Origin of the sequence: Legionella sp. 227, from assembly GCF_043161935.1 — a bacterium.
Classification (GTDB): domain Bacteria; phylum Pseudomonadota; class Gammaproteobacteria; order Legionellales; family Legionellaceae; genus Legionella; species Legionella sheltonii.
In genome coordinates this window covers 3311098-3368768 of sequence record NZ_CP171154.1, presented here as the reverse complement: position 1 = coordinate 3368768, position 57671 = coordinate 3311098, and the positions used below count along the sequence as shown (strand labels likewise).

Sequence of the window (57671 nt, the reverse complement as noted above, 5' to 3'; positions counted from 1 at the left end):
CATAAGCCTTATATTTCGCTTAAGTTAAACAGTAAGATTATTCCAGGTGTGCCAAAACCACATCCTATGTTTGAAATCTTTGTTTATTCTCCACGTTTTGAAGGGGTACATTTACGTTGTGGTAAGGTCGCTCGTGGTGGCTTGCGTTGGTCTGATCGCAGAGAAGATTTCCGTACTGAAATACTTGGTTTGATGAAGGCACAACAAGTTAAAAATTCTGTCATTGTACCTAGCGGTGCTAAAGGTGGTTTTGTACCTAAGTTGTTGCCAGTAAATGGTACACGTGAAGAAATAATGGCTGAAGGAATAGGTTGTTATCAATTATTTATTCGTGGGCTTTTGGATATTACTGATAATTATGTTGAAGGCAAGGTTGTCAAGCCTGAGAGTGTTATCTGTTATGATGAGGATGATCCTTATCTTGTTGTTGCTGCAGATAAAGGTACCGCAACTTTCTCTGATCTAGCTAATGCCATTTCATTAGAATATGGTTTTTGGCTAGGTGACGCTTTTGCATCAGGTGGCTCAATAGGTTATGACCATAAGAAAATGGGAATTACTGCCAAAGGAGCATGGGAATCAGTGAAGCGTCATTTCTATGAATTGAATATAGACATAGAGAATAATGATTTTACTGTTGTTGGTATTGGCGATATGGCTGGAGATGTCTTTGGCAATGGTATGTTGTTATCAAAACACATCAAATTAGTCGGTGCTTTTAACCACATTCATATTTTTATCGATCCCAATCCTGATGCTGAGGCCAGTTTTAAAGAACGTGAGCGTTTGTTTCATTTACCTCGATCAAACTGGACAGATTACGATAAAAAGCTTATTTCCAAGGGAGGCGGTGTATTTAATCGGAATGCTAAATCAATTCCAGTTAGTAAGGAAATGCAAGCGGTTTTTGGAATTAAACAAAATGAAATTGAGCCAAATGAGTTAATCAAAGCGATTTTGAAAGCGAAGGTAGACTTACTTTGGAGTGCAGGAATTGGAACTTATGTTAAAGCCAGCACTGAATCAAATGCGAATGTTGGTGATCGAACCAACGATGCGACACGAGTTAACGCAAAACAATTACGATGCAAAGTTGTGGGTGAGGGCGGTAACCTGGGTTTAACCCAACTGGCACGAGTTGAATACTCGCTCAATGGCGGAATGGTCTATACCGATTTCATTGACAACGCGGGTGGTGTTAATTGCTCTGATAAAGAAGTGAATATTAAGATTCTACTTAATGGTATTGTTGCAGTAGGTGATTTGACTCCAAAACAACGCAATGAACTGTTAGTTGAGATGACCGATGAAGTAAGTAAACTGGTACTTCGTGACAATTTCTTACAAACACGGGCAATTAGCTTATCTGCATCACAGCCTCTACAAGCATTGGATTTGCAAAGCCGTTATATAAGCGAACTAGAGCGTACAGGAAAAATCGACCGTAATCTCGAGTATTTACCAGATGATAAAGTCATCCTTGAGCGTAAATTGATGGGTAAAGGTTTGATGCGTCCTAGTATTGCTGTATTAATGTGTTACAGCAAAACAATTCTGAAGGAGCAAATTTTGGCTTCCGGCGTTCCTGAAGAAAGTTATATGACGCAATTCTTAATTAGTTCGTTTCCTAAGCCTTTGCAAGAACGATTTAGCAAACAAATGCAATCGCATCCGCTAAGAAGAGAAATTATTGCAACCCGATTAAGCAATATTATCGTGAACGAAATGGGCTTTACTTACGTTTACAGATTGCAGGATGAAACAGGTGCACCAGTATCGGCAATTGTAAGATCTTATATGATTACTCGCTCTGTGCTTAATTTAGAATCTGTTTGGAAACAAATCGAGGAATTGGGTAACAAGGTCAGCGCTAAAAAACAAATAGAAATGATGATGCTTTATTCCAGATTAGCGCGACGTATTACACGCTGGTTCTTACGTAGTCAACGTCGGTCTGTGGACATTTCTGAAGTTGTAAAACTTTATGCACAAGGGGTTGTTGAGCTTAAAATGTCTGCCCCAGCTGTCTTAAATGAAGAGCGGCGAGCACGATATGAAGAGCATAAACAAGAGCTTATTGATGAAGGTATTCCTCCAGCTCTAGCTCACGAGTTAACTGTTACACGCGGCTTGTTTGCGGCGACAGACATTATAGAAATTGCTCACAAGAAAAATATGAAAGTAGCCCAGGTGGCTGAAATTTATTTTGGAATTGGTGAGTTTCTAGATCTTGCCTGGATAAGAAAACAAATTATTATGCATCCAAGTGAGAATCATTGGGAGTCATTATCTCGTGAAGCTTTGCGAGATGATCTGGATTGGCAACAACGCCAACTTACAGCTGGCTTGATCAACTACGATGGAGATAATCCTGATTTCCAAGCACGCCTTGCTGCTTGGGGAGAGTCTCACCGTGCATTAATTCAGCGTTGGCGCTATATTGTGGCCGATCTTAAAGCAAGTACAGTGCTGAACTATACTATGTTTTTTGTTGCAATCAGGGAATTGTTGGATTTAACTCAAACTACCATGCAATCCTATGCTTTAGCAGAGCAAGAAGCATAAATAGTACTGTAGCCTGGCTGCTTGCAGCCAGGAATTTTAGTTATTACCGCGCTTATAAGGAGTAGGTTGGGTTTTGGCTTAACCTACTTGATTCGCAAGTAAACTTGGCTAAGTTAATGGGAGGGACTTGACGTCTGTGAATTCTATTGATTGATGACATCCCTCAAGAAATACAGTTCGATCTGCCTCTTTTAATATACTTACTGCGACTAAATAATGATCCGGACCAATAATAGAAAAATCAATCAATTCCCCGAGTTCTGATCCTTCATGTTGATTTAGTATTTTTTGTCCAGAATAGATTTTTTGTTCCGTTTTCATTTCATAAATTTTCATTTGATGTTTTAAAGTTGCTTTATAATGTATTCGAGCAATAATTTCTTGTCCCTTATAGCAACCTTTATTGAAACTAATGTATGGAGTTTGTTGTAAATCAAGTCGATGAGGTAAAAATAGACCTCGAGATTCCGGATATATTTGTATTTGTTTTTGGTAGAGCCTTAGAGTGTGCCAGGTTAAAGAACCAAGAAACTGCTCTTTGTTCGCAAAGCGTTGCTGTATCTCTTGTGCATTATCGGCTAAGGTCAACAAAATGTAGAAGCCATTACCTAAATGATAAAAACAAGAATGAGCATTATATGTCTGGGAATAAGGTGTACTTGGGAAAAAATCCGAGTCAGGAATAATATCTTTTTGATTTTGTAAATAAAATCCAAAAACCTTAAAAAATGGGCTTGTCTTGAGCGAAACACGAGACAGTAACGCATATTTATTTAGTGAATTGATTGTTGCTTCTTTTAGATCGTTAGGGAGGATTAACTTAATTCCTTGCCAATTGATAATGTCCATTAAGGCAAGAATTCGTCCTTTAAGATTACACTGGGCACCTTGAATCATTTGTATATCGGATACGGACTGCACGTCGCATGTTAGTTGTCCTTGAAGAAAATCAATGGCTTTATCCCCGATAACATCAATAACCCCAAGATAGGATAAATCAAATAAATAATTCTGTTGAGGCAAAAGGATTAATTCCTTTTCCAAATCTTTAAAAGTGGTTAATGTTCTACTATTAACCTGGTGTGTAAATATATTACTCATTGTGATTAACCTGAAAATAACGCCTAGTTTTAATAACTAATAACCGGCTAATGGAAATGTTGGAGAGTTTAGCTGATTTTTTAAACTCGCCATAGGGGCTGTTTGCAATTCTACTCTCTTAAGCTAAATGGCGAATTGTAAAAGACTCTCGTAGTGATTTGTTAATATCAGGTTAATGATTGATGTTTATAAAGCCAGTAGTGTATCATTTGGTCGTAACCTCATTCGTAAGAGATATATCATGTTGGATACCAAAGAAAAAGCAAGACTAGAATGGCACTGCCGTCGCGGTATGCTGGAATTGGATCTTATTTTACAACGTTTTCTTGAACAAAAACTTGATGTTTTGTCTCCACAAGAACTCGATGCGTTTAACTCATTATTAAGCTGTACTGACCCAGAGCTATTTGCTTGGCTGATGGGACATGAAGAGCCTCAAGATATAGAGCTAAAAAAAATTGTTACTATTATCCGAACTAGTAATTGAACCAGGAAAGTCAAAGACTTATTTGCGTTTAACTTTAGTAATTTATCTTATTACAGTTGTTTTAATCTTTTATTCCTCTATTTATCTATTTATTAAAGCAATTTTGCTTGGTTTTATTATTGTTTTAGTAAAAACAGATTGTGCTATGCAAAGTCCATGTACCTCAATAAAAAAAATACAATTTATAGGCAACGGATGGATTTTGGAGCCTTATAGGGGCAACAAAAAAACTTATGTTCAGGCCACGATTCTTATTCACAATCCTTTTTTTATGCTCATTGAGTTTAAAAACAAGAGACAAAAAAAATGTATTGTTCTATTTAACGACCAAATTACAAACAATCAATTACGTTTATTACATCTTAAAACACATCAAAAATAGTATATAATTATACATATGGCACAAATAATAGTCAGTCATTCATATAATGGAATTATGAGGAAGTAATGAATAAAGAAGCTTCTTATAGTGATGAAGACTTAATTAATTTAGCAAGACAGGGGAACATGGAAGCTTATAATCTGTTGTTGTCACGGTATAATAATAAAATACAACAAATTATTCACTTACATATTCAAGACCGAGCAAATGTTAGTGATTTGGCGCAAGAAGTATTAATTAAAGTTTATCGCTACTTACATTATTTTAAAGAGAAAAGCCAATTTTCTACCTGGTTGTATCGTATTACTCAAAATACAATCAAAAATCATTATCGTACTGCCAATTTAAGAATGGATATGGAAGCTGAATACGCAGACAACTGCAATCCGTCGGTACAATTATCACCTGAATATTTATTAATTAATATTGAATTTGGTGAGCAATTGGAAACCATTCTTTCTACTCTATCTGAAGAGTTACGCCTTTGTTATGGAATGCACATCCTTGATGGTCAATCTTATGAGGACATTGCAAAAAAAATGGATTGTCCTATTGGAACTGTGCGATCTCGTATTTTTAGAGCTCGAAAAATAGTCATGGCATCAATAGATCAATTGTAGTCATTTTTTTCCTTTCACGGTTATGATATAAAACAAGTGCTTACTTACTAATCAATATAACTGTTTTCCTTTTAAAAATTAAGGGATGAATTATGTCTAAACATGAAGAGCGCTTGAAACTATGTAACAAAAAAATAGATGCATTATTTCAAGGATTGAAATTAAGTGCAGAAATTGAAAAAGAATTGGAAGCAATTAAAAATTATTACTACGCATTGTATCAGGAGGCAAATTTTGAGGAAGATGAAGAAGAATGCATACAAATTTACGAGCTGTTGGTTACAGGACTTGAAGAGATAAAAAGTGGCGTCTCAAAACCTGATGAGGTATTAAAGACTATAGAAGAAATAAAGTCTCTTAGAAAAAATGGCGTTGTTCTTGAGAATATTTGCAATGCGATAGAGCTATTATTCTGGGCTGGGTTTGCGTGTACCTTTTTCTCATATAGCATTGTAATGGCCGCACCTCTAGCAGCTGCTAATCCTTTCTTTGCTCTTGCTGTAATAGCAATTGCTAGTTTGGCTGCAATATACTCAATGGCAAACCTTCTTAGTTGCATTGATGAATTTAAATCGTGTGCACCTGTTGAGGAGGAATATAACCGAGAAAAAAATTTAATCTCGTTTTTTAAACCTGCTTTAACATCTTCTGAAATATCTTCTCAAGAATCTGACGAAATAACCTACCCAACTGGGAGCTTCTATCCTCAAGTCATGAACATGAGTACCAATTAATTTAGAACAGATATATTTTAAAGTAAGTCCCGAATGTAGCTACCGCCTCATTTGGGACTATTTATTATTAATCCTCGGTTATTGCTGTCTGTTGATGGTTTATCAAAATTCTTAATTTTCGCTTTATAAATTCAACAAATAAGCTGCGATAAAAAAAACATATGATAAAATACCCTAATTCGTTTGAACTCTTAAATAAGAACTTATGCTGGAAAGTGATCGCTTAATCAGTACTCAAAATATCTCCTCAGAAGAGGCGATTGATCGTGCTATCAGACCCTTGAGTCTTAGTGAGTACATAGGGCAGGATGCTGTGAGCTCTCAAATGCAGATTTTTATTGATGCCGCTAAAAAACGAAAAGATGCTTTGGATCATGTCCTAATATTTGGTCCTCCTGGCCTGGGTAAAACGACTTTAGCCAATATTATTGCTCACGAAATGGGTGTTAATTTGCGACAAACCTCTGGACCGGTAATTGAACGTGCAGGTGATATCGCAGCAATACTCACTAATTTACAAACAAATGATGTTCTATTCATTGATGAAATTCATCGACTTAGTCCGGTCATAGAGGAAATACTCTATCCGGCAATGGAAGATTATAAATTGGATATCATGATCGGGGAGGGACCAGCCGCAAGGTCTATCAAACTCGAATTACCGCCGTTCACTTTGATTGGTGCGACAACACGAGCTGGGTTACTTACTTCTCCACTTAGAGATCGATTTGGTATTGTACAACGTCTCGAATATTATTCTGTTGATTCATTAACACAGATTGTTGCACGTTCTGCGCAATTACTTAATGTAAAAACGAAACACGAAGGAGCGAGAGAAATCGCATTGCGTTCAAGAGGAACTCCACGTATTGCGAATCGATTGCTCCGTCGTGTTAGAGATTATGCCGAAGTTAAAGGAAGTGGGGTCATTAGTCTTGATATTGCACAAAAAGCATTAGAAATGTTGGATGTGGATAAGCATGGTTTTGATCTCATGGATAGAAAATTACTTTTAGCTGTGATTGAACAATTTAATGGAGGTCCTGTAGGTATTGATAGTATTGCGGCAGCAATCGGCGAAGAAAAAGGCACAATTGAAGATGTTTTGGAGCCATTTTTAATACAACAAGGATTCCTTATGCGCACGCCAAGAGGTAGAATAGCCACGGCAAAGGCATATCAGCATTTTGGTATAACCACAGTAGAGCAGGATTAATTCTATGGATGACGCAACCACGTATCAACATGTCTTTCGAGTGTATGCTGAAGACGTAGACTACATGGGCATTGTGTATCATGCAAATTATCTTTGTTATTTTGAGCGAGCTCGAACAGAGATGTTACGACAAAATAATTTGATCCTCTCTGATTTGATGAAGCAAGATACTCTTTTTGCGATATATGATGTACATGTTCGTTATAAAGCACCAGCACGGTTGGATGATTTACTAACAGTCAACACTCAAGTGCAGCAATTAGGCGCTTGTAGTTTTTTATTTGAGCAAGGCATGCAAAATCAACAAGGAAAAGTAATTTGTGACGCTAAAATTCAAGTGGTATGCGTGAATAGTAGTTTGAAACCAAAACGATTTCCACTTGAATAAAAGAATTATCGTAGCTTAAGTGAGAGCTAATCCTGGGTGCGGTGCAGTATGCCGCTGTACTACACCCAGACTACGATGAAGAGATAAGATCTTGGTACTGGAGATAATATAGATGGGTAATCAAGCAAATGTATTAATGTATTTTATGCAAGCAGGTTTAGTTGTTAAATCAGTCATGATTTTATTAACTGCTGCATCCATTACTTCTTGGACATTAATATTTCAGCGTGCCTGGTTTTTTAACCGGAAAAAACAGTTTACAGAGGCTTTTAGTCGAAGATTTTGGGATAGTGGTGACTTGAGCAGACTTTATGCTGATATTGATAGTAATTTAGATGAGCGACATGGCATGGCAGCTATTTTTCATGCTGGTTTTAAAGAGTTTGTACGCGCCAGAAAGCAGGGTAATGTAATCATTGAACCGATACAGCGAGTCATGCAAATTACTCATGCAAAAGAAGCAGAGAAGTTGGAAAAACATTTACCCTTTTTTGCTTCTGTAGGTTCTATTGCACCTTATGTAGGACTATTTGGTACTGTTTGGGGTATAATGACATCCTTCCAGGCATTGGGGCATGCCCAACAGGCTACTATTGCTATGGTGGCTCCTGGTATCTCCGAAGCACTTGTGGCTACCGCTTTGGGATTATTTACAGCAATACCAGCGGTTATTGCATACAACCGATATACAACGCGTGCTAATGACTTATTAAATCGATTTGATTTATTTCAGGAAGAATTAATATCGCTTATAGAACAACAAAACAGTGACACTGTAAGAGGGTAGAATTTGAAATGATCCGAGCAAAAACCAAACGTGAGCGCCCCATATCTGAAATTAATGTCGTACCCTATATCGATGTGATGTTGGTTTTACTTGTTATTTTTATGATCACAGCGCCAATGCTGAGTCAGGGGGTCACTGTTGACCTACCGAAGGCTGCAAGTCAGACTTTGGCTCCTACAGATAGAGAACCTATTATTGTTTCAGTAAATCAGCAAGGTACTTATTTCCTTAACATCAGCAGTACACCTGCTGAACCTATAGAATCACAAGCATTGGTGGTTCGTGTTGCTGCAGAATTGGAGTTAGCAAAACAATCCAATCAAAAGCTGAATGTACTGGTTAAGGGAGACCAGGGAGTTGCATATGGAAAAGTCGTGCAGGCAATGGCACTACTCAAGCAAGCGGGTGCAGAACAAGTAGGATTGCTGACTGATTCAGAAGCAGAAAAAACAGAGGGGCAAGCATGATAAGCAATCCCAGTTATCGCAAGGCCTTTTTTGCCGCGCTTGGATTACATCTTTTTTTAATCGTGATGTTGTTCACTGACAATTCAAGTCAACGACCTGTTTTAACCGCAGAAACTAAGAATACTCCAGGAATAGAACAGCCCATCGCAGTGACGCCACAAACTGAGGTAGTGAAAGCAGTCAGTGTTGATAATAAACAAGTCATGGAAACAGTGAATCGTTTAAAGCAGGAACGTGAGCAACAAAAACGAGCTGAAATCAATCGACAAAATGAACTTAAACGACAAGCAGAAGCCGCAAGACAGCAACGAATAAAGGAGCAACAACAAATCGCACGACTCAAAGAAGAGGCCAATAAAATAGCTATTGCACGAAAAAAGCAGGTAGAGGAAGAAAAAAAGCGATTAAAGAAACTTGCCGAACAAAAAGCATTGGAGGCAAAGCGTGTTGAAGAGTTAAAAAAGCAAAAAGAGGAATTGGTAAAACAACAGCAACTGGAAGCTAAAAAGCTCGACGATCTGAATAAGAAAAAGTTGGTAGAGAAAGCTCAAGCTGAAAAAGAGAAAGCAGAAAAAGAAAAAGCTGAGCTGGCAAAAAAAGCAGAAATGGAGCGAAAAAAGCAAGCAGCAGCTGATGCAGCTGCAAAACAAGCACAAGCAGCTCAAAATGCTGAAAGACAAGCACGTATTGCAGGTGAAGTTGACAAGTATAAGGCTCTGATTGTAAATGCCATTGGAAGAAATTGGATATTGCCTGAAAATGTGGACAGCACCCTATCCAGTCAATTCAGAATACGTCTTGCTCCTGATGGTATGGTGTTGGAGGTTACTTTAACCCGAAGCAGTGGCGATCCGTTACTTGACCGATCAGCACAAACAGCAATTTATAAGGCTTCGCCGTTACCTGTACCAGCGGATGCAGAAACATTTAATCTGTTTCGCGATATAAGTTTAACCGTTCGACCAGAACAAGTGAGGGGGTAAAACTCGTGATTAACCGAATTATTACACTATTTTTATTGTTTTTGACACAGCAAACTTTTGCTCTTGATTTGGAGTTAACCCAAGGGATTAACTCTGCTTTACCCATTGCAATTAATTCGTTTGGCTCAGATAGTACTGGTAAAGAAATTGGACAAATTATCGAAAATGATCTGAATTTATCAGGGCAGTTTCGAATTGTTTCTGGCCCACAAGGAGCTAACTCCCAATCATCAGTTAGCACATTGAAACAATTGGGAGCCGACAGTGTTGTAACCGGCCGAGTAAGTCAGGTAGGGGGGCATTATGAAGTTAGCTTTACACTAACTGATGCTGTGGCTAATGGTGCAACATTATTGACGAAAACTTATCAAATTAATGCGAATCAAGTGAGACCGCTAGCGCATCATATTAGCGATGAAGTATACCAAAAATTAACAGGGGAGAAGGGGATATTTTCTACTCGTATCGCCTATATTTCTGTGCAAAGAATGGTAGGCAGTACTCGTTACTCACTCGAGGTTGCTGATGCTGATGGACATAATCCTCAAAGTTTGTTGGTTTCATCCGAACCTATTATGTCTCCAGCTTGGGCACCTGATGGTAAAAGCATCTCTTATGTATCTTTTGAGAAAAAAAGAGCACAAATATTTACGGTTTCAGTTGAGACAGGTCAAAGACGCTTAATTACCAGTTTCCCTGGAATTAACGGTGCTCCTGCATGGTCGCCCGATGGCAGAGAACTTGCTGTAGTATTATCTAAAAGTGGAACACCTAAAATTTACAGCATAGACATTAACTCGGGTAATATGAAGCAATTGACCTTTGGAGATGCTATTGATACGGAACCACGCTATGCTCCAGACGGTAAAAGCATTTTATTTACCTCAGGTAGAGGCGGGTCGCCACAAATATATCGTCTATCTTTAGCAAATGGCCAAGTATCTCGTTTAACTTTTGAAGGCAACTATAATGCACGCGCCTCTTATACTCCAGATATGAAAAATATTGTTATGTTGCATCGAGATGATAAGCAATTTAACATTGGCTTACAAAGTGCAACCGGCGGACCTGTTGTCAGCCTAACTTTCTCTGGCCGGGATGAGTCTCCATCTGTTGCACCCAATGGTCGTTTGATTCTTTATGCGACTCATAATCAGGATAAAGGTGTATTGGGTATCGTTTCTCTTGACGGTAGAATAAGAATGAGACTACCTGCACGTGAAGGAGATGTACAAGAACCTGCGTGGTCTCCCTATTTAGGTTAATTATGTCACGAATTATATATGGACTTATTTTTTGTTTGGCCGCTTTCAATGCTTATCCTTGGAATGCTGCAGGCCACAGGGTAGTAGCACAAATTGCTTATGATAATTTATCACCAAAAGCTAAGGAAATGTGTTACAAGTACCTTCGTTCGCGGACACACAACACGCCCAACTCAAGTTTTGTTAGCGCTTCGACTTGGATGGATGAAATAAGATGGAGGGAAGTGTATTGGTATGATGTAATGCATTATATTGATACCCCTTTTTCCAGTGACGGAACCCCTACGCCTGCCATTGAAAGTACTAATGCAGTAAAGACAATTAAACTGGCTAGTTCCGCACTCGCTTCTAAAAAGACAACCCCATCGGACAAAAAACTCGCATTACGCATGTTAATTCATATAACAGGTGATATTCATCAACCTTTACATGCCATAACTAGGGTTAGCGCACAACATCCCAGGGGAGACTTAGGTGGTAATTTATTCTTACTAGGAACCAATCCAGTAGGTAGTAATTTACATCAATACTGGGATAATGGAGCCGGTTTTTTTCTGGGCCAATATGACGAGATACGAGTAAAAAATACAGCCCAGCAATTGGAACAAAAACTCCCATGCTCGGTTATTGGTAAACAAACAAGACCAGCCAAATGGGCAAAAATGTCTTATAAGTTGGCTTTAAGGAATGTTTATCAAATGAACCCTAATGAAACTCCTAGTATTAAATATCAAGAAAATGCCCAGCAATTAGTGCAAAAGCAAGTCACGTATGCAGGATGCAGGCTCGCTGCGTTACTTAATAAAATTGCCCAAACATAGCATGAATTAGCAGATTTTTATAATGAACGTAGTGCATATTTTAAAAAAGAGTGTTTATTGTATTGTTTGTATTACCCTGATCTTTTTATCTTTATTTTGTGCTGCTTCGTCCAACAATTCAGAACAGTATTTAGTACGACTACAGCAAGAGCTGAACAAATTTGACCCGATTTTGAAAGATAGTGTTATTACTGTTTCAAGTAGATATGGTACTTTTTCATATTCAGGCCAGAATGTAACTGATCAATCCCAATTTTATATTGGATCACTTACCAAACATATGACAGCTTATATGTTGCTGAGTTCATTGAAAAAAAAATATGCTCATCGCGATTTAACGCAGATGTTAGAGCAAAAAATTACCTTATTATTTCCGGACTCTACATTTTTAAAAAATGTTAATAGACCTTGGGTATCCGAAATTACTTTACTGGATTTATTAACTCATCGATCCGGTCTTTCTGATTATATTGATTATTATCAGAGTGAACTGATGCAGCCCCAAGCTTTGAATAATCCAATCAACCCTGTAGAAATCATGCAGTCGGTACATTTTAATTCTGAGAAAAGATATCATTATTCCAATACAAATTATCTGTTATTGGCAAAGCTGCTTGAAGAATTAGAACAATCATCTTTTGAGGATATTTTCCATAAACTGATTAAAGAACCTAGTGATATGACCTTTTCATCGGCGCCAGTTAAAGATAATTACTTTGTTTTAAAAGAAGATAGTCGATTTTCTAAATTAGTTACAAATTTGAATAGCGAAATCTTCATAGACATGAATAATGCTGTTGGAACTGGAAATATCATTTCATCCAGCGCTGATTTAGTTAAATGGAATAATTATTTTTATGCCAAGGCAGAGTCTGTACTTCGCTCAATTATGCTAAAAAATTATTTTAAGGACGAAGACGGAAACTGGGAACATCTTGGTTTGTCGACGGAGTTAACTTCTTTAGGTCCATTAATTGCATTCCAAGGTGGACAAGACAGCTATCATAGTTTTCTTGGATACTTGCCTCATTATCAGATATCGATAGTAATACTAAGTAATAACGTGGACGATTTTGAGAAATTAATGAAGATCTTAGATGATTTTTTATTAATTAAATTTGATTAATAAAGCAAAGTATAAATATTGTGCTATATTTTAGAGGCAATTGTAAAAATAGGATTTTTATCCTCAATTTAAAAGGAATTATTACCATGAACAAATTTATTGCAAAGCTTGGTATATTGAGCTTATTAATGAGTGTGACATTCTTTGGCTGGGCAGGATCTTGTAAAGCTATTGCAATTTCTTGTATGCAAAATGGTTACTATAAAGGCGGTGAAAAAGCCGGTAAAGGATTAATCAAAGACTGTGTTTTACCCGTAGCAATGGGTAATAAAAGATTACCAAATACCAATTTTAGTCCAGAACAACTGCAAAAATGCAAAACGAAGTTAGCTGAAAAATTAAAAGGTAAAGTGCAAGAAAAAGTGCAAGAAAAAGTGCAACAACAATAACTGTCTTTCTTGTTATTAAGTGGGAAAAACCCCTTCTCGCCAATAGGGAGAAGGGGTTTTAACTTATTCCTTCTGCAATGACTCCATCACAGCCCCCAAGAAACGAGTTGCCTCGCCTCCAGTAACTGCTCGGTGATCAAAACTTAGTGATAATGGAAGTATATTATGTGCTTCTATGACTCCTTCGGTATTAACAACAGCCCCTTGATAGAGTCTACCCACTGCCAAGATGGCAACCATGGGGGGAACAATAATTGGACTTGCAAAGCGACCTGCGAATTTTCCAAAATTGGAAAGAGTGATGGTAGCTCCTTTCAATTTATCGGCGGTAATTTCTCGATTACTCACTGAGTGTTTAAATTCATTGATCATTTTTCGTAGTTCGGTATCGGAATGTTTTCCCGCATCATGAATTACAGGTACAAATAATCCTTCTTCATTATCCATAGCTAATCCAAGATGGACTTGCTTAAAACATTGACGAGCACTATGTTTTGTATCAAACCATGCATTTAATGCAGGTTCTTTTTTAGCAGCGTAGATCATTGCGTGGATTAAACGAACGGTGATGTCAGTACCTGGTTTCCAAGCACTAATATCTGCTTCATCAAAAATACTTACGGGGACTACTTCTGTATGAGATTGAATCATACTGTTGAGCATGGCTCGTCTAACTCCGCGTAACGGTTCAAAACCAGCAGGAACTTCAGCATTTTTATCTGCTTGTGCTTGAACATCATTACGAGTAATGACACCAAACTCTCCAGTTCCTTTAAGCGTAGATAAATCAACACCCAGTTTTTTAGCAAGCATTTTCACCGCCGGAGTGGCTTTGATACGATTTTTAGCAGAGTGTTGTGCCCCTATAGTAAAGTTGTCTTCTGAAACTTCACTACTTTCTTCTAAATTACCTACTACTGTTCCTTTGTCTGCTGGCTTGGCACTGGTTGATTCAAAAGCTACCAAAGGTTCCCCTGTTTTAATGACATCACCAGGTTTTCCATATAATTTGCTTATAGTGCCAGACTGAGGGCAAGGCACATCCACTACTGCTTTTGCGGTTTCCATAGAAACTAAAGGTTGATCTGCTACCACAGTATCGCCTTCTTTGACAAACCATTCATGTATCTCAGCATCTGGTAGGCCTTCACCCAAATCAGGTAGATTGAAAATATTCATTATTACTCCATTAAGCTCATAACGCTGTTTTTAATACGTGTAATACTGGGTATGTATTGTTTTTCCAATTGGAAATAAGGCATTACAGTATCATATCCAGTTACCCGCTGAACTGGGGCCATTAAATCAGCCATACAATTTTCCATAATTTGTGCTGAAATTTCGGCGCCAACCCCACAAGTTTTTGCTCCCTCATGAACGATAACACAACGTCCTGTTTTTTCTACAGAGGCTAAAATTGTTTCTATGTCCAGTGGTTTGATGGTTGCAACATCGATTACTTCGCAGGAAACTCCTTCCTCACCCAATTGTTTCGCTGCTTGTTGTGTTTCGTGAATACTGGCACCCCAGCTTATTAAGGTAACGTCGTCACCTTCTTGCAAAGTAAAACATTTACCTATAGGCAGTGCTTGGCCATTATCTTCTACAGGTTGCTTGACCAAACGATAAATGCGTTTAGGTTCAAGAAAAATGACTGGATCAGGATTACGCATAGCGGCTAAGAGCAAGCCATAAGCTCTCTTTGGGGAGGAGGGAATTACCACTTGTAACCCTGGAATATGAGCAAATAAAGCTTCAGTACTTTCTGAATGGTGTTCTGGAGCGCGGATACCCCCACCAAAAGGAGCTCGAAAAACAAGAGGACAATGGAGTCGTCCGCGTGTTCTATTCCGCATACGAGCAGCATGAGAAATAATTTGGTTCATGGCAGGATAAATAAATCCCATAAATTGAAATTCAGCGACTGGTTTTAGTCCTTGGATTGACATACCAATGGCCAAACCTGCAATCATGGATTCGGCAAGAGGAGTATCAAATACTCGTTTTTCACCAAAGCGTTCTTGTAATCCCACTGTGGCGCGGAATACACCTCCGTTTTTGCCAACATCTTCACCAAAAACCACAACATTTTCATCATGAGCTAACTCATAAGCCAAAGCCTGAGTTACTGCCTCAATCAAAGTAATATCAGGCATGAGTTGCTTCCTCCATAGCTATTGCGCGTTGTTCCACTAAATACTCGGGTAATTCAGCATAATGATAATCAAAAATACTGCTAATAGGCTGCATTTTCATACTCAGGTATTCATTAACTGCTTTTTCTACTTCTTCAGCACAATGGATTACTAATTTTTCTTCGTCATTGGCATTCCAGATTTTTTGCTCCATAAGGAACTCTTTGAATCGAGAGATTGGCTCCCTAGGCTTGGCCTTTTCAACTTCCTCACAAGGTTGATAGCGAGTGGCATCGTCCGCTGTTGTATGATCAGATAAACGGTAAGATATCGCTTCAATTAAAGTAGGTCCCTCACCACGTCGTGCCTTTTCAATTGCATCGCCAATAACTTGTCTTGTTGCCAATATGTCATTGCCATCGATTTGTATGCCTTTAAAACCTGCAGCTATTGCTTTTTGTGCAATAGTTTTTGAACCTGTCTGTTGGTCTCTGGGAACAGAAATAGCCCATTGATTGTTGTTCACCACAAAAACGACAGGTAAATTCCAAGTACCTGCAACATTCATCGCTTCATAGAAATCACCTTCTGATGTGCCACCTTCTCCAAGACAAACTACAGCAACGCGTGGTTGATTTCTATATTGGAAAGCAAATGCAACACCAGTTGCATGCAAGCATTGTGAGGCAATTGGAACACATATTGGTAGGTCTTCTGAATTACAAGAAAACTGGCTTCCTCGTTCGTCACCACCCCAAAATGCTAAAATTTCAGACATTTTTACACCACGTTGAAATTGAGCAGCATAATCACGGTAATATGGAATCAACACATCCTCAGGACGCATCGCATGGCCTATGGCTGTGGAAATTGCCTCCTGTCCGTTAATAGGAGCATAAGTTCCCATTTTACCCGTTCTTTGCAAAGCAATGGCTTTTTTATCAAAGGTGCGTGTAAGAACCATGATTTTATAAAGCTCTTTTAGTGCAGAATGATCATGGGCAAAAGCGGGGAGTTGGCCGACTAATTTTCCATGTTCATTTAAAAATTGAATATATGTAATATCAAATTGAGCAACTGTTGACATATGAGGCTCCTTGTCAATAAAGCGTTTGCATAGCATACTCACAAATTAATTTAAAAACCAGAGAATTAGTGTTGGAATGATATTAAAAAAGAAGTAATTTTGTAGCGCTGGGAATGGTGTGGCGGGGGGGCATCCTTCGGCTCCGCTGCGCTGTACTCGGGCTATCTAAGTTTTATAATAATTACCTAAGAGGGTCTATTTTGAGTCAATTTGTATTTCATTCATTGGACTATCATCATTCGCTGCATGATTATTACCAAAAATTACGGCATCTACCTGGTTTTGTTCTTCTAGAAAGTACAGACCACATTCATGGGCGTTATGATATTCTTAGTGCCTACCCTTATGATTCCATCCAAATTGCTCATAGCTCTTCCGATTTATCGTATTTATTAAAGGAAATAAATCACATTTTATCTCCATTACCCTCTGTGTCCGATCTTCCTTTTCAAGGCGGGGCTCTGGGATATGTATCTTATGATCTTGGTGCAAAGTTATTTGGAATAAACTCCCAGATACAACTCACATTAGAGAATATGCCTTTATTGGATCTTGGTTTGTATGATTGGGCAATAATTGTAGATCATCATAAAAAAATTATTACATTGTTTGCAGCAAATACACATCCATCAACCCCTAGAATAGTTGATGAAGTCATCGAATTATGGAGTAACTCTATTGGACAACCTGGCACCGCATTAATTACAAGCAATTTTACTCCATTGGTATCAAAGCAGAATTACCAGGAGGCATTTTTCTCTATCCATCAATCCTTAAACGAAGGAAGAAGCTATCAGGTCAATCTTACTCAGCCTTTTCATGCTGCTTATGAAGGAGACAGTTGGTGTTTTTACGATAAAATTTGCAGAGAAAATCCTGTTCCTTTTGCTGCCTTTATGAAAACAAAGCATGCAGATATTTTAAGTTTCTCGCCAGAGCGTTTTCTATTTCATGAGGCAGGTAAATTGGTCGCATCTCCTATTAAAGGAACAATAGGGCGTTCTAATAATCTCCTTGAAGATGAGCAGTTAAAAAACAAATTAACTTCTTGTGAAAAAAATCGGGCTGAGAATGTCATGATTGTTGATTTATTAAGGAATGATTTAGGTAAAATTGCTCTGCCTGGTTCAGTACACGTAACCCATTTATGTGAAGTACAAAGTTATAATTCAGTGCATCATTTAGTAAGTACAATTGAAGCGCTATGCAAACCAACAATTCTGCCTTTTGAGGCATTTTTATCCTGCTTTCCTGGGGGATCTATTACAGGTGCACCGAAAATTGAGTCCATGCGAATTATTCATGAGCAAGAATCGTATGCACGAGGAATTTACTGTGGGTCCATAGGCTATTTTTCACGACATGGACGATTTGATACAAATATTGCTATTCGTACAGTCACCGCCAAAGAAAATATTTTGCATTTAGCTGCTGGTGGTGGAATTGTTATTGACTCTGACTGTGAAGATGAATATCGTGAATGTTTCATCAAAATAGCAGCGGTCATTAATGGACTTAACTGAATCTAAAAATAAAAAAATTGTGCATTCGGCAGTGGTTGTTTTGTATGAACAATTATCCGATTCGTTAATTTTGACAAAACGTAGTGATCAACTGCGAACACATCCCGGTGAAATATGTTTCCCTGGTGGCTCATGGGAGGAAGGGGATGAAAATTACTATGCTACAGCGCTTCGAGAGTTGAATGAAGAGTTGGGTATTGCTCCAGACCGTATTACACTGATAAGAGAATTGGACATACAGAATACTCTTCTAGGAAGTATTATTCATCCTTGGTTTGCGAGTGTTGAGTCTGTTCATCCCTATCAGTTAAATTCTCATGAAGTAGTTCGCCTTATCTCTATCCCAATGACATTAGTTCAAGATGCAAAAAATTATAAAGATTTTATGATTGAGCGAGGCGGACGTCGTTATGTCACTTGTGAATTTACCGCGAATAAGGATTGGGTATGGGGTGCAACAGCCCGCATAATGAGGCAATTAGCTAAATAGGAGTATAGGAGAATTAGCAGTGCACGTCATTTCGAGTGTAGCGAGGGACCTCGTCGCTTAGGATGGCGGTGTCAGCTCCCGGATTAGTTGCGCTAATCCGGGCTGCAAATGCTACCATCATTAAATGGCCACAGCGGGTTTTGTTTCTGGATGGCTAGGAGAAGTAGTCGCATGACTGTCTTTAAGCGCCCGACGAAGAATTTTTCCCACATTTGTTTTGGGAAGCTCATTGTAAAATTCAACTACTTTAGGGACTTTATAAGCGGTTAGATGTTCGCGACAATAAGCAATAATTTGTTCAGCAGTTAAACTAGGATCTCTTTTCACAATACAGGCTTTAACACGCTCACCAGATTCTTTATCAACAATGCCAACAACCCCAACCTCTAAAACACCGGGGTGCATTGCAATCACTTGTTCTACTTCATTTGGATAAACATTAAATCCGGAGACGAGTAACATATCTTTTTTACGATCAACTAAATAAATAAAACCTTCTTCATCCATTTTGCCAATGTCACCAGTTTTTAAATAGCCACTTTTAGTAAATACCAATGCAGTTTCATCAGGTCGTTTCCAATATCCAGGAGTTACCTGCGGTCCTTTAATACATATTTCGCCACTTGTACCTATTGGTACTTCATGTTCCTCATCATCGAGAATAATCACATCTGTAGAAGGAAGCGGTAGTCCTACACTTCCGTTATATTCAACAAGGTTCATCGGATTTATGATGGCAGCAGGACTGGTTTCAGTTAAGCCATAAGCTTCTAATACGGGAGTTTTAGTAACTTCCAACCATTTAAGGGCTACGCTTTTTTGCAAAGCCATTCCACCAGCAAGTGAAATTTTCAGTTTACTGAAATCAACTTCTTTAAATTTGGGATGATTTAATAATACATTAAACAGTGTATTAACACCTGTAATTGCTGAAAAATGCGCTTTTTTTAATTCTTTAATAAAGTGCCCTACATCACGGGGATTGGTGATCAAGATGTTTTTTGCACCTAGTTTTAAAAAAGTTAAACAATTCGCAGTAAGAGAAAAAATATGATAAAGAGGAATTGCCGTAACAATGATTTCATCACCATCTAAACCTATTGGTTTAATCCATGAATCGGCTTGAAGGACATTGGAGACCATATTCCCATGAGTTAAAACAGCACCTTTTGCCACACCGGTTGTTCCTCCGGTATATTGTAAAAATGCAATGTCATCATGATCCAATTCGACATGATGAAGGGGGGACTGTTTTCCTTCAAGCAATGCGTAATTAAAAGCTACTGCGTGAGGAATGTTATAAGCAGGCACCATTTTTTTTACATATTTAATTATTGAATTGATAATAATTCGTTTTGGCGTCGGAAACAGATCGGCTATCTCAGTGACAATGACATGTTTTAACGTGGGCATGGAATTTAATGCTTTTTCAACGGTTTTTGCAAAATTAGCGAGGACAATAATTGCTTCAGCACCAGAGTCATTAATCTGATGAATCAGCTCGTCAGAAGTATAAAGAGGATTGGTATTAACAACTACATATCCTGCTCGTAAGATGGCAAATAGAGCTACCGGATATTGAATTACGTTAGGGAGCATGATTGCTACTCGAGTCCCTTTATCCAATTTAAGTTGTTGAAGATAAGCAGCTAAATCTCTGCTCAATTCATCCAGTTCACTAAAAGTAATACTGCTCCCCAAATTGGTATATGAGGTTTTCTTAGCATAACGCGTGCAGGATTCTTTAAACAAATCTACGAGGGAAGAATATTGACTTGCGTCAATTTCGTGCGGAACTCCTTTCTGATATTGTTCAAACCACCGTTTATCCACCTTAATATCCTTCTGTTATTGGTTTTCACATGTTAGTATAAACAAAAATATTGGTTATGGATATCATACTCATGGGTGAACATATAACGCAAACTCAAGCATTTAAGCTTAAAGGTCGTCTTTATACATTTACTGTATTGCATGTATTAAATACGGACCCAGATTTTTTTTCGCAACAACTAGCTGATACTGTTGCTAAAGCCCCAAAGTTATTTGAGCATACTCCCGTTGTTTTTGATTTGTCTTCGGTGCAACAGTTGGAGTTTGATTTGCAGACTTTACTGCAGGCGGCGCGTACTCAAGGGATGATTCCTGTTGCGATTCAAGGAGGAAGTGTATTACACAACACGTTAGCTCAATGTCATGGGTTAGCGGTATTACATGCATCTTCGACGCAAGATAAGCCGATTATTGAACGACCAATTGAAAACAATCATCACGATGCAGCAAAATCAATAACAAAATTAATTACCACACCGGTTCGTTCAGGACAGCAAGTCGTAGCAAAAGGTGCCGATCTTGTGGTTGCTGCTTCAGTGAGTCATGGTGCTGAATTATTGGCAGATGGCTGTATTCATGTATATGGCGCTTTAAGAGGCAGAGCTTTAGCGGGGATCTCGGGTGATAAGGAAGCACGAATTTTTTGTCAGTCACTTGAGGCCGAGTTGGTATCAATTGCTGGATTTTATCGCTTAAGTGATGCGATTCAACCTTATAATGGACCTTGTCAAATTTACCTAATGGATGAACACATACATATTGAGCCTTTATGATAGAAGTTGCTTTTATTTCTGATCTTCATTTGCATCCAGAAGATCAGGCCATCGAGGAGCGTTTTAATCAATTTGTGGAATGGGCAAAAATTTCAGTTAAAAATGTTTATATCCTCGGTGATTTTTTCCATGCCTGGGCTGGTGATGATACTATTGATGAATGGAGCAGAAACATTGCCAATCAGCTATTTTCTTTAAAAAAACAGGGCATTAACCTGTTTTATATGCATGGAAATCGTGACTTTTTATTGGGGAAAACTTTTGCAAAGCTTGCGGGATGGACTATTTTAGCGGAGCCGACGGTAATCCAATTAGGGCAGGAAAAAATACTCTTAGTCCATGGGGATCGATATTGTACTAAAGACTTAGCGCATCAGCGCTTTAGACTGATAACTCGAAATAGAATATTTTCTATCTTATTTTTAAGTTTACCAATTAAATATCGTCAACGGTTAGTGAAGCAAATACGTTATCGAAGTCAGATGAATCAGAACAAATCTGTAGAAGAAATGGATGTTGTTGCTGATGAAGTAATTAAGCATATGTCACGTTATCGAGTAACTCAATTAATTCATGGTCATACACATAAACCGGGCATCACTTTGTATCAAAATAATTCGCAAGAATTAAGGCGTTATGTACTCAGTGACTGGGATGACAAACCCCATGTGTTGTGTTATGATCATACAAAAGGGCTCTATTTTGCCCACATGTAATTTTGGAGTGTTAGGTTATGACCCGAAATAAAACAGAGCTTGAAGAGCAGAAGCAAGAAGCGAATAAAACTTCTCTGGAGGGAGCGGAAAAACTCCGAAAAGAACAAAGAGATAAAGAGTACAATGCAGCGCTAGAGACCGAACAAGCCAAACAGCGACAGCAGTGGGCCAAAGTTATGGATGAGTTGAGAAGCAAACATAAACTCAAAAATCGAAAAGAGGGCGGCCCTGAAACTTATTGGGAAGAAGTAGATCAATTGGCTGAACATCTGATTAACTCAGACCAAAACTCCACCATTGACTGGCGTTCTAATATGATGTCCTTGCTTAATTTATTAACAAAATTGAATAAAGCGATAAACATATCGTCAGAACAAGTTGCCGGTGAGGGATTAGACCTCGTGAAGCAGGCTACTAGACCTATTCCCGTGCTTGGACATCTATTTCATCCTAATGAAAAGATATATCAGTCGCTTAAAACAGCGATCGTTCATAAAGCGATTAGAGGCAAAAGCGGTATAGATTTCCCCGTCTTAGAGCAAAAGGTTTCATTTAAAGATGGAAAAGTTAACATAGCCGACTTAACTCGTGCCGATGATGGTTCTTCCTTAGCTGCAGATATCCAGCGTGGAAAAGAAGAAAATCCAGCGAATAAAGCGTTTAAAAAATTTGTTGATATTTGGTTGGAAGAACAGGGTTATCTACCGGTTCCACACGCCAATAAAGGTGTGTATCGACATCATGCAACTGGTGTATTATTGAATGAGGATAAATTTAAAGAATTAAATGATAATAGAAATACTAGCTTTGCTACATTCCTCAAAGACAATGCCACCTTGAAATATGATGAACAAAAAGAGGAGCAGAGTACACCCGCTCCTTAATCACTCTTTATCAGGACTGCGGTATTCCGCTATGAAAACGGAATACTGTATCCGTTGATAAAATAAAATCATTTTCTAATGATAAAAACAATTGCAAACGCTGTTCTATATTTCCACCGTATAATTTTGCCAGTCGCAGATAATCCTCAAAATGACGTGCTTCTGATTTAATTAAAGTTCCATAGAATTTGATCAAGTCCTTATCTTCAAGATAAGGGATAATCGCATGAAAACGCTCGCAGGAACGGGCTTCAATAATGGCACCAATAATCAGCTGATCACATAGACGTTGAAGGACATTTCTGCTGGTAACCTGTTTATGCATTCGGGTCGCATAGCCTGAAGGTTGCAAAGGACAAAATTCAATTCCTCTTTGGGTCATAAAATGAATGACTTTTTCAAAATGAAGTAACTCTTCCCGAGCCAAAGGAGACATCACGTCAACCAGTTCTTTTTTTTCTGGATATTTGCTCATAAAATTAATGGCAGTTGCTGCTGCCTTGCGTTCACAATGGGCATGGTCGATTAATAGCAAAGGAATATGAGTTGCTGCGAAATCCAACCATACTTGTGGCGTTTTTACCTGAAGAAAATCATTTAATAATTGTAAATCATTGTCTAAACGTTTTAACATCTGCGAGATACACTATACTTATAAAAATAAACTGTCTTATATCATATACCTTAATGAAATTGAATTGGATGAAAAATGAACGGGGAAGAAATTGATAATGAATTAAACCAATGGTTTTCAACTTATGGTGCAATAACAGCTGAACGTATATTAGGAAGATACAACGTTAATTTAGCACAAACGGACTTAGTTGCAGCAATTAAAAGTCCATTTAGTTTTTACCATCGATTAATACAGGTTCCATTAAAAAGCGTACTCAATGGTATCGTCTTACAGCAGGCGAATGATTATCATGTTTATGTCCAGAAATTATTTATTGATTATTTACTTTCTGGTGAAAATTCTAAAGGTGAAGAGGCTCAAGGCGCTGCAACACGTGAAACTATAGAAAATGAGCGGCAACAATTAGTTGCACTGGGTGAAGCGTTTCAAAAGGTGCAGGGGGATCAGGATTATTTGATTGCTAACAGTCAACGTATTTTGATTCAAATGACTCAGCTCTTTAATGCCGAACTTGAAAAAGCACTCAGCTCGCTTAACAAACTACTAAAGGCTGCTGGTCTCACCGTGAAAAAAAGTCAAATTAGGCAAGCTATTAATCATGCACTGATCTATTGTAATGTAAGGGAAATTCAAACTAATGGGTCTCTTTTTATAGAGAAAATGAATGAAGTGCTTAAGGTTTCCCTAACAGAAGACTTAAAAGGTAAAATGTTAACTTCATTATCAGAAATTTTGCAAATGAACATCGATTTTGATGATCAAATCATGGATTATGTTCAGCAAACCGACGAAATTAATCGGTCAGCCAATTCGTATCGAAATCAGTTTTTTGATACGATTATTCGTGTTATTGATTTAATGAAATCCTTGCCTGAATACAAAATTGATCCCGAGCAAGATGCGATTAACAGAGAGCCTTTATATTTTGATAAAAGCATAGGGTCTCTATAATTTCTCAATCGATATAGGAAAGCAAAACAACTTCGGAATCTGTTTTGCTTTTATCATCAAGACCATAATCATATAAAAATGAATTTATATTAGCCATGTAGCCAGTATTTCGTGTATAATATGGCACTTTAACTAACCCCCTTATGGAGTCCCTGATGGCAAAAGAAACAACATTGTCAATTATTAAGCCCGACGCAGTTGCTAAATCGGTTATAGGTCAAATTTATACTCGTTTTGAAAATGCTGGTTTAAACATAGTCGCTGCAAAAATGATGCAACTTTCACGTGAACAAGCAGAAAGTTTTTATGATATTCACCGCGCACGTCCTTTCTTTAAAGATTTGGTAGAATTCATGATTTCAGGTCCTGTGATGATTCAGGCATTACAAGGTGAGAATGCGGTAATGAAAAACAGAGACATCATGGGTGCAACAAATCCTAAAGAAGCTGCTCCTGGAACCATACGTGCTGATTTTGCTGATAGCATTGATGCCAATGCAGTTCATGGTTCAGATAGCCTAGAAAATGCTGCTCGTGAAATTGCATTCTTCTTTGAACCTCATGAAATTTGTGAACGATAAAAATTAGGTTTTAGATATTTAATGACAGTAGTAATGTAGCGCTGAGCAGCGCTATAACCCTGTCATCCCGGCGTCGCGAAATATCTCCTACTATAGCACAGTGTTACGAGGTGTGATTCCTCGTTGCACTCGGGATGACGGCAGCTTTACTGCGTTGCTCCAGAACTACATTTATCTTGTCTAACGTCATTAAATTTGGAGTAAAAATGACTGTGCAAAAAGTAAATCTGCTGGATTACAATTACCAACAAATGCGGGAACTGCTGGATAGCTGGGGCGAACAACCTTATCGTGCCCAACAAATAATCCAGTGGATTCATCAAGCAGGTTTATCTGACTTCACTAAAATGACGAATCTTAGCAAGTCATTAAGAGAAAAGCTTACGCAACTTTCATCCATTAAATTACCTGAAATCGTTGCTTGTCAAAAATCGAATGATGGTACCCACAAATGGCTTTTAAAACTGGATTGTGGTAATTGCATTGAGACAGTATTTATTCCTGAAGCTAATCGTGGAACTTTATGTGTTTCCTCACAAGTAGGCTGCGCTTTAAATTGTTCTTTTTGTTCCACTGCAAAACAAGGTTTTAATCGCAATTTATCCACTGGTGAAATCATTGGTCAGGTTTGGCTAGCAGTACGCGAATTATCATTACAACAAGGTGCGCATGACAAAAGAGTGACAAATGTGGTGATGATGGGGATGGGGGAACCTTTACTCAATTTTGATAATGTAGTGTCAGCAATGAATATTATGATGGATGATTTTGCTTATGGATTATCAAAACGTCGCGTTACTTTAAGTACTTCTGGAGTATTGCCTGACTTGGAGCGTTTAAGAGAGGTAAGTCCTGTAGCTCTTGCTGTTTCATTACATGCACCTAATGATGAATTAAGAAATGAGTTGGTTCCTATAAATAAAAAATATCCCTTGGCTCAGTTAATGGCCTTGTGTAAAACTTATTTTAAAAATGAACCGCGAAGAAAAGTGACTTTTGAGTACGTAATGCTTAAGGGTGTTAACGACCAACCATTGCATGCAAAACAATTGATAAAGTTGTTGCGTAATGTTCCAGCCAAAGTCAATTTAATTCCTTTTAATCCTTTCCCGATGACACAGTATGAGCGTTCATCTCAGGAAGCAATTGATGCCTTTAGAGATATGTTAATCGCCCAAGGTATTAATACAATTACTCGAAAAACACGCGGTGATGATATCGATGCGGCATGTGGTCAATTGGCGGGTGAGGTTAAAGACAGGACAAGTCGTTCTCAAAGATGGCAAAAACTACACTTTATGCCTAAAGCAAATCAAGAGCTGAATACTGTAGAATAATTGCTGCAAGGTGAATGTCTGTTCGCTTTGATTAAGTTGCATAATCCGAGATCATTTTGACGTCATCCCAGTATAGCGAAGGACTTCATATCGTAACACGGTGCTAGTGGTGGCCATCTGTCGCTATTCTAGTGATGATGGAAGTGTCGTTTCATTGTCTCCAGGTCCCAATTTTGTTATGTGAATTACAGTAAAAGTCATTATTTGTGACAAATCATTTTTAATTTATTTGTAAGCGGTTATAATGCGCAATCATTTCTAACCTTAGTGTGAAATATTGTGTTTAAAAAGTTTTATCTCTTGTTGATTGTAACCTGTCTGTTTTTGCAGGCATGTGCGCATGATGAAGAAAGTGAAACACAGAATTTAAAAAAACCGGATCTCAGTAAGGCTGCGTCATATAATGTTCAGTTGGGATTAGGTTATTTAAAACAAGGTGATAGACCGAGAGCGAAGAAAAAGCTAATTACAGCATTAGAGCAAGAACCGAATTCACCTGATGTTAATTCGGCGATGGCTTACTATTTTGAACAAACAAAAGAGTTGGATCAAGCAGAGAAATATTATTTAAAAGCCCTGTCGGTAGCAGGAAACGGCGGCCCCCAGCTTAATAATTACGGGGCTTTTCTATGCAGACAAGGTGATTATAAAAAAGCTGAAGCTTACTTTTTAAAAGCGGTTAATGATTTAAAATATTTGAATACTGCAGGAGCTTATGAAAATGCAGGTCTTTGTGCGCTATCAGCTCCCAATGAAGATAAAGCCAAGAGCTATTTCGCAAAAGCATTAAATCAGGACCCCTCTCGAAAAGTGTCTTTTTACGAATTACTAAAACTTGAACTTAAAATGGGACATGATTCAGAGGCATTTGCTCTGGTACAGAAGCATCCTGAGCTCGTTTTGAATGATAAGGCATTATTAATTTTGGCCAAAGAAGCCTCTGATAAAGTTGGGCAACATGCTATAGCTGCAGCATATGAACAAAGCATAAATAATTTGAATTCCAATATCGATAATAGTGGAGTAAATAATGAATACAACAACCACGCTGGATGAAAATATAATAGAGCATGATAAGAATCCAGGCGAGCAACTTGCTAGTATACGCCAACAAAAAGGATATACAGTTGAGTATGTTGCCAATAAATTGCATTTAAGGGCTCGTATAATTGAATTAATTGAAAACAATGAATTTCATTTGTTACCAGAACCTGTTTTTGTTAAAGGTTACTTGCGTGCCTATGCTAAATTACTAGGTACTTCCCCTGAGCCTTATTTAGCCATATTTAATGAGCAGTTTGTTGTTGAGAAAAAATCGGATCGCGCGCTCTTATGGCAGCAAAGTAAACGTGAATCTCATAAGGCAGAACACGTTATTCGATGGTTTACAATTTTATTTGCTTTAGGTGTGATCGTTGCTGTAGGTGTTTGGTGGCAAAAAAATAGGGATACTCAACAGGTATTTCCTGCCAAAAATGCTCCTGCTGATTTATCGTTAAATCAAACACCAGCAATGGAAACTACAGAGCTGAAGCTTACTGATATATCAAAAATGCAATCATTATTAAATCCTAAACAGGAAATGTCTCCTTTGGAGAAAATAGGTGGCTGAGCGAATTCAAGCAATACGAGGAATGAATGATATTTTGCCTGATGCAACGGCATCTTGGCGAACTATTGAGCAAATCTTTGTGAGGGTGTTGTCTAGTTTTGGTTATCAGGAAATCCGTTTTCCACTTGTTGAAAGTACCCAATTATTCAAACGGACCATAGGTGAAGTAACCGATATAGTCGAAAAAGAAATGTATACTTTTAATGACTTAAATGGGGACAGTATTACCTTAAGACCCGAAGGTACTGCAGGTTGTGTTCGTGCTTGCTTGCAAAACGGACTTTTGCATAATCAACAGCAAAAATTGTGGTATCTAGGCCCTATGTTTCGTCATGAAAGACCTCAGAAAGGACGATATCGACAATTCAATCAATTAGGTGTAGAGGTTTTTGGAATACCCGGTGCAATGGTTGAATTGGAGTTAATTTCAATTTGTCGTAAATTTTGGGAGCAATTAGGATTTGCCGATTCGGTGCAGTTACAGGTGAATACCTTGGGTGAGTTAGAGGAACGCCAGCGTTATAAAAAAATTCTTGTCGAGTATTTGACAGATCATGAAAATCAGTTGGATGAGGACAGCAAGCGCCGATTAACTCGCAACCCATTAAGGATTTTGGACAGTAAAAACCCTGAAATGCAGCAGTTATTGGCTAATGCACCAAAATTAATGGATGTTCTTGATGGAAAAAGTCGTGAGCATTTTCAGTCTTTTTGTGAGGGTTTGGAGGAATTACAGGTACCTTATGTAGTCAATCCTGTTTTAGTCAGGGGGCTCGATTATTATGGACATACCGTCTTTGAGTGGGTAACTGATAAATTAGGTAGTCAGGCTACTGTCTGTGCCGGAGGACGATATGATATATTGGTGGAACAATTAGGCGGTAATCCAACGTCTGCTGTAGGTTTTGCATTAGGTATAGAAAGAATATACTTGTTGATGGAAACATTGACTCTTCTGAAGGAAGAGAGAAAAAAGAATGCATTGTATATTATTACTGACAATGATCAGGCCGTGATAAAAGGACTTCTAATTTCTGAATTGATACGTAGCGCTTATCCAGAAATTGAAGTATCCGTAAATACTGCGGGTGGTAGTTTCAAAAGCCAATTCAAAAAAGCAGATAAAAGTGGTGCACGACTCGCTTTAATTTTAGGTGAAAATGAATTAGCAAATCAACAAATCAGTATTAAAGATTTACGTAATGAAGCGGAGCAAATTACTGTGGATCAAAATATGATCAATCAAGTATTAAAAGATTATTTCGAGTGAGGTAGGAGAACGCTATGTCAGTGTATATGACTGAAGAGGAACAATTAGAATCGATAAAAAAATGGTGGAAGCAATACGGTAATCTTGTCACCGTAGTATTATCGCTTATCCTCTTTGGTATTGCAGGATATCGATATTTGCATTGGCACCAGGAAAAGCTGACACAACAGGCATCAATTGCCTATGAACAAATGATGGTTGCTCTGTCGAATCAAAATATTAAATCGGTACGAGCCTATGCGAATGAATTGATTCATGAACACAGTAATACAGTCTATGCTGATGCAGCACATATGACTCTTGCGAAAATTTACGTATCGAAAAATAAACTGGATAAAGCAACAGAAGAGCTACAAGCTGTTGCAGCAAACAGTAAAATGTTGTCTTTAAAGCAGATCGCCAAGATCCGTTTGGCACGAATTTTGGCTGCAGAAAAATCTTATACAAATGCCCTTAAGGAACTGAGCAGTGTCGATGATAATACTTATTTACCAGTCATTAATGAATTAAAAGGTGATATTTATGGAGCTACTGGTCAATATCAGGAAGCCATGACTTCCTACAAGCTGGCTTTGGATGAAGTGAAAAATAATGGAATGGGTAATTTATTTTTAGAAATGAAAACTAATGCGATAGCAAGTAAATCACATTCAATGATTTCTGAGAATAAAAAGGTCGAGTCTGCATAACTATTAAATAGGTGCCTGTAAGCAGTGGCGTGAAACGTCTAATTTTCCTTGTTTTTCGCGTTTGCTCAGGATGTAAATTCAAAGCGGATATCACAATTATTGATATATTTTGTATAGCACAAATTTGAGGTTTAATTTTCATGAAAATGAAATTATTTATTTTAATTCTCTGTACCTTAATTCAGGGATGTTCAAAACTTGATGATTACATGTTAGGTAAAGACAATACGCCACAACCTAAAGAGCTGAAGCAAGTTAAAGATAAAATTAAAGTGGAGCAAAATTGGACTACTGCTGCAGGTAAGGCTTCTAAAAATAAAGAATATCTAAGGATAAAACCTGTAGTCAGTGGCGGTGTTATTTATACTGTAGACACTAGTGGTTTAGTACAAGCAATTAATAAACATAATGGTAAAGTAAAATGGGCTACAGAGCTGAAGCATGGTTTAGTTAGTGGTCCTGCTGTAGCTCATGGATATATTGCTGTAGGCACTAATAACTCATCATTAGTAGTGCTAAATCAAAATGATGGTAGAAAATTGTGGCACGCCAAGGTTACTGGAGAAATTTTATCGCCGCCTACTATTCTAGGTAAAAAAGTAATCGTTAAGACAATCGATGGTAGAGTTTATGCATTTAATGCCGCAGACGGTAAGCAGTCGTGGATGGCAGAGCATGGAGCACCGAGCTTAATTCTTAAGGCCGGCTCGTCTCCTGTTGCTATGGGAAATCTAGTGTTAATTGGTTTTTCTGATGGTAAATTGGATGCATACGATCGAGAAACAGGGCGATTAGTATGGCAACGAAGTATTGCATATGCCTCGGGCTCCAGTGATGTAGAGCGCTTAGTCGATATCGACGCTGATCCAATTATCGACAATAATGTAGTGTATCTTGCGAGTTATCAGGGATATATTGGTGCTCTTTCTTTGACTGATGGACAATTTATTTGGAGAAAGCCAGGTTCTGTCTATAAAAATATGGTATTAAATGGTAGTACCTTGTATATAACGGATAGTCATGATGTCTTATGGTCTATTGATAAGCGCAATGGCCAAGTTAATTGGAAACAAACCAGTCTGAAAGCAAGAGGATTGACTGAACCAGCGCTGGTGAAAAATGATTTGGTTGTAGGGGATAAAACGGGTTATCTCCATTTTATTGATGCTCAGACCGGTGAAATTATAGCTCGTTCAAAAGTTTCAGGTGGTGTCAGTATTTCTCCAAGCGTCGTCGGAAGAAAGTTATATGTATTAACAGACAATGGAATGCTTAATCAATTATCTGTGAGTTAATAAATGATCCCTGTGATTGCACTTGTTGGGCGTCCTAATGTTGGTAAGTCTACCTTATTTAATAGGTTAACGAAGACGCAAGATGCCCTCGTTGCTGATTTTCCTGGCTTAACTCGCGATAGGCAGTATGGCCAAGCCCAGCATGATAATAAACACTATATCGTTGTTGATACTGGTGGTATTGGTGTTGACGATATTGCTGTTGATAATTTAATGTCGAAACAATCAGAGATAGCACTGAATGAAGCGGATGTTGTTCTTTTTTTAGTTGATGGACGCTCAGGCCTGACTGGTATAGATGAAAAAATTGCCAATAATTTGCGTAAATTAAGTAAAAAGATACATCTCGTTGTTAATAAAACGGAACAGATGGATGATGATGTGGCTTGTGCTGATTTCCATGCCTTGGGTATTGTAGATATTCATTCCATTTCATCATCCCATGGTAGCGGTATTAGAGAGCTCCTTGATAATGTATTAGCACCATTTGCATCGCAAGATGAGGCAACTGAAGAAGATAATGCAATTAAAATTGCCTTTGCTGGTCGTCCTAATGTTGGGAAGTCAACTTTGATTAACCGCATTTTGGGTGAAGAGCGGGTTGTAGTTTATGATATGCCTGGTACAACCAGAGACAGTATCGCAATTCCTTTTGTTCGTGATGAGCAGAAATATGTTCTGATTGATACAGCGGGTGTACGCAGAAAATCTCGAATTGATGAAAAAATAGAAAAGTTCTCAGTAATTAAAACATTGAAAGCCATTGAAGAATCTAATGTGTGTCTACAACTTCTTGATGCAAGGGAAGGAATTACTGATCAAGACATGAATTTGATTGGTTTTATTATTGAATCCGGTAAGGCTTTAGTTATTGCAGTAAATAAATGGGACGGTCTGGATGAGGAACATAAGGAAAAGGTAAAAAGTGAATTATCCAGAAGATTACATTTTGCTAATTTTGCAAAAATTCGATTCATATCTGCTTTACATGGCAGCGGAGTCGGTAGCTTATTTAAAGACATAAATGAAGCTTATGCTTCAGCAGTCCAATCTTTTTCTACGCCAAAATTAACACGCTTACTTCAGAATCTTAGCACCAAACATACTCCTCCTTGCGTGAGTGGGCGCAGAATAAAATTGAGATATGCTCATCTTGGTGGTCACAATCCTCCTGTGATTGTAATTCATGGAAATCAATTGGCTGATTTACCTGATAGCTATAAGCGTTATTTAAATAATGAATTTATTAAACATTTGGGATTGGTAGGAACTCCTTTGAAACTTGAATTTAAAGGTGGAACAAACCCTTTTGCGGATAAAAAAGTTAAATTATCACAACGCCAAGTGAATAAAAAAAGAAGATTAATGAAGCATGTCAAAAAGAGAGAAAAAAGTAAGAAATAATAACACTATAATCGGAGGTTACACTCCTTCATATTTTCTAGATTTATAGAGCGCTTTACATTGTGAAATAATCTGTTTCATTCGTGTTGCACCAATATTTAATTTATTAAGAAGCGCAGGATTTTCAGCAATTGTTTTGCATAAGAGTATATTTTCCGCAAGTAATGTTTCGATTTCTGCTTTTGTAAAGTTGGTAATGCAGGTGATAGGATATAAACCTGAAAACTCAATTAACTCTTTTAAACTGCCTTTTTCTGGAAAATCCCAGCTAATTAAATGTAAGCCAGCGCACTGACCATATTGTATTGCGTCGTTGGTGAATCGAGTATTAGTAACAAGCCAGCCTTGGATCGTTTCTCCAGGCTTTTTGTTATACGCCTGCTCGATATCAAGAAAGCGAGCTTTGATATATAAAGTAATTTTTACATCACATGCAAGACCTAAACGATTATGGTATTTGCACTCGACAAAAACATGTTCGTTTTGACGTTCACCAACTACATCAACTTCATGGTTGACACAATATCCCTTGGTAATTTGATTATTAAGTACCCTATAGCCTTGATGTCGCATGAGCTCGGCGACGTATTTTTCAAAAGGATATCCAGAAAATCCGAGCTGCATAATCGCGCGTTTTAGATGATACTTACCCGCCAAGGCTTTTGACTGATTTCGTAGAAGCCGAAATGCAATGCGATAAATTTCATGTGTAGTCATTCCATCAACTACAGATTGTGTCACTTCATTAACAATTTTATTAATGAGTGATTCGTCCGCACCAACCCGTTTTAACGACCGGTAGATGCGATGAGGATTGAAGGGAACTTTTTCACCGGTAGACTTAATGATACTAATAGGATTTGTAGGTGTAACGATTCTATTCATTTATAGGTTCCACTTGAGTAGCAAATCAATGATATCTTGACTTATATTAATGTGATTTGAGGGATGAGGAATAGTGTTACAACTAATAATTTTGGATGCATGAGAAGCTAAAAGTTTTTGATACGCAGCGCCGGCAAAAATAGCATGAACACCGATACAAATAGCGGGTTGCATCATTAAGGAGTGAATATGCTTCAATGTTTCTATCATTGTCATTCCACTAGATATAATATCATCAATGAGTATAGGGGTTGCTTTAATATATTGATTTATCCCGGGAATGGAAATTTCAACCTCGGTATCGCTCTTCCTGTTTTTCTCCAATATGGTGAAAGGAGCACTGGATTTTAATGCAATTGTTTCAACCCATTGCGCGCTCTCTGAATCAGGACCAATAAGAATTGGATTGGGTACATGTTGATGGATCCAGGAGGCAATCGCATTGGTCGCATGCAACACGGTAGTTGGTATTTCATAAATTTCATTTAAATTTTTCCAACGATGCAAGTGCGGATCAATCGTGATTAAGCCGTCAAAATAAGAGGAAATCAATTGTGCAAAATAGGTAGAAGTAATGCCTTGACCTGATTCAAATACTTTATCTTGACGCATATAAGTAAGATAAGGAGCTATTAATATTATTTTGGATGCACCTAAAGATTTCACTGTTTGCGCAGCAAATAAAAGTGGAAGAATTTTCGGGTTGGGATGCACCAGATTGACTACAAATATGACTATTCGCTGGGCCACATCAGAGTCAACTTGTACTACAGTTTCTTCATCTGGAAATTGATGAAAGCTCATTTGCCCAAACTCATAATTGCAATTTTTTTGGATCGTGTGCGCCAGTTCATCATGTCCAAATAATGTAAAAAGTATGGGATTTTTCATGTACTGGCCTCAATTTGAAATATTTCATGCCCTTGCTTCAGGAAATCAAGAGCATAATTGAGTTCACTACGAGTTTCCGCGTAGATTCTGAAAAGGGGCTGAGATTTTTTGACTACCGAATGCAGTTCTGTTAATAACTCAACACCTGCTGCTTTTGATTTTGGTGCTCCAGCTAATTTTGCCATTTGAGAGATGTGACGATTATCAATGTTAATCACGATCCCTGAGCGTGTGGATTCAATTGTGTGAACAACCGGTGCTTTTTTTATCTCTCTTAGACCACCTTGAGCCCGGCAAATTGCTTCAAATTTAGCTAAAGCCTTGCCACTATTAAGTAAATGAGTTGCGATATTTAGTCCTTGACCTGGCAAGACCTGAGGGGAAAACTCAATGATATGACCTGCCAATACTAAAGCATGATCACGTAAATCTTGTGGTGCATTTTTATCGCAATTTAAAACGGATAATACATCCAATGCCTCTAAAACAGGTCCAATCCCACGACCTACTGGTTGTGATCCATCGCTGAATATTACTTTTATTTTGAGGTCAAATTCTTCGGCAACACACTCTAATAATTTTTTTAAAGATTCCGCTCTTTCAATGGAACGAACCTTAGCTGTGGTTCCTATAGGCATGTCAATAACTAGATGATTTGAGCCAGCAGCAATTTTTTTTGACAAAATAGAGGCAACCATTTGCCCCTCGCTATCAATGTTTGCAGTTCGTTCAATGCGGATTAGTAAATCGTCAGCAGGGCTTAATGACATGGATCCTCCCCAAACCAAGCAGCCGTTTTCTTGCTCTACAACTTTTTTCATTTCATTGAGTGTTAAATTAACCCTGGTGAATACTTCCATTGTATCTGCTGTTCCTGCTGGGGATGTGATGGCCCGTGAGGAGGTCTTGGGAATTACTAACCCAAATGCAGCCACAATTGAAACAACAATAGGTGTTGTGCGATTTCCTGGTAAGCCACCCACAGAGTGTTTATCTACGATAAACGGAAGCTCCCAAGATAATTGTTGGCCCGAATGGATCATTGCTCGAGTAAGATCAATAATTTCTTTTTGTGAGAGTCTGTCTCCACCGATCGCTGCGATATACATTGCTATATTAATGTCCGAAAGTTGTCCAGATACAATGTCTTTGATGATGTGGTTTGTTTGTTCAGCAGTTAATTCATTACCATAAATTTTGGAGCGAATGTAACTAAGAGAATCTAGTGGTTGAGGATGAATTACTGCAATCTCATCGCCTTCGTTTGCAGAGAGTAGTTCCCATGCGTAATTTGAAAGACTGGCTTCATTGTGTCTTAATAAATCAGTTTCTACCGTGTTTAATGTAGCAATAATAGAGCGCTTATTGAGTATAACCCGAACACGCGTTTGGGCAGTGAATCCTTCGGATATACAAATATAACAATCTTCTCGCATATAAATAACAGGTTCTTTATGCGTATTAATTCCTAAGTATTTAAGCGTCAAAGTTGTGTGCTTTTTACTCATAATTGCTCTTTTTGTTCATACTCAGGAATAGTACATTCCCAACCGAGTTGTGTTTCAATTTTGTTCTTTAAAGAAAGTGCAGCCTCTGGTTCTCCATGAGTTACAAAAGTTTTTTTAGGTGGTTGTTGGAATTGTTTAAGCCAACCGAGTATTTCACCATAATCGGCATGGGCTGAGGTACTTCGCATAGCTTCTACTTGAGCATTTATAGGGATGATTTTGCCATGGGCTTCAATGAACCTTTTACCAGCAAGAATTTCTGCACCTAGTGTTTCCTCTGCTTGGAACCCAGTAAACAATAGAGTATTACGTGGATCCGAAGCGTAGGCTCTAATATGAAATACAATACGACCACCAGATGCCATGCCGCTTGCAGAGAGAATAATCTTGGGTGTTTTATTTAAATCCAATTCAATCGACTCATCCATGGCCCTCACGTAGGTAGCAACATCACAGAGCTCCTGACATTGGCTTTCGGTTAACCGAAGATCTTCTAGATGGTTATATAAAATTTGCGTTGCATTAATCGCCATAGGGCTATCTAAATAAATGGGAACATCTGGAATCGCATTTTCTTTCCTTAACTCAGAAAGATAATGCAATAATACTTGCGAACGACCCACAGCAAATGCAGGAATAATAACTGAGCCGCCTCGCCGAATGGTTTTATTAATAATCGTTTTTAATGTCTGCTTAGGTGGTTCTTTTTCATGCAGACGATCACCGTAGGTTGATTCAATGACAAGGTAATCAACCTGTTGAACTTCTGTAGGTTTCTTCATTACCGGATCATGCATTCTTCCTAAATCTCCACTAAAAAGAAGCGATGTATCCTGATATTGGATTCGTACAAACGATGAACCAACAATGTGCCCGGCAGGAATTAATTGAACACTTAGGTTATTATTCAGTTGGATTACTTTATTGTAGGCATGTGGCTGAAACAGCTTTAATGCATTTTCAGCATCTTCAAGCGTATAAAGAGGAAGAGCAGGGTGATGTTTTGAATAGTGGTACTCATTGGCGTGTTTGGCATCTTCTTCTTGGAGATGTGCACTATCACGTAATAACAGCTCACATAAATCTTTAGTTCCGTACGTGCAATAAATGGGTTTATTGAAACCATTTTTTACTAATAAAGGTAGATAACCGGTATGATCAATATGGGCATGTGTGAGAATGACAGCATCCAATATTTCGGGATTAAACGGCAGTGGGCTCCAATTTCTTAGGCGTAACTCCTTTGGACCTTGAAAAAGCCCGCAATCCACCAAAATATTTTTTTTATCAACCGAAAGAAGGTACTTGGAACCTGTAACAGTTCCATTGGCGCCAAGAAATGTCATTTGCATAATAATTAATCCTTTAATAACAGCGCAGATAAAAAAATTTAATTATTAAAGTCGTAATGTTAAAACATCACATGGGGCATGATTAACCGTAGCATGCGCTGTACTGCCTAAAAATGAATGCAAACCAATAGAAGAGTGGCTTCCAATAATAATAAGCTGGCAATTTAATTCTTTAACTTTATTAAAAATATGTTCTTTGACTGATCCTACTTCAACAAACTGTTGTTCTTGAGGGATATTATAATTTTCACCCAGTAAGGCTAAAACGGTTTGCGCATCATCTTTGGCAGGATTTGCTAATTCTGTAAAACCTAGACCTTGAGCTAGTTGGAAACTCGCAGGAAGCTCTATAACATGCAACAGGTATAATGTAGCATTAAACTGTTTGGCAATAGAAATTGCTTTTTCTGTGAGATGATTATGCTCCTTGAGCAAATCCGTAGCAAATAAAATATTCTTATACATAGAAGCCTCAAATGGTATTTATTATTGTAAATAATAGTAGATTCCTTGATATAAGTACCTATTTTACATTACAAAATATGAAATAATTTAGTTTAAATGGCTGATAGATGGTGTCATATTGATCATATTTTATAGATGTTGATCATGGTGGATATTTGATGGTGTCTAATTGGTCATTTATGCCGAGACTACAGGATTGCACTACATCTGAAACCAGGATTTATTTCTTTCAGAGGAGTCAAAACAAAATCTCGAGAGTGAATGTGTGGATGAGGAACGATGAGTTTCTTAGATTGAACAACACGATTTTCATACAAAAGAAGATCTATATCAATAATTCTAGGACCCCAGCGTTTTTTCCGGATTCTTCCTTGTTTCGTCTCAATTTTTTGGCATGCATTGAGTAGTTCTAAGGGAGATAAAACTGTAGCAAGCTCAACCACTGCATTACAAAAATCTTGTTGTCCTTGTAATCCCCAGGCTTTAGACCAATAAAAGGATGATACTTTAGTAACGACAGTACAGCGCAATGCTTTTATTGATTTAATTGCTTTACGAAGTTGACGTTCAGGGACGTGCTGATTTGATCCCAATCCTAAATAACAAACATTCATTATTAATCGCTTGTTTTTTTGCTTTTTGGCTTACGTCGACGTTTACGCTTATGCGTGTCAGGTGTTAATTGCGCAACCATATTCGCTTGTTCCGCCTCATCTGCATCCTGGAACGCAGTCCACCATTGTGCGAGCTCTATGGACTCATCTCCTGCAAGAGCACGTAATGCCATAAAATCATATGCTGCCCTAAAGCGTGGATGTTGTAAGAGGTTAAAGGCTCTTCCTCCGAGTCTTTTGGCAAAACGATACTGTAGTAACCAAATTTCACGAATAATTTGTGTATAGCGTCTGGGGATGGAAATAATTTTGTTTTGCTCAGCAAGCACCAGTGACATTGCTTTTTCTATAGATGGAAGTGGATCAATCCCAGTTTTTTGTAAGTCCTTTGAACATTCAATCATAGGAAACCATAAAAGGACTGCAAATAAAAATGCCGGAGTAACTGGTTTATCTTCCTTGATGCGCGTATCGGTATTTTCCAGAGCAATGGCTAATAAGGCATTTACAGGATACGAACTGTTTAATAGGGCATTGGTTTGTGGACATAAATATTGAAACAAACCATATTGCATAAGCAGTTTTTGAACCACCTCAGCATTGCCGCATTGGTATAATTTGGTCATTTCATCGAATAAACGTGAATTGGAGACATGCGTTATGAGATGGCTAATTTCAGGGAAAGGAGCCTCTGTTTCGGGTGCAAGTTTGAAATTTAATTTTGCACTAAATCGAATCGCCCGTAACATCCGCACGGGGTCTTCCTGGTAACGTTTTGTTGGATCGCCAATCATACGAATGAGCTTTTCTTCAACGTCTTTTACACCACCAGTAAAATCAATAATAGTGGAATCATTAATATTGTAGTACAGCGAGTTAATTGTGAAATCGCGTCTCCAAGCATCTTCATCGAGTGAGCCATAGGCATTATCACGAACCAGCATTCCTCGTTCGTTTGTTTGTTGGCTTTCATCAGCAGCCATGTGTCCTCGGAACGTGGCAACTTCAATAATTTCTCGATGAAAAAGTATATGAACAAGCTTGAATCGCCGACCAATAATTCGCCCATTTCTGAATAAATTCTTGACTTGATTTGGTGTCGCATCGGTTGCAACATCGAAATCTTTGGGGGCTTTATGCAGCAATAAATCTCGGACACTTCCGCCCACAATATAAGCTTGAAAACCAGCACCAATTAGGCGGTTCAGTACTTTGAGCGCGTTGCTACTAATGTCCGCTTTAGATATGGAATGTTTATTCCTTGGGATTATGTAAGCTGAAGCAACAGGAAGCACATGTGCTCTGTTTTTCTTTAACAGCTTTTTGATGAATTTGATGATCTCTTTATCTCACAAGATTAACGAAACGTTGAATATTATATCGAAGCAAAAGAATAAAGTGAATATTTGCCTTTATAAACATCTATTTTTAAGTCAAATTTGTATGGTCAATGTTACAGAAAAGCTTAGGTAATTATTAGATTAAGAGTATATCATATAGTTTTTCAATTTCTGACATCTGAGGCTTCGATGGATTTTATTGATGTTATTGCGAGTTTAATCGTTTTAATCATATTAGAAATTGTTTTAGGAATAGATAACCTGGTTATTTTGTCCATTTTATCTGAAAGATTACCCCCCGAGCAGAGAAAAAAAGCGAGGCGTTGGGGGCTAACCCTCTCCTGGATAATGCGGTTGCTCTTACTTGCGATTGCGGTGGATTTGATCAAATTAACTAAGCCCTTGCTGACAATAAATCAGCTTTCGTTCTCTGCACGTGATTTTTTTCTCATGCTAGGTGGTGCTTTCTTAATTTGGAAGGCTACCGATGAAATTCACCAGGATGTCACTGAAGATAGCGTATTAGTGAGTGAAAACAAAAAGCATTCATTTAAAGCAACATTCAGGATGGTTATTTTGCAGATTGTAATAATGGATATTATCTTTTCTCTCGATAGTGTCTTAACTGCCGTAGGCTTGACCTCTCGATTTTGGGTTATGGCTCTAGCTATTACTTGTGCCATTTTTATTATGATTTTTGCAAGCGAAATGGTTAGTGCGTTTATTAAACAACACCCGACGATTAAAATGCTTGCCTTGAGTTATTTAATTCTAATTGGCATGGTGTTAGTTGCCGATGGATTTTCTTTTCATATTCCTCGAGGGTATATCTATTTTGCAATGGGTTTTTCCTTATCAGTTGAGTCCCTTAATTTATTAAAGCATTCACGAAAAAAAAGTAAACGGAAATCTGGAAATTAATTATGTTATATATTAAAGCGTTTCATATTATTGCGATAGTTGCATGGTTTGCTGGATTATTTTATTTACCGAGATTATTTGTTTATCACGCGGATACTTATGACGAGACAAGTGTTATCCGTTTTCAAATAATGGAAAAAAGATTGTACTACGGAATCACCTGGCCTGCGGCATTACTGACTACTCTCTTAGGATTGTGGTTGCTCAGTTACAATCCTGCTTATTACCTTAAGGCAGGATGGATGCATGCTAAATTGAGCCTTGTTGTTCTTTTATGGGTTTATCACCTGCTGTGCGGACATTATCTAAAAGCATTTGCTCAAAATAAAAATCAAAAAAGCGCACTTTTTTTTCGCATTTATAATGAAATTCCAACGTTATTCTTAATAGCTATCGTGTTATTGGTTGTGGTTAAACCGTAACTTGAGTGTTGATGGAAATTATAATGTGATTGCTTAGCCCGGGTTAGCAGCCGAATCCGGGCTATATACTTTGCTGGGGATGGCTTATAGTCTTATTCCATTTCCACCATGTCAAAATCTTCTTTACCGGCGCCACAATCTGGACAAAACCAATTTTCTGGCACATCTTCCCAACGTGTACCCGGTTCAATTCCATCCTCTGGCCATCCTTCAGCTTCATCATAGATAAAACCACAGATGACGCAAATATATTTTTTATACTCTTGCATGATAGTACTCATTATAAAAGGGCTTAATTTAGCTATTGTGGAACCCAATGTAAAGATCAACCTCTTTTTTTTGCCAATTTTTCGCAATGTCTGTAATATTATATCGCAAAATTATGGAGATTTTTATGACCCGTTCAACAGATTTATTTCATCAAGCCCAAGACCTGATTCCTGGTGGGGTTAATTCACCCGTACGAGCTTTTAAAGGGGTTGGTGGTGATCCTATCTTTTTTAAACAAGGTAAGGGGGCATACCTTGTCGATGTTGATAATAATGAATACATTGATTACGTTGGGTCTTGGGGACCATTAATTCTTGGTCATTGTCACCCCGCTGTGATTGAAGCGGTAAATAAGGTGCTTCATAGCGGTATGAGTTTTGGAGCACCTACAGAACTTGAAGTACTCTTGGCTGAAAAAATTATATCTTTAATTCCTTCAATTGAAAAAGTACGGATGGTGAATTCTGGTACTGAAGCCACGATGACTGCGATTCGGTTGGCTCGTGGTGTTACCAAGAAAAATAAATTTATAAAATTTAATGGTTGTTATCATGGACACAGCGATAGTTTACTCGTCAAAGCGGGCTCTGGTCTTCTTACCTTAGGCATTCCCTCAACGCCCGGAATTCCACAAAGTGTTACAGAACATACTTTAACCGCCAATTTTAATGATCTAGAGCAAACCGCACAATTATTTGAAAAATTTCCTGACGACATCGCCGCAGTCATTTTAGAACCTGTTGCGGGAAATATGGGTTTCGTTTTGCCAGATTTAGAATTTTTGCAGGGATTGCGCCAGTTATGCGATCAATACAACGCCTTATTGATTTTCGATGAAGTCATGACTGGTTTTAGAGTGGGGTTAACTGGAGCTCAAGGCGTATTCGGAATCACTCCTGATATTACTACCCTGGGTAAAGTTATTGGTGGGGGCATGCCAGTCGGTGCTTTAGGTGGAAGAGCAGAAATAATGTCCTTTCTAGCGCCTGAGGGGCCAGTGTATCAAGCAGGGACACTTTCTGGAAATCCATTAGCTATGGCCGCAGGTCTTGCAACTTTATCTGAAATCGAAAAAGCTGGTTTTTTTGATTCGTTAAGTCAGTCCACAAAAGCGTTAACCCAAGCTTTAGCCTCTGTTGCTGAAACATTAAATATTCCATTTTTTACTGCTTCATTAGGTGGAATGTTTGGCTTTTGTTTTACGGAGAAAACTCGCATTGCAGATTATGCTGACATCGCTGCATCTGATGAAATTTTATTCAAAAAGTTTTATCATGGAATGTTAGGAAAAGGAGTATATTTTGCTCCTTCTATGTATGAGGCTGGATTTGTTTCCAGCGCACATGGAGAACATGAGATTGTTAAAACTCAAATGGCTGCAGAAGAAGTTTTGAGCCAATTGAAAAAATAAACAAACTCCTACCCCATCTCGAGTAAAATCGAGGTTCCCCCTGCAATGGCATTGCATTTCAGGGGGAAAATTCTTGCCTCGATCGAGATGATATGGGTGGTAAATAGGATGTATAAAAAGATAAAAAATAAATTTTTAAAGGTACTAGACAGTAATTTTTCCACATGTCATATTCAGAGTGGGTCTTGAATTAACAAGGAAGGCTATAATGTCGGGAATGACAAAAAAGGAATTCATCAAATCAATGCCACAGGGAATTGTCCCTCTTTTCTTTATTCAGATAGTCTCCACTTTAAGTTTTAGCGTTCTTTACTCTACGCTCGTTTTGTACATGAAAGGGAAGTTGGGGCTTCAAACCAGCACTGCGAATAGCATTATGGGAGTCTTTATTGCCTTCAATTATGGCTTGCACTTGCTTGGTGGTTTTTGGGGCGGACGCTTGCTCTCTAATCGCGCATTGTTTTGTGCAGGAATGGTGGCGCAAATTATAGGTTGTATCTTATTATCATTAGGTGATATCTCATTCCTTTATTATGGCTTGGCCGCTTTTTTAACCGGATCAGGTTTAAATGTAACCTGTTTAAATTGCATGTTAACCCAACGTTTTTCCCCAGAAGACACTCGTCGAGAGGGCGCTTTTCTCATGAATTATGCGGGAATGAACATTGGCTTTTTTGTTGGTTTTAGCATGAGTGGCGTATTTCAGCTCACTCAGAATTACGAACGACTTTTTTTAATGAGCAGTTTAGGAAATTTAATTGCTTTGATCATCTGCTTGTATTGTTGGCATCAGTTATCAGATAGGGAAACAATTTTTTCTCAAAAGGACAAGCTGTCTCAAAAAAGAGCTGCTCTTTTGGGATGCGCACTGATTATTGTACTGCCTTTCTTGTTGAGTGAATTGTTGCATTATGCTGAGTGGGCTAAAAAGTTAGTCCTCGTGACTGGCGCGCTTATGATTGGCGTTATTTTATATTTAGCAAAACAACAACCTACAAAAGAAGCCAGAGATAAAATCATTGCTTTTGCCGTACTTATGGTTGTCGGAACCGTTTTTTGGATGCTTTATCAAATAGCTCCTATGGGGCTTACTGTCTTTATTGATCATAATGTCCAGAGAGAGTATGCGAGCTGGATTATTCCACCACAGTGGTTTCAAAATATAAATACTGTAGCTATAGTTATTGGTGGTCCATTATTAGGCGTGTTATTGCATAAAATGCGCAGAAACGGGGTTCAAATTAATATTCCTACTCAGTTCGCGCTGGCATTGCTCTTTATTGGAATGGCTTTTGTTATATTGCCTATTGGTATCGCGTACGCTAATTATGAAGGACTAGTGAATCCTAGCTGGATTATTATTAGTTATATCTTGCAAAGTATAGGAGAGCTTTTAATATCCCCAATTGGTTATGCTATGATAGGCTATTTGGCTCCATCATCATTACAGGGTGTAATGATGGGCATGTGGATGCTCAATACGGGTGTTGGTGCAACTTTGTCCAGCTACAGTTCAAACTTGATGATTGAAGGGCAAGACAGTAGTTCACCTTTAGTGACTAATAGTGGCTATAGTCATGTATTTTTAATGTTAGGGTTATTTGCAATTGGTGCTTCAATTGTACTTTTTATCATTGTACCTAAGCTGCGAGAGCTAATTCAGGAAAAAAAGTCACCTGAAGCACAAGAGGCCAAAGGGATGGCTACGAATCGAGTGGTTGTATGTGAGTAATTTTTTTGTACCGATTAATAAGGCAGAGCTGGATTGGCATGGTACTCTGCCTTTTTCAACACAATATGATGATGTGTACCATTCTTCTGAAGGGGGAATGCATCAATCCCTGCATGTCTTTATTGATGGAAATGATCTAATTAAGCGTTGGCAATCACTGTCTAATGATAAGCCCCAAAGATTTACCATTGCAGAGACTGGTTTTGGAACCGGCTTAAATTTTCTTGTAAGTTGGAGTTTGTGGGAACACTATGCGCCTGAATCCTGTCAATTGCATTTCATTTCATGTGAAAAACACCCTTTATCTCTTACTGATTTAAAACGCAGTCTCGCTTTCTGGCCGCAATTGGAAAAGCAGGCTCAACAACTGATAGCCAGTTACCCTGCATTGACGCCTGGATATCATCATCTGTCATTTTGTGAGGGCAAAGTGACCTTAACATTGATGCTGGGAGAGGCATTGGAATGCTATGAACAGCTGTTAATTTGTGGGGAATCCTCACTTGAAAGGCAGCTTCGAACAGTTTTTGTCGATGCCTGGTTTTTAGACGGTTTTGCTCCATCTAAGAATAAAAGTATGTGGTCTGATGCGCTCCTTAAAACAATAGCCATGTTATCTAATGAGCACACTACCTTAGCAACGTATACTGCTGCAGGTTCTGTTAAAACGAACTTAATTCAAAATGGGTTTGTTGTTGAAAAAAGAAAAGGCTTCGGACGAAAACGGCATATGCTCTGTGCCCGTTTTGCTGAAATGCCAATCTACAAAGCAGCAAAACGACATACACCTTGGCATGTGAGCGTACCTGAAAAGTACGCCAACAAATCAGCTGTTATTTTAGGAGCAGGTTTGGCGGGGTGTTTTACTGCATATACCCTGAGTAAAAGAGGGTGGAAGGTTACCCTTATTGATGAGTTAGCTCAGGTAGGTCATGGCGGCTCAGCGAATCAGCAAGCGGTTTTGTTCCCTAAGCTCTCTGCTTACAATTCACCCCTAACACAGTTTATGCTGGCAGCATTTTTATATGCTGCACGAGTTTATCAAGGTATTTTAAATCAGACAAAGATAGGGGAGTTGTGTGGCTCTTTGTTACTTGCATATTCTGACAAGGAAAAGACAGCGCAGTCTAGTTTACAATCCTGGCTGGCTCATTATCCAGAGTTGGGTTCGCTCGTAGATAAACAAGAAGCCTCTGATTTAGCCGGTTTTTTGTTAGATAAGCCTGGCTTGTATATTCCATTTTCAGGATGGATAAATTCTCCAGAATTATGTCAGTTTTTAATTAATCGAGAAGGGATTACTTTGTTAACGAATACTTCAGTAGACCAATTGATTTTTGATAAACGCTGGATAGTAAATGATTTGGAAACTGAAGTACTCATTTTAGCCAATGGTTATAAAATTAATTCGTTTAAAGAAACGGAGCATCTGCCTGTTAAGCCTATTCGCGGTCAAATGACAGCCATTCCGTCAACGGAGCAAAGTGCCTGTTTAAAATTACCTCTATGTGGTGATGGTCATGTTCTTCCTGCTTTTAAAGGGATACATCAATTAGGCGCCACTTATGAGTTAAAATCAGCCGAGTCTCAAATTAAATCTCATGATGATCAGATAAATTTAGCGAAACTTGCGCAACTGGCTCCAGAAATTTCATGGTCTGATGAAGTAAGCAATCATTGGGCTGGGGTAAGGGCATCAACACCGGACTATCTGCCTTTAGTCGGTAAAATTGCTGAGGCTGAACAGTTTTTACATCAATTTGCCCAATTGGAAACGAATGCAAAACGTTGGATAGCGCAAGGTGGACCTTATTACCCTGGGCTTTACGCCTGTGCTGGATTCGGTTCCCGCGGTCTTACAACCATTCCTTTATGTGCGGAATGGCTCGCGTCGGTAATTAATAATGAAATAAGTTGTTTACCCAGAAACTTGCAACAGGCTTTATCACCCGCACGTTTTTTACGTAAAAATATAATTCGTGGAGCTATTAAAATCGATTGAGATGAGATTCTCATTAGAGCATAATAATAAACCTGTAGTCCTCGTCATCTCTCGCTATCGAGATAACGACAAGAAACCAGAGTTTCACTGCGCTGCACCTAGACTACGATAGTTCATATATTTAAGATCAAGGAGTGACAATTAATGGCTGGTTCCATGGGCAAAGCCTTCAAACAGACAATCAAAGAAAATAAACCCTTACCCGTATTGGGTGCCATCAATGCTTATTCTGCTATGCTCGCGCAATGTGCTGGAGCTAAGGCAATCTATCTTTCAGGAGCAGGTGTTGCAAATGCCTCTTATGGCATACCTGATCTTGGCATGACCAATTTATCGCAAGTGCTCGAAGATGCACGAAGAATTACCGAAGCCTGTTCTCTGCCTCTTTTGGTTGACGTAGATACTGGATGGGGACATGCATTTAATATAGCCAGAACAGTAAAGTTAATGGAAAAAACAGGGGTTGCCGCAATACATATTGAAGATCAAGTATTGGCAAAACGATGTGGACACAGACCCAATAAAGCCATTGTATCCATGAAAGAAATGGGGGATCGAATTAAATCGGCTGTTGATGCACGACAAGATCCTGATTTTGTCATTATGGCAAGAACAGACGCCTATGCTGTTGAAGGCATGAACGCAGCGATCGAACGAGCTTTGCTGTGTATTGAATTGGGGGCAGATATGATATTTCCTGAGGCGATGACTCGCCTCGAAGAATATCAAACATTTACGAAGTCAGTTCCTGTGCCTGTGTTGGCGAATATAACGGAGTTTGGTAAAACCCCTTTATTTAGTCGAGAAGAGCTTAAACAAGTTGGTGTATCACTGATTTTATATCCTTTAAGTGCATTCAGAGCAATGTCTCAAGCTGCTTTAAATACTTATAGGACAATTCTTCGAGATGGAACGCAAAAAAACATATTGGATAAAATGCAAACTCGAGAAGAATTATACGAAGTACTTGGTTATTATCAATACGAACAAAAACTAGACCAATTGATGGAGGAAGACAATGAGTGTTAAAAGCGGCGGTTTAGCCGGTGTTGTTGCAGGACAATCAGCAATATGTACAGTTGGACTAGCAGGTAAGGGGTTAAATTATAGAGGCTACTCAATTGATGATTTAGCTGAATACGCTACGTTTGAGGAAGTAGCCTATTTGTTACTCTATGGGAAACTGCCTACTCAAAAACAATTAGATGAATATACAAAAAAACTGACTCAGTTAAGAACATTACCAGAAAGTTTAAAAACAGTTCTTAAATTAATTCCTAAAAACACTCATCCTATGGATGTGTTGCGAACTGGATGCTCCTTTTTGGGAACAATTGAACCTGAAGATAATTTTTCTCAGCAATATCATATTGCAGATCGTTTGTTGGCTTTATTTCCAGGAATGATGTGCTACTGGTATGCATGGCATTTCCATAACAAAGAAATATCTGGTTTAAGTGATGAAGAAACCACTGGAGCTCATTTTCTTGCTTTATTACATGGAAGAAAACCGAGCAAACTAGAAGCTCAAATGATGAACGTATCCTTAATTTTATATGCAGAGCATGAGTTTAACGCCTCTACCTTTGCTGCGCGAGTTACTGCGGCAACGCTTGCTGATTTTTATTCTGCAATTACGAGTGCAATTGGTACATTACGTGGTCCTTTACATGGTGGTGCTAATGAAGCGGCAATGGACCTTATCGGACGTTTTAATAGTCCTGATCAAGCCGAAACTGAATTGAAAAAAATGTTGCTCAATAAAGCGCTCATCATGGGATTTGGACATCGTGTGTATACAACAAGTGATCCTCGCTCTGATATTATTAAAAAATGGTCATTTCGCTTAGGTGAGGAAAAAGGCGACCTTCTTTTATATCATATTTCTGAACGTATTGAAGAAGTGATGTGGAATGAAAAGAAATTATTCCCAAATCTGGATTTTTATAGTGCTTCAGCATACCACTATTGTGGCATACCCACATTCTTGTTCACTCCCATTTTTGTCATGTCACGTATTACAGGATGGTCAGCACATGTGTTTGAACAAAGAGCAAATAATAAATTAATAAGACCTACTTCTGAATATACTGGGCCTGAGCCACAGAAGTTTCTTCCTATTGAATCGAGAGGATAATTGCGAAATCCATGCGTCAATTGGAGCGTGGATGTAGTTTGGCAATACCATTAAGTTAAGGAGTTTTTCTTCTCCTTTGTCCCCATTTCACGAGCTTAGCGAGGGATCTCCTCTTAGTAACACTGCGCCATAGAGTGGGCGATCCCTGCTCGGGATGACGGAGTAGTAGAGGAGGTGGATTACTTAACTGATGAGAAAACATTATTTATAAACAGAGGTTATTATGCACAGTTATGTAGAAGATAATATTAAGCCTGATTACGATCAGGTTATGATTGATATTGCTGATTATGTATTAAACAAGAAAATTGATAGTGCCTTAGCATATGAGACAGCACGTTTATGCCTTATGGATACATTGGGGTGTGGGATTCTGGCATTAAATTTCCCTGAATGCACCAAACTTTTAGGCCCAATTGTTCCCGGTGCTACCCTTGCTGGCGGGGCTCGGGTTCCTGGCACTGCATATGAGTTAGACCCAGTACAAGCTGCTTTTAATATTGGCGCTATGATACGTTGGCTTGATTTCAATGATACCTGGCTTGCAGCGGAATGGGGGCATCCTTCTGATAATTTAGGCGCGATCCTTGCTGTTGCAGATTATATGTGTCGACAAAATTGCTCCAAAGGTAACCCCCCAATTTTAATGCAAGACGTACTTACTGCGATGATTAAGGCACATGAAATTCAAGGGTGTCTCGCTCTTGAAAACAGTTTTAATCGAGTGGGATTAGATCACGTCTTTTTGGTCAAAATTGCCAGTGCAGCTGTTGCTGCTCAATTGTTTGGTGCCGATAGAGACACGATGTTAAGAACCTTGTCCCAAGTGTTTGTCGATGGCCAAAGTCTGCGGACCTATAGACATGCTCCGAATGCTGGTTCTAGAAAGTCATGGGCTGCAGGGGATGCAACATCCAGGGCAGTTCGATTGGCATTAATTGCTAAAGCTGGGGAAATGGGTTATCCCAGTGCATTAAGTGCCCCAAAATGGGGTTTTTATGATGTTCTTTTTGAAAAGAACGTATTTAAATTTCAACGTCAGTATGGCAGCTATGTTATGGAAAATGTTTTATTTAAGTTATCCTATCCCGCTGAATTCCATGCACAAACCGCCGTTGAGTGTGCCGTGATGTTGCATCCAATAGTGAAACAGCGATTCAATGATATAGCTCGAATTGATTTAGTAACCCATGAGTCGGCAATTCGAATTATTAGTAAGCAGGGGGCTTTGCATAATCCAGCAGATCGAGATCATTGTTTACAATACATGGTTGCTATAGGTTTATTATTTGGCGATTTAAAAGCTGAGCATTATGAAGACGATATCGCCTCAGATCCACGAATCGATGCATTGCGTGCCAAGATGCATGTTACTGAGGATCAGCGTTTTTCAAGGGATTATCTTGACCCAGAAAAGCGTTCTATTGCAAACAGTATTAGGATAATTTTTAACGATGGTACTGAAACTGATTTGATTACAGTGGAATATCCAATCGGCCACAAACGGAGACGTGAAGAAGGTATCCCTGTTTTGTTATCCAAATTTAAAAAGAATTTAGGTACGCAGTTTCCAGCAGATCGCGTTGAACGTATCATGCAAGTGATGAGTGATACAAATACACTGGCTGCAATGAAAGTAGAAGATTTTATGCAGCTATGGGTTGTCTCATAGCCTTTAAGTACGGTATACAACCTCGGGATTATTAATAACCCGAGGTTCTTGTTCCTAATCGCTTACCTTTGCTTATCCCAATTAAATGTATATAATTTGATCAGGTATCCGATGATTGTCAGGGAGAGGCGATGAACCTAAAACAGACTTATCTCTCTGTGTTATTTTCAATGATGCTTGGAGCTTCTGCTTTTGTAGCGCATGCTTCTTCAATTAACACGAAGGACGAGGTGAATGGAAAAATTGTTTCTGTATATTTGCTTATAGATAAACCGGAACAGCTTCAACAATACGTTGATGATTTGGTTAAACTACAAAAACCGAATTTTAATCGTGTGCTCTTTTCATTTGTCCGACCAACATTAATCGATTATCAGAGTGGTAGCCTCGCTGATACGGGAATCTTGGGCTATTATACGGATCATGATGGCAAGGGCGCCCAAGCTTTTAATGCATTAAAATCAGCGATCAAATTATCCAAACAAAAGAACATTCAAACATTCCTCTCTGTAGGAGGTTGGAATTACAGCTGTAATTTTGATTTAACTCAAGAGGCCTGTGGTCCTCGCTCTTCAGCTATAAACCAGATTTTTTATGATTGGTTTCCGGACCCATCTGATAAAGATCAAGCGAGCAAGGCAAAAACCTCTTATGCAAATATAGTCAAATTAGCGAATGATTTAGGTGTGGATGGTATTGATATTGACTATGAAGAATTTTGGCATGCTGATCAATATGCTGTGACTTGGGGGCCCAGCTCGGGTGGTGAGTGGTCAACAGATATAGCCCAAAGAATACTTGATGCGGGTGGACCCACTTATGAAAATCTTATGAAATATGGAATAAGTTCGGGTTCTTCGTTTGTTATGCCAAAGACAATTGATAAACTTGATGCAATTTTACATACAATAATGGATGATCCGGGAGCTAAATACCTTAAGTTTGCTACAGCTGCGCCCCCAGTTGGGGCTCGTCCAATTACAGGTTTTGTCTATGGAGACAAACTCCCCGATATCTATACGAGGGGTGGTCTTTGGTGGAAAGGAAATCTGAAAGGGTTATGGTATAACCTGATGAATAAGGATGAAGCGGTTGTGTCACGTTTTGATAGCTTGGGTGTGATGACCTATGATTTGTGTGGTGATGACCCAACTGTATGTGCGCCTTACGCTGACGGACCTTTGGATTTGCCTGGTCAAGTCAGTGCTTATCTGAAGGATTACACGAATTGGTTGAAAGCAGAGAGTGTAAGCAAACCTAGCCTAACAATTGATAACATTGGAAAAGTAACTTTTTTACCTGCCAAGTATCATATTCAAGCAAAAATTCTCTTTGGGTTTGAAGTAAATCAGCCCGCTTATCCTAAAAATATTAATGGCCAACTACAGCTAACCAATGAATTAGTTAACAAAATTCTTGATCAGCAAAAGCACAGTGGAGGCGTTATGATTTGGCAAATGTATTCAAAACAAAATACTGAGGTTCCAGATTCTACTACAGTAAAATATACGATTAATCAAAGTTGTAAGACTTTTTTAGCGAATGATAAACGATATGATTGCAATGCTGATTTTCCAAGTGTTCCGAAATAATCCATCTTTTCAATGATCTTGAAAATAACTATATGATTCAATAGGATGCACAAAATTCATTTCCCAGGGAAAAGCCGAGCAAGAAAAGGAAATCATGATTTATTCAGAACAAATCAAAACTTAACTACGCTAAAGGACGCCAGAAAATTTCTCCAGCACGTTAATCATCAAGCTGTAGCAAAGATGCTTTTAAAAAATCTCGCTTTAATGCAGTTAAGGGGGCAAGTGAGCGCCAATTAACTTGTTAGAGAACCGGTACAAAAACTGATATTAAACGCACAGTTTTTACAGTGTCTATAATTTTCTCTGTAAGCCTGATGCAGCGAGTATTTTGGTTGATATTTCTTCTATAGAATATTTTGTCGAATTAATGTAAGGAATTTTTTCCTTTTGATACATCGCTTCTACTTCATTTACTTCGAGACGACATTGCTCTGGTGAGGCGTACTTGCTGTTGGGTCTACGCTCAGCTCTAATGTGTTGCAAACGTTGTGGATCAATAGTTAATCCAAAAAGTTTATTTTTATAAGGTCTTAGTACTTCAGGTAATTTAAAACCTAATATTTCATCTTCAGTAAAAGGGTAATTTGCAGCTAGAATTCCATATTGAAGTGCCATATACAAACAACTTGGTGTTTTTCCACAACGTGAAACACCAATGAGAATAATATCCGCCTTGTCATATCCACGAGTTTTTACTCCATCATCATGAGATAAGGCAAAATCGATTGCTTCAAGTCGATGCAAATAAAGTTTACTGTTTACCACTCCATGAGTTCTTCCAACAGTATAAGAAGACTTTTCATTCAGCTCTTCTTCCATAGGGCCGATAAAAGTATTAAATAAATCAAACACACGGGCATTTGCTTTTTTAATGTAATTTCTGATTTCTGGGTCAATCAAAGTCATAAATACCAAAGGTTTAATTCCCTGTTCCTCAAATGCACGGTTGATCTGTTCCACTGCGTGTTCCGCTTTTTTTAAGGAATCGATATAGGGAATAGTAAGCTTTTCAAATTTTATATTTTCAAATTGGGTAATTAAGCTATGGCCAAAAGTTTCGGCGGTAATTCCTGTACCATCAGAGATCATAAAAACATAGCGCTTCATATGCTGCCTTAATAAAAAGTATCTATATTATATTTTAAAATGAATTAGTTAATATCACCAGTAAGTGTACTTATTTAGATCCATCTGCTATCTTAAATTTAAGAAAAGGATATTTAAGGTTACTATGGAACAAGATCGATTTGGCAGCAACAGCAAACTCTATATTTTAGGCATGATATGTTTGGTTCTTAGCCTGGGTTTATTTTTCTTTAGTTTATATATCTTGCCCTACCTGGCTTGGGGATTAAATTATAATGTGCCTGCTATTATTTTTGATCTTTTGAGCTCATTACAGGATGACTATAATTATAGTGTTGGAGCCAGTAAGATTCTTGTTTGGCTTATATTTTTTGTGCCGAGCATGATTACCGGACTGATATCCTATTTTGTATCGAATTACATAGATAATAATCTTTATAAATCAGAGTTGAATATAAAAGAGGAGCAAGAAACTCCTCCAACTAAACAAATTGGGAAAGAAATAAGAGAGTCTGCTGGTTTTGGATTAAAGATTCTTGGGTTAATGATCCTGATTGTTCTTGTGATTTTTTTATTGCAATATCTTATCCAATCAACATCATAGCAAACGGCAGGAGAAGTTATGGCCTATTTAAAACGCTGGAAAATTAAAAAAATTACTAAGCGAATAAAAGCGATGCAAGCAAATCGGGTAAATAATCAACCCGGGGATGAAATGCTAAAAAAGGAAATTGCTTACTATTTTGAGCTGGCATCCATATACGGTAAGTTAAAAGGCAATAAAAAATTCCCTTATGCAAATTTAATGTACATGGAATGTTATAGAGCAGCTGCAGGATTGGATGATGCAGAGGCTAATTATCAATTAGGGCAAATGATTCTTGAAGAAGCTAAATTCAGACAAAATTTAGAAAAAGAAGGTGTTTTCAAGAGTGAAACGAATTTAAAAAAATGCAACCAGCTTTTTGAAGAGGCACATGCTTATTTATCTGCGGCAATCGCATTAGGTCATGTCGGTGCAAAACGGTTAAGAGGCCTAAGCTTTATTAATGGTTGGGGACTTGAAGCTGATAAGAAGGCCGGTTTTGAGTTAATTGTTGCAAGTATTGAGGAAGAAGGTTCATGGGATAGAGTACCCCAAATTTTTGCGTCCATGGGCCTGAATAAGCCTGAATTTTTTTCACAAATTATGCAACGCAGGAAGTCATCATAAGCATATAGTCTGGGTATATGGTAAGACATTGCCCAGACATTATTTTACCTTCGTTAGGGCAAAAAATTGCGCATAGTGCTTTAGCTGCTCCTTGAGACATTGGTTCAGCGAGCTTTGCCTATTACGTCACAAAAATTACCTTCTACCAGTAAGTCTCTCCGTGACATGATTTTAATCCTCTCTTGTATTCATTACCTGTATGAACTTAATAAATAAACCTGAGTATACTTAAATCAACATGTGTCATAAGGCCAAATATTTGCATATGACTTATCATTTCCTCTTGAAGTTATTGATAATCATGCTACTTTTGGCGACCTGGGAGAGGGTTCAATGCAAATGACTAACATGAATAATGAAATGGTAATAAAAATAATTTCTACTGCGCATCATGTTGGCTTTGGTGAAGGATTAGAGTAGCTATGAGTTTATCCAACTCCATATAATTTTCTTCTCTCTCATAAAACTGTGTGAACCGTACTTTAAATTGGTTTTTAAGGAATGATGTAGATGAACATTTTAGTTACTGGTGGTAGAGCACCTGCTACCATGGATATTATGCGTAGCCTCATGAATCAGGGATATCAGGTTTATAGTGCTGAAAGTATGCTTTTTCCACTCGCGAGATGTGTTAAAGGAATAAAAAAGCATTTTGTCATCCCTAAGCCCAGTCAGGATCTCGCCGCGTTTATAAAGGCATTAAAAGAAATAGTGATTCAATATAAAATTGATCTACTTATTCCTACATGTGATGAAATTTTTTATATCAGTAAAGGCTATGAGGAACTATCAGAACACACTAAGGTTTTTTGCGAACCGTTTGAGCGTTTAAATCAGTTGCGTCATCAATATACGTTTAATCAACTTGTGCGCGAATATGGTTTGACTGCGCCTCAAAGTTGGTTCGTTAACACAGATAAGGACAAGCAAAATCTTCCTCAGGACGCAGCGTTGGTTTTAAAACCTGTTTTTTCCCGTTTGGGTTCGCATACACTCATTAAACCGTCACCCAAGGCTCTTGCTAATCTTACGATTAATGAACCGTATATTGCGCAAGATTTTATTCAAGGAAAAGAATACAGTACTTATGCTATTGTGCGTAATGGAGAGGTATTAATTCAATCGTGTTATTACTCTAAATATCGGGTAGGACGCTCTACTGGAATTTACTTCGAGCCTGCAGAAATAAAACCAATTACCGAATTTATCAAAACATTTTGCAAACGTTTCCAATTTAGTGGCCAAATTGGGTTTGATTTTATTTTGATGAACGATATGGCCTATGTTTTAGAGTGTAATCCAAGAGTAACTAGTGGCTTCCACCTTCTTACCGATAAAATTGATTGGCATAGTATTTTAAGTGGGCAGCGCCAATATGATATTCCCAATATGCAACATATGCAGCCGTTCATGCTCGGCCAGGGAATGATGCTTCATAGCTTCAAATATTTGCTAAAAAGTCCTGTTCGTTTCATCAAAGACTACCGAAGAGCACATGATGTATTAAAAAACAAAGCATATCCCTGGTTGAGGTTTAAAAGCACCCTGATGATCCTGAATGTGCTTTGCCGAGCAATCAGAGTGAAGAAAGGATTTTACCCGGCTTCAACTTATGATATTGATTTTAATGGAGTTGAGAATCCATCAAGATAAAGTTTATTAGCTACCGCCTGGGTGAACGCAGGGTAAGCTTTCTTGCCGTCATCCTGAGTGCAATGAGGGTTCTTGTACTTGAGCACAGTGTTGCAACCGGAGCTTCCTCATTGCACTCGGAGCGAGGGTAATAAATCCCCCCAATTTCTTTATTGCCTATACTTAAAAGAGTTAATGCTTTAAGGATATAAAAAATGAAAAGAATATTTTTGTTTGGTGTTGGATTTTTAATGGGTACCCAAATTTTTGCTCTTGACACATATACACCTACAGCGAACTCAGATGTAAATAAGTCCTTATTACCATCACCTTTTCCTGTTTATATTCTTGGAAATAATGGAGTTATTAATCATCCTTATCCAGGTGCTAAAAAGGCTTTGTTACCCACAGATAATAGTTACACTCTCGATCCAGGTTGTTATATTGCATGTTACTCGCATAACCAAGGTGTCTATCCTGTGGCTGAAAATATTTATGTAATGGGGCAAATCCGGGTTAGAGGAAGATATGTAGATCGGATATGCGAGCCAGAAGGATATAAAGGAATAGATATAAGTAAGATAGGCCATTTTAAATTTCTCTGTTCGGTAAAAATCGATGCATGTAAAAATAATTCATGTTGGGCTGGAGGCGATACAGGGGGTTGGTTTGGCGTGCAGTAATACAGCTCAAGCAAGGAGATTTTCGATAGGGATGACGGGTTTACCTGGTTTTTTGAATGGCAAGGAGTTATAAATCGATGAAAATAGCAGTGTGTAGTGATGAGCTCTATCCAGTTAATGAGTTCGTTGTACAAGAGCTTGAGCGTTTGGGGCATCAAGTGGTCCTCTTCGGGGCAATCAAAACAGGGCAAAGTGAACCATGGATAAAAACTGCGCATGTTGCTGCTGATGCAATTCGTAAGGGTGAGTGTGATGAGGGTATTTTCTTTTGCTGGACTGGTACAGGTATTTCGATCGTGGCGAATAAAATTCCTGGTATAAGGGCTGCTCTTTGTACTGATGCTCAAACAGCAAAGGGTGCAAGAATATGGAATTGCGCGAATGTTTTGGCTCTATCCAATCGTTTGTTAACCCAAGATTTGGCCAAAGAAATTTTAGATTCTTGGTTTAATACTCAAACTGATGAAAAAGGGAAAGCGGTTATTAAAGAAATTGATGCAATAGAGAGGGGATATCACTGACTTAGATTCATAAAAATTACCATTAAGTTGCTGAATCGATTCCTATGTGCTTAGACCATTTTTAATATAGCATGATTAAGTACTTGTATCATTATGACTTTTTGGGCTAAATTAGACTTTTGCCTGCATGAGGTTTATTTATGTTAAAACGTGATATTTCAACAACTAACATTCTAATTGTCTCTGCAGGTGGAATGATTGGTTCCGGATGGTTATTTAGTCCATTCATTAGCGCCCAAATGGCAGGTAGTAATTCATTAATTTCATGGGGTATTGCTACTGTTTTTATGCTATTTATTGCACTTCCTTTATGCGAGCTTGGAACGATGTTTCCCATTTCTGGAGGAATGTCTAACTATCCAACTTTTACCCATGGGAAGGAAGTCGGATTTTTGTTTGCATGGACATCGTGGTTGTCTTACGTTGTTATGACTCCTATAGAAATTCAGGCAATTCTGCAATATTCAAGTCACTTTTTTCCAGTATTAATTGTCAAAGACTCAACAACGTTTACGCTTTCTGGATATGGTTACGCTGCCGCAATAAGCATCATGCTTTTTGTCGTTTTATTGAACTCCTATGGAATTAAATTGCTGGTTGAATGCAATAAGTATGCAAGTATTATTAAATTTATATTACCAAGCATTGCCATCGTTTCTTTACTGCATGTTGCACCAAATCTTGGCAACGTTCAAATTGATTTGTCTGCAAAAGAAAGTTGGATAAACATTTTCACTGCACTTTCTGCTGGAGGTATTGCCTTTGCGTTTA

Annotated in this window: 58 protein-coding genes (2 of these 58 only partly in view); 43 read left to right on the top strand and 15 right to left on the bottom strand. The window is 38.2% G+C overall.

The window, feature by feature from the left end:
• Positions 1–2565: the 3' portion of an NAD-glutamate dehydrogenase gene (locus ACF8MK_RS14675; protein ID WP_392537278.1), read on the top strand. 2313 nt of this gene lie to the left of the window's left edge; 2565 of the gene's 4878 nt are visible here — the last part of the coding sequence; its start codon lies beyond the left edge, outside the window; the stop codon is at positions 2563–2565.
• 108 nt (positions 2566–2673) lie between these two features.
• Here the strand turns inward: ACF8MK_RS14675 and ACF8MK_RS14670 are convergent, their stop codons facing one another.
• The gene (locus ACF8MK_RS14670; RefSeq protein ID WP_392537277.1) at positions 2674–3666 is read right to left on the bottom strand and encodes a YgfZ/GcvT domain-containing protein; all 993 of its coding nucleotides are present in this window, start codon (positions 3664–3666) and stop codon (positions 2674–2676) included.
• Between the two features lie 241 nt (positions 3667–3907).
• Here ACF8MK_RS14670 and ACF8MK_RS14665 point away from each other — a divergent pair, with 241 nt between their 5' ends.
• The 13 genes from ACF8MK_RS14665 to ACF8MK_RS14605 all read left to right on the top strand — a co-directional run bounded on the left by ACF8MK_RS14665 (position 3908) and on the right by ACF8MK_RS14605 (position 13331).
• Positions 3908–4153 carry a succinate dehydrogenase assembly factor 2 gene (locus ACF8MK_RS14665; protein ID WP_265704827.1) on the top strand — a complete coding sequence of 82 codons (246 nt, stop codon included), beginning with the start codon at positions 3908–3910 and terminating at the stop codon, positions 4151–4153.
• Positions 4125–4535 carry a hypothetical protein gene (locus ACF8MK_RS14660; protein ID WP_392537276.1) on the top strand — a complete coding sequence of 137 codons (411 nt, stop codon included), beginning with the start codon at positions 4125–4127 and terminating at the stop codon, positions 4533–4535. The genes ACF8MK_RS14665 and ACF8MK_RS14660 overlap by 29 nt, the downstream gene beginning before the upstream one ends.
• 65 nt (positions 4536–4600) lie before the next feature.
• Positions 4601–5155: a sigma-70 family RNA polymerase sigma factor gene (locus ACF8MK_RS14655; protein WP_392537275.1), complete on the top strand. Its 555-nt coding sequence runs from the start codon at positions 4601–4603 to the stop codon at positions 5153–5155.
• A gap of 92 nt (positions 5156–5247) precedes the next feature.
• Complete coding sequence (locus ACF8MK_RS14650) at positions 5248–5889, top strand: DUF5638 domain-containing protein (RefSeq protein WP_392537274.1); 642 nt, start codon at positions 5248–5250, stop codon at positions 5887–5889.
• A 205-nt stretch (positions 5890–6094) separates the two neighbouring features.
• The gene (ruvB, locus tag ACF8MK_RS14645; RefSeq protein WP_392537273.1) at positions 6095–7105 is read left to right on the top strand and encodes a Holliday junction branch migration DNA helicase RuvB; all 1011 of its coding nucleotides are present in this window, start codon (positions 6095–6097) and stop codon (positions 7103–7105) included.
• Positions 7106–7109: 4 nt separating this feature from the next.
• Positions 7110–7493, top strand: coding sequence for a YbgC/FadM family acyl-CoA thioesterase (locus ACF8MK_RS14640; RefSeq protein ID WP_265704832.1), 384 nt, complete (start codon positions 7110–7112; stop codon positions 7491–7493).
• Positions 7494–7605: 112 nt separating this feature from the next.
• Entirely contained in the window at positions 7606–8280 is a 675-nt protein-coding gene (gene tolQ, locus ACF8MK_RS14635; RefSeq protein ID WP_028380655.1) for a protein TolQ, read from the top strand.
• An 8-nt stretch (positions 8281–8288) separates the two neighbouring features.
• The gene (gene tolR, locus ACF8MK_RS14630) at positions 8289–8747 is read left to right on the top strand and encodes a protein TolR (protein WP_265704833.1); all 459 of its coding nucleotides are present in this window, start codon (positions 8289–8291) and stop codon (positions 8745–8747) included.
• Positions 8744–9730, top strand: coding sequence for a cell envelope integrity protein TolA (gene tolA, locus ACF8MK_RS14625; protein ID WP_392537272.1), 987 nt, complete (start codon positions 8744–8746; stop codon positions 9728–9730). The genes tolR and tolA overlap by 4 nt, the downstream gene beginning before the upstream one ends.
• A 5-nt stretch (positions 9731–9735) precedes the next feature.
• Positions 9736–10995, top strand: coding sequence for a Tol-Pal system beta propeller repeat protein TolB (gene tolB, locus ACF8MK_RS14620; RefSeq protein WP_392537271.1), 1260 nt, complete (start codon positions 9736–9738; stop codon positions 10993–10995).
• 2 nt (positions 10996–10997) lie between these two features.
• The gene (locus tag ACF8MK_RS14615; RefSeq protein WP_392537270.1) at positions 10998–11816 is read left to right on the top strand and encodes a S1/P1 nuclease; all 819 of its coding nucleotides are present in this window, start codon (positions 10998–11000) and stop codon (positions 11814–11816) included.
• A 22-nt stretch (positions 11817–11838) separates the two neighbouring features.
• Positions 11839–12942: a serine hydrolase domain-containing protein gene (locus tag ACF8MK_RS14610; protein ID WP_392537269.1), complete on the top strand. Its 1104-nt coding sequence runs from the start codon at positions 11839–11841 to the stop codon at positions 12940–12942.
• An 86-nt stretch (positions 12943–13028) separates the two neighbouring features.
• Positions 13029–13331 (top strand): hypothetical protein, encoded by a 303-nt coding sequence (locus tag ACF8MK_RS14605; RefSeq protein ID WP_392537268.1) that lies wholly within the window; start codon positions 13029–13031, stop codon positions 13329–13331.
• A 63-nt stretch (positions 13332–13394) separates the two neighbouring features.
• Here the strand turns inward: ACF8MK_RS14605 and ACF8MK_RS14600 are convergent, their stop codons facing one another.
• The 3 genes from ACF8MK_RS14600 to pdhA are packed head-to-tail and all read right to left on the bottom strand — an operon-like array spanning position 13395 to position 16553.
• Complete coding sequence (locus ACF8MK_RS14600; RefSeq protein WP_392537267.1) at positions 13395–14510, bottom strand: dihydrolipoamide acetyltransferase family protein; 1116 nt, start codon at positions 14508–14510, stop codon at positions 13395–13397.
• A 2-nt stretch (positions 14511–14512) separates the two neighbouring features.
• Positions 14513–15487, bottom strand: coding sequence for an alpha-ketoacid dehydrogenase subunit beta (locus ACF8MK_RS14595; RefSeq protein WP_265704840.1), 975 nt, complete (start codon positions 15485–15487; stop codon positions 14513–14515).
• A complete protein-coding gene (gene pdhA / locus ACF8MK_RS14590) occupies positions 15480–16553 on the bottom strand; it encodes a pyruvate dehydrogenase (acetyl-transferring) E1 component subunit alpha (RefSeq protein ID WP_392537266.1) in 1074 nt (357 codons plus the stop codon). Before pdhA ends, ACF8MK_RS14595 begins: the two co-directional genes overlap by 8 nt.
• A gap of 200 nt (positions 16554–16753) precedes the next feature.
• Here pdhA and pabB point away from each other — a divergent pair, with 200 nt between their 5' ends.
• Positions 16754–18076, top strand: coding sequence for an aminodeoxychorismate synthase component I (gene pabB, locus ACF8MK_RS14585; protein WP_392537265.1), 1323 nt, complete (start codon positions 16754–16756; stop codon positions 18074–18076).
• Complete coding sequence (locus tag ACF8MK_RS14580; RefSeq protein ID WP_392537264.1) at positions 18063–18566, top strand: NUDIX hydrolase; 504 nt, start codon at positions 18063–18065, stop codon at positions 18564–18566. Before pabB ends, ACF8MK_RS14580 begins: the two co-directional genes overlap by 14 nt.
• Positions 18567–18686: 120 nt before the next feature.
• Here ACF8MK_RS14580 and ACF8MK_RS14575 read toward each other — a convergent pair whose 3' ends face one another.
• Complete coding sequence (locus tag ACF8MK_RS14575; RefSeq protein WP_392537263.1) at positions 18687–20399, bottom strand: AMP-binding protein; 1713 nt, start codon at positions 20397–20399, stop codon at positions 18687–18689.
• Between the two features lie 71 nt (positions 20400–20470).
• Between ACF8MK_RS14575 and minC the strand changes: the two genes are divergently transcribed.
• From minC to ACF8MK_RS14560, 3 genes are read left to right on the top strand one after another with little or no spacing between them, the layout of a single operon-like run.
• Complete coding sequence (gene minC, locus ACF8MK_RS14570) at positions 20471–21172, top strand: septum site-determining protein MinC (RefSeq protein WP_265704845.1); 702 nt, start codon at positions 20471–20473, stop codon at positions 21170–21172.
• Positions 21169–21888, top strand: coding sequence for a UDP-2,3-diacylglucosamine diphosphatase (locus tag ACF8MK_RS14565; protein WP_392537262.1), 720 nt, complete (start codon positions 21169–21171; stop codon positions 21886–21888). The genes minC and ACF8MK_RS14565 overlap by 4 nt, the downstream gene beginning before the upstream one ends.
• A gap of 17 nt (positions 21889–21905) precedes the next feature.
• Positions 21906–22772, top strand: coding sequence for a hypothetical protein (locus ACF8MK_RS14560; protein ID WP_392537261.1), 867 nt, complete (start codon positions 21906–21908; stop codon positions 22770–22772).
• Between the two features lie 10 nt (positions 22773–22782).
• On the opposite strand, the gene ACF8MK_RS14555 is transcribed toward ACF8MK_RS14560, so the two are convergent.
• Positions 22783–23406 (bottom strand): tRNA-(ms[2]io[6]A)-hydroxylase, encoded by a 624-nt coding sequence (locus ACF8MK_RS14555; protein ID WP_392537260.1) that lies wholly within the window; start codon positions 23404–23406, stop codon positions 22783–22785.
• A gap of 75 nt (positions 23407–23481) precedes the next feature.
• On the opposite strand from ACF8MK_RS14555, the gene ACF8MK_RS14550 reads away from it, so the two are divergent.
• The 9 genes from ACF8MK_RS14550 to der all read left to right on the top strand — a co-directional run bounded on the left by ACF8MK_RS14550 (position 23482) and on the right by der (position 32548).
• Entirely contained in the window at positions 23482–24360 is an 879-nt protein-coding gene (locus tag ACF8MK_RS14550) for a hypothetical protein (RefSeq protein WP_392537259.1), read from the top strand.
• Positions 24361–24515: 155 nt separating this feature from the next.
• Positions 24516–24941 (top strand): nucleoside-diphosphate kinase, encoded by a 426-nt coding sequence (gene ndk / locus ACF8MK_RS14545; RefSeq protein WP_028380638.1) that lies wholly within the window; start codon positions 24516–24518, stop codon positions 24939–24941.
• 206 nt (positions 24942–25147) lie between these two features.
• Positions 25148–26278 (top strand): 23S rRNA (adenine(2503)-C(2))-methyltransferase RlmN, encoded by a 1131-nt coding sequence (gene rlmN, locus ACF8MK_RS14540; RefSeq protein WP_392537258.1) that lies wholly within the window; start codon positions 25148–25150, stop codon positions 26276–26278.
• A gap of 279 nt (positions 26279–26557) precedes the next feature.
• Positions 26558–27334: a type IV pilus biogenesis/stability protein PilW gene (pilW, locus tag ACF8MK_RS14535; protein WP_265704852.1), complete on the top strand. Its 777-nt coding sequence runs from the start codon at positions 26558–26560 to the stop codon at positions 27332–27334.
• The gene (locus ACF8MK_RS14530; protein ID WP_265704853.1) at positions 27309–27890 is read left to right on the top strand and encodes a helix-turn-helix domain-containing protein; all 582 of its coding nucleotides are present in this window, start codon (positions 27309–27311) and stop codon (positions 27888–27890) included. Before pilW ends, ACF8MK_RS14530 begins: the two co-directional genes overlap by 26 nt.
• 22 nt (positions 27891–27912) lie before the next feature.
• On the top strand, positions 27913–29160 hold the full coding sequence (gene hisS / locus ACF8MK_RS14525; RefSeq protein WP_392538976.1) for a histidine--tRNA ligase: 1248 nt from the start codon (positions 27913–27915) through the stop codon (positions 29158–29160).
• Positions 29161–29174: 14 nt separating this feature from the next.
• Complete coding sequence (locus ACF8MK_RS14520; protein WP_392537257.1) at positions 29175–29849, top strand: YfgM family protein; 675 nt, start codon at positions 29175–29177, stop codon at positions 29847–29849.
• 140 nt (positions 29850–29989) lie between these two features.
• Positions 29990–31144 carry an outer membrane protein assembly factor BamB gene (gene bamB, locus ACF8MK_RS14515; protein WP_392537256.1) on the top strand — a complete coding sequence of 385 codons (1155 nt, stop codon included), beginning with the start codon at positions 29990–29992 and terminating at the stop codon, positions 31142–31144.
• 3 nt (positions 31145–31147) lie between these two features.
• Positions 31148–32548, top strand: coding sequence for a ribosome biogenesis GTPase Der (gene der / locus ACF8MK_RS14510; RefSeq protein ID WP_392537255.1), 1401 nt, complete (start codon positions 31148–31150; stop codon positions 32546–32548).
• Positions 32549–32566: 18 nt separating this feature from the next.
• Here the strand turns inward: der and ACF8MK_RS14505 are convergent, their stop codons facing one another.
• The 7 genes from ACF8MK_RS14505 to pcnB all read right to left on the bottom strand — a co-directional run bounded on the left by ACF8MK_RS14505 (position 32567) and on the right by pcnB (position 39558).
• Positions 32567–33433: an ATP cone domain-containing protein gene (locus ACF8MK_RS14505; protein WP_392537254.1), complete on the bottom strand. Its 867-nt coding sequence runs from the start codon at positions 33431–33433 to the stop codon at positions 32567–32569.
• Entirely contained in the window at positions 33434–34324 is an 891-nt protein-coding gene (locus ACF8MK_RS14500) for a ribose-phosphate diphosphokinase (protein WP_392537253.1), read from the bottom strand.
• Entirely contained in the window at positions 34321–35832 is a 1512-nt protein-coding gene (locus ACF8MK_RS14495; RefSeq protein WP_392537252.1) for a thymidine phosphorylase family protein, read from the bottom strand. Before ACF8MK_RS14495 ends, ACF8MK_RS14500 begins: the two co-directional genes overlap by 4 nt.
• Entirely contained in the window at positions 35829–37184 is a 1356-nt protein-coding gene (locus tag ACF8MK_RS14490; RefSeq protein WP_392537251.1) for an MBL fold metallo-hydrolase RNA specificity domain-containing protein, read from the bottom strand. The genes ACF8MK_RS14495 and ACF8MK_RS14490 overlap by 4 nt, the downstream gene beginning before the upstream one ends.
• Positions 37185–37229: 45 nt before the next feature.
• The gene (locus ACF8MK_RS14485) at positions 37230–37649 is read right to left on the bottom strand and encodes a universal stress protein (protein ID WP_265704862.1); all 420 of its coding nucleotides are present in this window, start codon (positions 37647–37649) and stop codon (positions 37230–37232) included.
• Positions 37650–37837: 188 nt separating this feature from the next.
• Complete coding sequence (folK, locus tag ACF8MK_RS14480; protein WP_392537250.1) at positions 37838–38263, bottom strand: 2-amino-4-hydroxy-6-hydroxymethyldihydropteridine diphosphokinase; 426 nt, start codon at positions 38261–38263, stop codon at positions 37838–37840.
• Between the two features lie 2 nt (positions 38264–38265).
• The gene (gene pcnB, locus ACF8MK_RS14475) at positions 38266–39558 is read right to left on the bottom strand and encodes a polynucleotide adenylyltransferase PcnB (RefSeq protein ID WP_265704864.1); all 1293 of its coding nucleotides are present in this window, start codon (positions 39556–39558) and stop codon (positions 38266–38268) included.
• Positions 39559–39792: 234 nt separating this feature from the next.
• On the opposite strand from pcnB, the gene ACF8MK_RS14470 reads away from it, so the two are divergent.
• The gene (locus ACF8MK_RS14470) at positions 39793–40524 is read left to right on the top strand and encodes a TerC family protein (RefSeq protein ID WP_392537249.1); all 732 of its coding nucleotides are present in this window, start codon (positions 39793–39795) and stop codon (positions 40522–40524) included.
• Positions 40525–40526: 2 nt separating this feature from the next.
• The gene (hemJ, locus tag ACF8MK_RS14465) at positions 40527–40946 is read left to right on the top strand and encodes a protoporphyrinogen oxidase HemJ (RefSeq protein WP_265704866.1); all 420 of its coding nucleotides are present in this window, start codon (positions 40527–40529) and stop codon (positions 40944–40946) included.
• Positions 40947–41038: 92 nt separating this feature from the next.
• Here the strand turns inward: hemJ and ACF8MK_RS14460 are convergent, their stop codons facing one another.
• Positions 41039–41215 (bottom strand): rubredoxin, encoded by a 177-nt coding sequence (locus ACF8MK_RS14460; protein WP_019232400.1) that lies wholly within the window; start codon positions 41213–41215, stop codon positions 41039–41041.
• Between the two features lie 125 nt (positions 41216–41340).
• On the opposite strand from ACF8MK_RS14460, the gene hemL reads away from it, so the two are divergent.
• From hemL to ACF8MK_RS14425, 7 genes are all read left to right on the top strand, one after another.
• A complete protein-coding gene (gene hemL / locus ACF8MK_RS14455; RefSeq protein WP_392537248.1) occupies positions 41341–42627 on the top strand; it encodes a glutamate-1-semialdehyde 2,1-aminomutase in 1287 nt (428 codons plus the stop codon).
• 208 nt (positions 42628–42835) lie between these two features.
• Positions 42836–44359: a peptide MFS transporter gene (locus tag ACF8MK_RS14450; RefSeq protein WP_392537247.1), complete on the top strand. Its 1524-nt coding sequence runs from the start codon at positions 42836–42838 to the stop codon at positions 44357–44359.
• On the top strand, positions 44352–46361 hold the full coding sequence (gene mnmC / locus ACF8MK_RS14445; RefSeq protein WP_392537246.1) for a bifunctional tRNA (5-methylaminomethyl-2-thiouridine)(34)-methyltransferase MnmD/FAD-dependent 5-carboxymethylaminomethyl-2-thiouridine(34) oxidoreductase MnmC: 2010 nt from the start codon (positions 44352–44354) through the stop codon (positions 46359–46361). Before ACF8MK_RS14450 ends, mnmC begins: the two co-directional genes overlap by 8 nt.
• Before the next feature lie 144 nt (positions 46362–46505).
• Complete coding sequence (gene prpB, locus ACF8MK_RS14440; RefSeq protein WP_392537245.1) at positions 46506–47390, top strand: methylisocitrate lyase; 885 nt, start codon at positions 46506–46508, stop codon at positions 47388–47390.
• On the top strand, positions 47380–48498 hold the full coding sequence (gene prpC, locus ACF8MK_RS14435; protein ID WP_392537244.1) for a 2-methylcitrate synthase: 1119 nt from the start codon (positions 47380–47382) through the stop codon (positions 48496–48498). The genes prpB and prpC overlap by 11 nt, the downstream gene beginning before the upstream one ends.
• 223 nt (positions 48499–48721) lie before the next feature.
• On the top strand, positions 48722–50170 hold the full coding sequence (locus tag ACF8MK_RS14430; protein ID WP_392537243.1) for a bifunctional 2-methylcitrate dehydratase/aconitate hydratase: 1449 nt from the start codon (positions 48722–48724) through the stop codon (positions 50168–50170).
• A 131-nt stretch (positions 50171–50301) separates the two neighbouring features.
• Complete coding sequence (locus ACF8MK_RS14425; protein WP_392537242.1) at positions 50302–51762, top strand: glycoside hydrolase family 18 protein; 1461 nt, start codon at positions 50302–50304, stop codon at positions 51760–51762.
• A gap of 294 nt (positions 51763–52056) precedes the next feature.
• Here the strand turns inward: ACF8MK_RS14425 and ACF8MK_RS14420 are convergent, their stop codons facing one another.
• Entirely contained in the window at positions 52057–52872 is an 816-nt protein-coding gene (locus ACF8MK_RS14420) for a pyruvate, water dikinase regulatory protein (RefSeq protein WP_265704874.1), read from the bottom strand.
• Positions 52873–52996: 124 nt separating this feature from the next.
• Between ACF8MK_RS14420 and ACF8MK_RS14415 the strand changes: the two genes are divergently transcribed.
• The 6 genes from ACF8MK_RS14415 to ACF8MK_RS14390 all read left to right on the top strand — a co-directional run.
• On the top strand, positions 52997–53455 hold the full coding sequence (locus tag ACF8MK_RS14415) for a hypothetical protein (protein WP_392537241.1): 459 nt from the start codon (positions 52997–52999) through the stop codon (positions 53453–53455).
• A gap of 18 nt (positions 53456–53473) precedes the next feature.
• A complete protein-coding gene (locus ACF8MK_RS14410) occupies positions 53474–54064 on the top strand; it encodes a hypothetical protein (RefSeq protein WP_265704876.1) in 591 nt (196 codons plus the stop codon).
• Between the two features lie 510 nt (positions 54065–54574).
• The gene (locus ACF8MK_RS14405) at positions 54575–55717 is read left to right on the top strand and encodes an ATP-grasp domain-containing protein (protein ID WP_392537240.1); all 1143 of its coding nucleotides are present in this window, start codon (positions 54575–54577) and stop codon (positions 55715–55717) included.
• Positions 55718–55911: 194 nt separating this feature from the next.
• The gene (locus ACF8MK_RS14400; protein WP_392537239.1) at positions 55912–56379 is read left to right on the top strand and encodes a hypothetical protein; all 468 of its coding nucleotides are present in this window, start codon (positions 55912–55914) and stop codon (positions 56377–56379) included.
• 77 nt (positions 56380–56456) lie between these two features.
• Positions 56457–56900 (top strand): RpiB/LacA/LacB family sugar-phosphate isomerase, encoded by a 444-nt coding sequence (locus tag ACF8MK_RS14395; RefSeq protein ID WP_265704879.1) that lies wholly within the window; start codon positions 56457–56459, stop codon positions 56898–56900.
• A 140-nt stretch (positions 56901–57040) separates the two neighbouring features.
• Positions 57041–57671, top strand: the 5' end (the start) of a protein-coding gene (locus ACF8MK_RS14390; protein ID WP_392537238.1) for an APC family permease. Its footprint extends 950 nt past the window's final position; 631 of the gene's 1581 nt are visible here — the first part of the coding sequence; its start codon is at positions 57041–57043; the stop codon falls past the right edge of the window.

Excerpts from the sequence above, each read along its gene's own strand:
- ACF8MK_RS14670 (WP_392537277.1), bottom strand. The coding sequence starts at position 3,666 with ATGAGTAATATATTTACACACCAGGTTAATAGTAGAACATTAACCACT.
- ACF8MK_RS14665 (WP_265704827.1), top strand. The coding sequence starts at position 3,908 with ATGTTGGATACCAAAGAAAAAGCAAGACTAGAATGGCACTGCCGTCGC.
- ACF8MK_RS14655 (WP_392537275.1), top strand. The coding sequence starts at position 4,601 with ATGAATAAAGAAGCTTCTTATAGTGATGAAGACTTAATTAATTTAGCA.
- ACF8MK_RS14650 (WP_392537274.1), top strand. The coding sequence starts at position 5,248 with ATGTCTAAACATGAAGAGCGCTTGAAACTATGTAACAAAAAAATAGAT.
- ruvB (WP_392537273.1), top strand. The coding sequence starts at position 6,095 with ATGCTGGAAAGTGATCGCTTAATCAGTACTCAAAATATCTCCTCAGAA.
- ACF8MK_RS14640 (WP_265704832.1), top strand. The coding sequence starts at position 7,110 with ATGGATGACGCAACCACGTATCAACATGTCTTTCGAGTGTATGCTGAA.
- tolQ (WP_028380655.1), top strand. The coding sequence starts at position 7,606 with ATGGGTAATCAAGCAAATGTATTAATGTATTTTATGCAAGCAGGTTTA.
- tolR (WP_265704833.1), top strand. The coding sequence starts at position 8,289 with ATGATCCGAGCAAAAACCAAACGTGAGCGCCCCATATCTGAAATTAAT.
- tolA (WP_392537272.1), top strand. The coding sequence starts at position 8,744 with ATGATAAGCAATCCCAGTTATCGCAAGGCCTTTTTTGCCGCGCTTGGA.
- ACF8MK_RS14615 (WP_392537270.1), top strand. The coding sequence starts at position 10,998 with ATGTCACGAATTATATATGGACTTATTTTTTGTTTGGCCGCTTTCAAT.
- ACF8MK_RS14610 (WP_392537269.1), top strand. The coding sequence starts at position 11,839 with ATGAACGTAGTGCATATTTTAAAAAAGAGTGTTTATTGTATTGTTTGT.
- ACF8MK_RS14605 (WP_392537268.1), top strand. The coding sequence starts at position 13,029 with ATGAACAAATTTATTGCAAAGCTTGGTATATTGAGCTTATTAATGAGT.
- ACF8MK_RS14600 (WP_392537267.1), bottom strand. The coding sequence starts at position 14,510 with ATGAATATTTTCAATCTACCTGATTTGGGTGAAGGCCTACCAGATGCT.
- ACF8MK_RS14595 (WP_265704840.1), bottom strand. The coding sequence starts at position 15,487 with ATGCCTGATATTACTTTGATTGAGGCAGTAACTCAGGCTTTGGCTTAT.
- pdhA (WP_392537266.1), bottom strand. The coding sequence starts at position 16,553 with ATGTCAACAGTTGCTCAATTTGATATTACATATATTCAATTTTTAAAT.
- ACF8MK_RS14580 (WP_392537264.1), top strand. The coding sequence starts at position 18,063 with ATGGACTTAACTGAATCTAAAAATAAAAAAATTGTGCATTCGGCAGTG.
- minC (WP_265704845.1), top strand. The coding sequence starts at position 20,471 with ATGGGTGAACATATAACGCAAACTCAAGCATTTAAGCTTAAAGGTCGT.
- ACF8MK_RS14565 (WP_392537262.1), top strand. The coding sequence starts at position 21,169 with ATGATAGAAGTTGCTTTTATTTCTGATCTTCATTTGCATCCAGAAGAT.
- ACF8MK_RS14560 (WP_392537261.1), top strand. The coding sequence starts at position 21,906 with ATGACCCGAAATAAAACAGAGCTTGAAGAGCAGAAGCAAGAAGCGAAT.
- ACF8MK_RS14555 (WP_392537260.1), bottom strand. The coding sequence starts at position 23,406 with ATGTTAAAACGTTTAGACAATGATTTACAATTATTAAATGATTTTCTT.
- ACF8MK_RS14550 (WP_392537259.1), top strand. The coding sequence starts at position 23,482 with ATGAACGGGGAAGAAATTGATAATGAATTAAACCAATGGTTTTCAACT.
- ndk (WP_028380638.1), top strand. The coding sequence starts at position 24,516 with ATGGCAAAAGAAACAACATTGTCAATTATTAAGCCCGACGCAGTTGCT.
- rlmN (WP_392537258.1), top strand. The coding sequence starts at position 25,148 with ATGACTGTGCAAAAAGTAAATCTGCTGGATTACAATTACCAACAAATG.
- ACF8MK_RS14530 (WP_265704853.1), top strand. The coding sequence starts at position 27,309 with ATGAATACAACAACCACGCTGGATGAAAATATAATAGAGCATGATAAG.
- hisS (WP_392538976.1), top strand. The coding sequence starts at position 27,913 with ATGAATGATATTTTGCCTGATGCAACGGCATCTTGGCGAACTATTGAG.
- ACF8MK_RS14520 (WP_392537257.1), top strand. The coding sequence starts at position 29,175 with ATGTCAGTGTATATGACTGAAGAGGAACAATTAGAATCGATAAAAAAA.
- bamB (WP_392537256.1), top strand. The coding sequence starts at position 29,990 with ATGAAAATGAAATTATTTATTTTAATTCTCTGTACCTTAATTCAGGGA.
- der (WP_392537255.1), top strand. The coding sequence starts at position 31,148 with ATGATCCCTGTGATTGCACTTGTTGGGCGTCCTAATGTTGGTAAGTCT.
- ACF8MK_RS14505 (WP_392537254.1), bottom strand. The coding sequence starts at position 33,433 with ATGAATAGAATCGTTACACCTACAAATCCTATTAGTATCATTAAGTCT.
- ACF8MK_RS14500 (WP_392537253.1), bottom strand. The coding sequence starts at position 34,324 with ATGAAAAATCCCATACTTTTTACATTATTTGGACATGATGAACTGGCG.
- ACF8MK_RS14495 (WP_392537252.1), bottom strand. The coding sequence starts at position 35,832 with ATGAGTAAAAAGCACACAACTTTGACGCTTAAATACTTAGGAATTAAT.
- ACF8MK_RS14490 (WP_392537251.1), bottom strand. The coding sequence starts at position 37,184 with ATGCAAATGACATTTCTTGGCGCCAATGGAACTGTTACAGGTTCCAAG.
- ACF8MK_RS14485 (WP_265704862.1), bottom strand. The coding sequence starts at position 37,649 with ATGTATAAGAATATTTTATTTGCTACGGATTTGCTCAAGGAGCATAAT.
- folK (WP_392537250.1), bottom strand. The coding sequence starts at position 38,263 with ATGAATGTTTGTTATTTAGGATTGGGATCAAATCAGCACGTCCCTGAA.
- ACF8MK_RS14470 (WP_392537249.1), top strand. The coding sequence starts at position 39,793 with ATGGATTTTATTGATGTTATTGCGAGTTTAATCGTTTTAATCATATTA.
- hemJ (WP_265704866.1), top strand. The coding sequence starts at position 40,527 with ATGTTATATATTAAAGCGTTTCATATTATTGCGATAGTTGCATGGTTT.
- ACF8MK_RS14460 (WP_019232400.1), bottom strand. The coding sequence starts at position 41,215 with ATGCAAGAGTATAAAAAATATATTTGCGTCATCTGTGGTTTTATCTAT.
- hemL (WP_392537248.1), top strand. The coding sequence starts at position 41,341 with ATGACCCGTTCAACAGATTTATTTCATCAAGCCCAAGACCTGATTCCT.
- ACF8MK_RS14450 (WP_392537247.1), top strand. The coding sequence starts at position 42,836 with ATGTCGGGAATGACAAAAAAGGAATTCATCAAATCAATGCCACAGGGA.
- prpB (WP_392537245.1), top strand. The coding sequence starts at position 46,506 with ATGGCTGGTTCCATGGGCAAAGCCTTCAAACAGACAATCAAAGAAAAT.
- prpC (WP_392537244.1), top strand. The coding sequence starts at position 47,380 with ATGAGTGTTAAAAGCGGCGGTTTAGCCGGTGTTGTTGCAGGACAATCA.
- ACF8MK_RS14430 (WP_392537243.1), top strand. The coding sequence starts at position 48,722 with ATGCACAGTTATGTAGAAGATAATATTAAGCCTGATTACGATCAGGTT.
- ACF8MK_RS14425 (WP_392537242.1), top strand. The coding sequence starts at position 50,302 with ATGAACCTAAAACAGACTTATCTCTCTGTGTTATTTTCAATGATGCTT.
- ACF8MK_RS14420 (WP_265704874.1), bottom strand. The coding sequence starts at position 52,872 with ATGAAGCGCTATGTTTTTATGATCTCTGATGGTACAGGAATTACCGCC.
- ACF8MK_RS14415 (WP_392537241.1), top strand. The coding sequence starts at position 52,997 with ATGGAACAAGATCGATTTGGCAGCAACAGCAAACTCTATATTTTAGGC.
- ACF8MK_RS14410 (WP_265704876.1), top strand. The coding sequence starts at position 53,474 with ATGGCCTATTTAAAACGCTGGAAAATTAAAAAAATTACTAAGCGAATA.
- ACF8MK_RS14405 (WP_392537240.1), top strand. The coding sequence starts at position 54,575 with ATGAACATTTTAGTTACTGGTGGTAGAGCACCTGCTACCATGGATATT.
- ACF8MK_RS14400 (WP_392537239.1), top strand. The coding sequence starts at position 55,912 with ATGAAAAGAATATTTTTGTTTGGTGTTGGATTTTTAATGGGTACCCAA.
- ACF8MK_RS14395 (WP_265704879.1), top strand. The coding sequence starts at position 56,457 with ATGAAAATAGCAGTGTGTAGTGATGAGCTCTATCCAGTTAATGAGTTC.